Source organism: Streptomyces sp. NPDC008313 (assembly GCF_042956125.1).
Classification (GTDB): Bacteria; Actinomycetota; Actinomycetes; order Streptomycetales; family Streptomycetaceae; genus Streptomyces.
The window spans coordinates 1-56504 of sequence record NZ_JBIBFR010000007.1 but is presented as its reverse complement, the minus strand read 5'-3'; the positions used below and the strand labels follow the sequence as shown (position 1 = coordinate 56504).

The window sequence follows — 56504 nt, the reverse complement described above, 5'->3', positions numbered from 1 at the left end:
TCTCGACGACAGCCTCCGTACGGAGATCGAGGCGCAGAAGCTGGCCGCCTCGCTCGGCGCCGACATGAACACCACCGAGGGCAAGACCGTCTTCTGGAAGGCCATGTCGGACGCCTCCAAGGACCTCGACATCGACCTGAACCCGCGCTACGGCTCCTGGGACGTCGAGAAGAGCAGCCGCGTCGACGTGAAGACGCCGTGGGTGCGCGAGGTCAGCGCCGAGGCGGCGGCCCCGCGGACCGCGTAGTCCGGCAGGCACGGCCGCGGTCCGGGGCGCTCAGCCGGTCCGGGGCGCGGACCGGCCTCCGCTCGTAGGAGAGCAGGCGGGACCCGGACAGCGCGGGGAGCTGTCGGTGGCGTGGGTTACGTTCGAGGGGTGAACGCAATCCGCCTCGACGGCGACCCGAACGGGACCGGTCCCGACGCCCCCGCACCCGGCCGCGTCGTCCTGCTCACCACCAGCCACCGCGTCGCGCCCGGACTGCTCTCCTGGCCCGCCTGGCAGGCCCTGCACGGCGCCGACCGCGTCCTGTGCGCGGACGGCGCGCACCCCCAGCTGCCGTATCTGCGCGAGGCGGGCGTCGAGGTCGACGAGGCCTCGCCGACCGCCGAGGAGCTGGTCGACGCCTGCGCCGGAGGCCGCAGCGTGGTCGTCGTCGCCACCGGCGAGGGCGAACCCCGGCTCACCGACGGCCTGGCGCGGCTCGCCGGCGGCGGCCGGGTCCGGATGCCGGACCTGGAGCTGCTTCCCGCCTCGTACGACCTGCCGGGCGCCCGCCTCCTCGACCTCGTCCAGGTCATGGACCGCATCCGCGCCGAGTGCCCGTGGTCGTCCCGGCAGACCCACCGGGGCCTCGCCAAGTACGGCATCGAGGAGGCGTACGAGCTGGTCGAGGCGATCGAGGAGGGCGACCGCGACGAGCTGCGCGAGGAGCTGGGGGACGTCCTGCTCCAGGTCGTCTTCCACGCCCGGATCGCCGAGGAGGACGAGGACGAGCCGTTCTCCGTGGACGACGTCGCGGGCGGCATCGTCGCCAAGCTCATCCACCGCCACCCGCACGTCTTCGGCGACGAGACCGCCTCCACGCCCGAGGAGGTCAAGGAGCACTGGCTGCGCACCAAGGCCGAGGAGAAGCGCCGGACGTCGGTGACGGAGGGCGTGCCCCTGGGCCAGCCGGGTCTCGCGCTCGCGGCGAAGCTCTCCTCCCGCGCCCGCACCGCCGGACTCGACGTCCCGCTGCCGCGCGGCGAGGGCATCGGGTACGAGCTGCTCGCGATAGCCGCGCGGGCCGAGGCGGACGGTGTGGACGCGGAGGCGTCGCTGCGGGCGGCGGCCCGTGTCTACCGCGACGCGATCCGCGCGGCGGAGAAGGACTGACGGCCACCCGGCCGGCACCTGAGACCGCCCGCTGCTCCAGTCCGTCCGTTCAGGCGTCCGGGGTGCGGGCCGCCGGATCGTGCCAGTACGGCCGGGGGCGGTGCAGCAGCCGGCTCGCCGCGTCCGGCCCGTGCGACGCCGGCGGGGCGGTGGGCGCCAGGGTGTCGTGGAAGATCCGGCCGGCCGGGGTGCCGATGACGGGCAGCACCTCCAGGACCTCGTCGACGAGCCGCGGCGGACCGGCCAGGTAGACGTCGTGCCGGGACCAGCCGGCCCGGCTGCCCAGCGCGGTCAGCAGCCGTTCGGTGGCCTGGGCCATGGGCCGCCCGGGCGCGGGCGTGATGAAGGTGACCGCCAGGCGGCGCAGCCGCGCCCGGAGCTCCTCGACGGCGGGGCGGTCGTAGAGGCGCGTCAGGTCCCGGGCGACGACGAACAGCCGCGCCTCGTGCTCCGGGTCGAGCTGTTGCAGCAGTGCCTTCACGGGCGCCCAGCCGGTGCCGGCCGCGATGAACGTGGCGGAGCGCTCGACGGGTGTGCGCAGGACCATCCCTCCGCCGGGCGCGCCGAGCCGCAGGACGTCCCCCTCCCGCGTGTCGCGGACGAGGGCTCCGGAGAGGGCCCCGCCCTCGACGCGGCTGACGTGCAGATCCACCGTGTGGTCGGGGCGGGGCGCGTTGCCCAGCGAGTACGGGCGCCAGATGCCGGGACGACGGGGGCTGCTGACGGTGACGTACTGGCCGGGGGAGTAGGCCAGCGGCCGGCCGGGGCGCAGGGTCAGCACGGCGAGGTCGTCCCCGTACCGCTGCCGGGCCACCACCTCGGCGTCCCACCATGGGGGTTCGCCGCCGGCCTCGGCCTCGCGGGCCCCTCGGAGCATGAGGTCGCTGATCGCGGCGTACGCCTCGGTCCAGGCCTTCTCCGTCTCCGTGGTCCACGCCGCCCCGGCGACGGCGGCGAACGCGGCCAGCAGGCTCGTCCCCATGGCCGCGTAATCCTCCGGACCGACCAGGTACTTGCGGTGGTCGCGGCCGAGGTGCCGTAAGTACTCGGGAAGCGCCGGATCGTCCAGCCGCCGCACCACATGGGTCAGCGCCGCGAACAGCCGCTCGCGCTGACGCGCCATGTCCTCGGGGAATTCCAGCGGGAAGAGGGCGCGGACGCCCGGATGATGGCGGAACAGATGCGAGTAGAAGTACTTGGCCGCGAATTCGGCCCGTCGCTCGACGACCGCGAAGCTGGATCTGAGTATGTCCGGGTCCACCGCGCGAATGTAGGAACTTCTCGCGTCGCGGAGTCAAGCAGGAGGCGATTCCGGGACAGTCGGGATGTTCGGTACGGCCCGCCGGTCCGCTCCGTGAGCCGTCGGCCGGCCCCGCTCCGCCGGCTGCCGGCGGCCCCGCTCCCTGAGCCGCCGCCGCAGGACGAGCGGATACCGTCGAGCCGTGACCGACCAGCCCACCGACGCCCCCGAGCCCGGCACCTCCACGCCCGGCGCCGCCCCGCCCGGGGACCCCTCGTCCGAGGCCTCCGCCTCCGGCGACCCCACGCCCGGCGCCACCGCCTCCGGTGCCCCCGCGCCCCGCGACCCCGCGTCCGGCGGCGGCACCCCGGACAGCGCCGCCCCCGAGCTGTTCACCTGGGAGTTCGCCACCGACCCCTACCCGGCGTACGCCTGGCTGCGGGAGCACGCCCCCGTGCACCGGACGCGGCTGCCCAGCGGGGTGGAGGCCTGGCTGGTCACCCGGTACGCGGACGCCAAGCAGGCCCTCGCCGACCAGCGGCTCAGCAAGAACCCCGCGCACCACGACGAGCCCGCCCACGCGAAGGGCAGGACGGGCATCCCCGGCGAGCGCAAGGCCGAGCTGATGACGCATCTGCTCAACATCGACCCGCCGGACCACACCCGGCTGCGGCGGCTGGTGAGCAAGGCGTTCACGCCCCGCCGGATCGCCGAGTTCGCCCCGCGCGTCCAGGAACTCGCCGACGCGCTGATCGACCGGTTCGAGGAGGAGGGGAGCGCCGACCTCATCCACGAGTTCGCGTTCCCGCTGCCCATCTACGCGATCTGCGACCTGCTCGGCGTCCCCCGGGAGGACCAGGACGACTTCCGGGACTGGGCGGGCATGATGATCCGGCACGGCGGCGGCCCCCGGGGCGGGGTGGCCCGGTCCGTGAAGAAGATGCGCGGCTACCTCGCCGAGCTCATCCACCGCAAGCGGCAGGCGCTCCCGGACGAACCCGCGCCCGGCGAGGACCTGATCTCCGGCCTCATCCGCGCCTCGGACCACGGCGAGCACCTCACCGAGAACGAGGCGGCCGCCATGGCGTTCATCCTGCTGTTCGCCGGGTTCGAGACCACCGTCAACCTCATCGGGAACGGCGTGTACGCCCTGCTGACCCACCCCGAGCAGCGCGGGCGCCTCCAGCGCTCCCTCGCGGCCGGGCAGGAGTCGCTGCTGGCGACCGGGGTCGAGGAACTGCTGCGGTACGACGGCCCCGTGGAACTGGCCACCTGGCGGTTCGCGACCGAGCCCGTCCGGATCGGCGGTCAGGAGATCGGCGCGGGGGACCCGGTGCTCGTCGTTCTCGCGGCCGCCGACCGCGACCCGGAGCGGTTCACGGACCCCGACACGCTCGACCTCTCCCGACGTGACAATCAGCACCTCGGCTACGGGCACGGCATTCACTACTGCCTCGGCGCGCCCCTCGCCCGGCTGGAGGGACAGACGGCTCTCGCGACCCTGCTCGGCCGTCTCCCCGATCTCCGACTCGCGGGGGATCCGGCCGATTTGAGGTGGCGCGGAGGGCTCATCATGCGTGGACTGCGCACACTTCCGGTGGAATTCACGCCATTCGGGAAAATGGATGGCCTGAACTGACGGCATGTCGCAACGGAGCACGTCAGGTACCCAGAATGCTGACGCTTTATCAGCTCTGTGATCTTCACGTGATCTCTGCTGCATCGACTTGTAACAAGCGTTCGAGTCCGGCTACGTTCACCCATCAACGCGGCAGGCTCCGCCGCGGCGGGAACAGCCGTCGCAGCGGCGGCAATTGTCGTGGATTTCCTCTGTTGTCACGCGAAAGGCAACCGCATGCTCTCCGGGAACGGCCGTCACCGTCGCCCCCGCCAGGCTCCGGCGCTCATCGTCGCCGCAGGAGTGACCGGATCGGCCATCGCCATCCCGTTGCTCGGTGCCACCAGCGCCAGCGCGGCCGGCGGCCCCACCTGGGACCAGGTCGCGGAGTGCGAGAGCGGCGGCACCTGGAGCGCGGACAACGGCAACGGATACTACGGCGGGCTGCAGATCACCCAGGCGAACTGGGAGAAGTACGGCGGCCTCGCGTACGCCCAGCGGGCCGACCAGGCGAGCCGCTCCCAGCAGATAGCCGTCGCCGAGGCCATCCTCGACGACCAGGGCGTCGCCGCCTGGCCCACCTGCGGACTGATCGCCGGCCTCGGCAAGGACTCGTCCTCCGCCGGCGTCGACACGGGCGTGGCCGGCGACTCGTCGTCCGGTACGGGCGACTCCTCCGGTTCCTCCGGTTCATCGGACTCGTCCGACTCGTCCGAGCCCTCCGACTCCGGGCTGGCGACCTCGCCCGACTCGACCCTGTCCGACCCCTCCTCCGGGGCGGACGGCGACTCGGAGAAGTCCGACGGCTCGTCGGACGCGGACGGCGACGCGAAGACGTCCGGTGACGCGAAGACGGACGGGTCGAAGGGTGACGACTCGGACAAGTCCGGCGAAAATGACGAGTCTTCGGACGCGAGCGGGAGCGACGGAACCAGCTCGGGACGCCACCGGGGCGGCAGCGCCGACGAGGGCACGTCCGCCGGTCCGGACAGCGCGACCGAGGACCGCACCGGGGAGCCCTCCGGGCGGCACGCCTCGCGGGACGCCGGCGCCTCGCGGGAGGCCGCCGACGGTTCGTACGTCGTCCGCTCCGGGGACAGTCTCTCGGGCATCGCCGACTCCTTCGGGGTGGAGGGCGGTTGGTCCGAGCTGTACGCCGCCAACAAGCAGACGGTCGGCACCGACCCCGACCTCATCCTTCCCGGTCAGAGCCTTGCAGTTGGTGCCGAATCGGACGAAAAGTAGCGGGAGTTCAGGTCCTGGTTCGCCTGGGAATGCCCGTTTTGGCGCAAGTGAGAGATGGATCTCAGAGACCCTGATCGTCTTTGAAATTCGGCGGATCGCATGTCTACGGTCGTGATCGCTCGCCACTGCGGGCACCGACGGTCGCAACGCCGAATCCTGCCAACGGCCGTACGGGAACAGTCGTCGCGTAACGCGCCGTGGGCAGGAGCGGGGGACCCAAGGTAAGTGCCGGGACCGGAGACGGGACCGGCTTGGGGTGAAGCCGCGCGAGAGATCGCGCGGCCGGGCAAACTCACCACGCCCGAACCCGACAGCTCACCTCGCAGGCGTCGGTGAGGGGATCACTTCATGCTGCTTTCCAGCAAGGGCAAGCACCGTCGCCCGTCCAAGGCCACGCGTATCGCCGCACTCGCCGGTGTCACCGGCGCCGCCATCGCCGCCCCGCTGATGGCCGCGGGCAGCGCCTCCGCCGCCACCACCTCCGAGTGGGACACCGTCGCCCAGTGCGAGTCCGGCGGCAACTGGTCCATCAACACCGGCAACGGCTACTACGGCGGCCTGCAGTTCTCGGCCTCCACCTGGGCCGCGTACGGCGGCACCGCCTACGCCTCCACCGCCGACAAGGCCTCCAAGGCGCAGCAGATCTCCGTCGCCGAGAAGGTCCTGGCCGCTCAGGGCAAGGGCGCCTGGCCGACCTGTGGTGTCGGCCTGTCGGGCGCCTCGAACAGCTCGTCGGACGCCGGTACCCCGGCGCCGTCGCAGCCGAAGCAGAGCACGCAGCCCCAGGAGCAGCACGCCTCCCGCTCCCAGGAGCGTCCGGCCGCGAAGAAGACCGTCGAGACCCCGACCGGCAAGAAGGTCAAGAAGGGTGACGGCGAGTACAAGGTCGTCAAGGGCGACACCCTCAGCTCGATCGCCGAGAAGAAGCACGTCGAGGGCGGCTGGCAGAAGCTGTTCAAGCTGAACAAGGACATCGTCGACGACGCCGACTTCATCTACCCGGGCCAGCAGCTGCACCTCAGCTGACCCCCCTCGGGCCGGCGGCCGCCCCAACGGCCAAGGCCCGGCGACTCCCCGCCCCGGTGCGTCTTCCCCCGTACGCACCGGGGCGGGGCTTTTTTCTGCCCGGTAGAGGGGTCCGTGGACCGTACCCGCGAGTAGGCTTCCGGTTTTTGTTCCGTTCGGAAACAATTTACTCTCGGTTCTGCCCAAGGGGTGGTCGACCGGCTGGCCGATCGCCCCGGGCCGGTTAGGCTCATGTCGCGGAGCCGACCGCGGCTCCGTGCCCCGCGGGCCCCAGCGGCACCGCGTACCCGCGTCACATCCCAGAAGGAGATGCTCGTGCCGTCCATCGACGTCGTCGTAGCCCGGGAAATCCTGGACTCCCGAGGCAACCCCACGGTCGAGGTCGAGGTCGGCCTCGACGACGGCAGCACGGGTCGTGCCGCCGTTCCGTCCGGTGCGTCCACCGGTGCCTTCGAGGCCATCGAGCTCCGCGACGGCGACCCCAACCGCTACCTCGGCAAGGGTGTCGAGAAGGCGGTCCTCGCCGTCATCGAGCAGATCGGCCCGGAGCTCGTCGGCTACGACGCCACCGAGCAGCGCCTGATCGACCAGGCCATGTTCGACCTGGACGCGACCGACAACAAGGGCTCGCTCGGCGCCAACGCCATCCTCGGCGTCTCGCTCGCCGTCGCGCACGCCGCCTCCGAGGCCAGCGACCTCCCGCTCTTCCGTTACCTGGGCGGTCCGAACGCGCACCTGCTGCCCGTCCCGATGATGAACATCCTGAACGGCGGCTCGCACGCCGACTCGAACGTGGACATCCAGGAGTTCATGATCGCCCCGATCGGCGCGGAGACCTTCTCCGAGGCCCTGCGCTGGGGCGCCGAGGTCTACCACACCCTCAAGAAGGTGCTGAAGACCAAGGGCCTGTCCACCGGCCTGGGCGACGAGGGCGGCTTCGCCCCGAACCTGGAGTCCAACCGCGCCGCGCTCGACCTCATCGTCGAGGCCATCAAGCAGGCCGGTTACGTGCCCGGCGAGCAGATCGCGCTCGCGCTCGACGTCGCCGCGTCCGAGTTCTACAAGGACGGCAAGTACGAGTTCGAGGGCAAGTCCCGCTCGGCCGCCGAGATGACGGAGTACTACGAGGAGCTCGTGGCGGCGTACCCGCTCGTCTCCATCGAGGACCCGCTGTTCGAGGACGACTGGGCCGGCTGGAAGACCATCACCGACAGGCTGGGCGACAAGGTCCAGATCGTCGGCGACGACCTCTTCGTCACCAACCCCGAGCGCCTCGCCCGCGGCATCGAGGAGGGCTCCGCCAACGCCCTGCTCGTGAAGGTGAACCAGATCGGCTCGCTGACCGAGACCCTGGACGCCGTCGAGCTGGCCCAGCGCAACGGCTTCAAGTGCATGATGTCCCACCGCTCCGGCGAGACCGAGGACGTCACCATCGCCGACCTCGCGGTCGCCGTGAACTGCGGCCAGATCAAGACCGGCGCCCCGGCCCGCTCGGACCGCGTCGCCAAGTACAACCAGCTGCTGCGCATCGAGGAGATCCTCGACGACGCCGCGGTGTACGCCGGCCGCAGCGCGTTCCCCCGGTTTCGCTCCGCGAACCAGTAGGCACAGCCGCTCCGCGAACCAGTAGGCACGGCCGCTCCGCGAACCAGTAGGCACGGCCGCTCCGCGAACCAGTAGGCACAGCCGCTCCGCGAAGCAGTGAGCGGGTGAGGGCTGACCCGCCTCCTGGGCAGCGTCGTCCGTACGTCCCCGTACTCGGTCCCGTACCGTGTGCGGGGACGTACGTACGTGACGGGACAGAGCTAGTGCCGGGGAGGCGGGACTCATGGCCGTGAAGGACCGCGACCGGTTCTCCACCACGACCAGGCTGCGGCTGCTCGGAGAGCAGACCGCGGCCCGCGTCTACCGCTCGCAGACCAAGCGTCAGGCCCGCCGCTCGCGCCTGACCGGCCGGGCCGCGCTCCTCGCGATGGTCCTGTGCACGCTCGTCGTGGCCCTCGCCTACCCGATGCGGCAGTACGTGTCCCAGCGCGCGGACATCGCGAAACTGCAGCGCGAGCGGGAGCAGGCGCGCGAGCGGGTCGAGCAGCTGCGCGACCTCAAGGCGCGCTGGAAGGACGACGCGTACGCGGAGCAGCGCATCCGGGAGCGGCTGCACTACGTGATGCCGGGCGAGACCGGCTTCATCGTCATCGACCCCGACGCGGCGAAGCCGGCCCACGCGGACCTGAGGGCGGCCGACCGCCCCTGGTACGCGAACCTCTGGGACGGCGTCGACAAGTCCGACCACCCGGACCGCGCCGCCCGCGCCGCCGGCCCCGGCCGGGCCGTCCCCTCCGACCGCTCCCCTTCAGCGAACTGACCAGAGAGAACAAGAACAAGGCATGCAGACCCCTCCGCCGCCCACCCCGAGCACCGAGCCGACCGACGCGGACGTCGAGGCCTTCCGGCAGCAGCTCGGCCGCCCGCCGCGCGGACTGCGCGCCATCGCGCACCGCTGCCCCTGCGGTCAGCCCGACGTCGTGGAGACGGCGCCCCGGCTGCCCGACGGCACGCCCTTCCCGACGACGTACTACCTGACGTGTCCGCGGGCCGCCTCGGCGATCGGCACGCTGGAGGCGAACGGCGTCATGAAGGAGATGACGGAGCGTCTGGCGACGGACCCCGAGCTGGCCGCGGCCTACCGCGCCGCCCACGAGGACTACATCGCCCGCCGCGACTCCATCGAGGTGCTGGAGGGCTTCCCGAGCGCCGGCGGCATGCCGGACCGGGTGAAGTGCCTGCACGTCCTGGTCGCGCACTCGCTGGCCGCGGGCCCGGGGGTGAACCCGCTCGGCGACGAGGCGATCGCGATGCTGCCGGAGTGGTGGAGCAAGGGCCCCTGCGTGGTCACGGACCCCCAGGACTGACGCCCCGTATCCCGAGGCGCACCGCGCCACACGCGCCCCGCCACACCCACCCCGCCACACCCACCCCGTCACGCGCATCCCGCCACGCGTATCCCGCGCCCCGGACCGCGCACGCCCGCGGGGCCTGCCCGGGGGCGCGGTCCCGGCACACGACAGGAGGCCACAGGCCATGACCAGGGTCGCCGCCATCGACTGCGGTACCAACTCCATCCGTCTGCTCGTCGCGGACGCGGACCCGGCGACGGGTGAACTCGTCGACCTCGACCGCCGGATGACGATCGTCCGGCTCGGCCAGGGAGTGGACCGCACCGGACGCCTCGCCCCCGAGGCCCTGGAGCGGACCTTCGCCGCCTGCCGCGAGTACGCGGCGGTCATCAAGGAGCACGGCGCCGAGCACCTCCGGTTCGTGGCCACCTCCGCCTCCCGCGACGCCGAGAACCGTGACGACTTCGTCCGCGGGGTCCTCGACATCCTCGGCGTCGAACCGGAGGTCATCACCGGGGACCAGGAGGCCGAGTTCTCCTTCACCGGGGCGACCAAGGAGCTGACGGGCCGCCAGGACCTCCAGCGGCCCTACCTGGTCGTGGACATCGGCGGCGGCTCCACGGAGTTCGTGGTGGGCGACGACCACGTGCGGGCATCCCGGTCCGTGGACGTCGGCTGCGTGCGGATGACCGAGCGCCACCTCGTGCACGACGGTCAGGTCACCGACCCGCCGGCGCCCCGTCAGATCGAGGCGGTCCGGGCGGACGTCGAGGCCGCCCTCGACCTCGCCGAGCGGACGGTCCCGCTGCGCGAGGCGCGCACGCTGGTGGGCCTCGCCGGGTCCGTCACCACGGTGGCCGCCATCGCCCTCGGGCTGCCCGCGTACGACTCGGCCGCCATCCACCACTCGCGCGTCCCCCTCGCGCGCGTCCGCGAGATCACCGAGCACCTGCTGGCCTCCACGCACGCCGAGCGCGCCGCGATCCCGGTGATGCACCCGGGCCGTGTGGACGTCATCGCCGCGGGCGCCCTCGTCCTGCTGGCGGTCATGGAGCGGACCGGCGCCGAGGAGGTCGTGGTGAGCGAGCACGACATCCTCGACGGGATCGCGTGGTCGGTGGCGTAGGGCGGCGGAGCGGGCCCGGGCGGGGCCGGTCCCGGTGACCTGTGCCTCCTTTCCTACTCTCCAGTAGCCTCTACTGAGCAGGTCAGGTAACGTATGAGCGCGGTCCGAGGGCCTTGTGGACCCCCTGAATCAGGGGTCGCCGGGAAAGTTCGTGAAGTTCTTCACAAGGAAATCGGGCCGGTTGCCCGAGGATTTGCCCGCACGGACCCTTGCCGGGGCCGCGAAAGGGTGCGGAGAGGGTTCGCCGGAGCGCTTCGAAGGTGGCTCACGGGTGCTCGTCCGAGGACTGGTCCACCCGGTCCGGACGACCGGATCGGCAGCTCACGACGGGTGGACAACGGTCCGTGAGGCGCGGTGGTTCCCCCGCGCCGGCATGACCTGGATCACGTGGGCGGCGGAGTGTAGCAGAGTCCCTGCCCATGCTTGTGAAGGGGCGCACGAGCGACCCCCTCCATCCGGGTGGATACTCGATGGCATGAGCACCACGGAGCGTCCCAGGATCCTCGTAGTAGGCGGTGGGTACGTAGGCCTGTACGCAGCTCGGCGCATTCTCAAGAAGATGCGCTACGGCGAGGCGACCGTCACGGTCGTCGACCCCCGGTCGTACATGACCTACCAGCCCTTCCTCCCCGAAGCCGCCGCCGGCAGCATTTCGCCTCGGCACGTCGTCGTCCCGCTGCGACGCGTGCTGCCCAAGGCGGAAGTCCTCACCGGCCGGGTCACCACCATCGACCAGGACCGAAAGGTCGCCACGATCGCCCCCCTCGTGGGCGAGGCGTACGAGCTGCCTTTCGACTACCTCGTCATCGCGATGGGCGCGGTCTCCCGCACCTTCCCGATCCCCGGCCTCGCCGAGCAGGGCATCGGCATGAAGGGCATCGAGGAGTCCATCGGCCTGCGCAACCACGTCCTCGAGCAGCTCGACAAGGCCGACTCCACGACCGACGAGGACGTCCGCCGCAAGGCGTTGACCTTCGTCTTCGTGGGCGGTGGCTTCGCGGGTGCGGAGACCGTCGGCGAGGTCGAGGACATGGCCCGCGACGCGGCCAAGTACTACAGCAGCGTGTCCCGTGAGGACATGCGCTTCATCCTCGTCGACGCCGCGGACAAGATCCTCCCCGAGGTCGGCCCCAAGCTCGGCGCGTACGGCAAGGAGCACCTGGAGGGCCGTGGGGTCGAGGTCTACCTCTCCACGTCCATGGACTCCTGCGTCGACGGCCACGTCGTGCTGAAGAACGGCCTCGAGGTCGACTCCAACACGATCGTCTGGACGGCCGGCGTCAAGCCGAACCCCGTTCTCTCCCGCTTCGGTCTGCCGCTCGGCCCGCGCGGTCACGTGGACACCCGGACCACCCTCCAGGTGCAGGGCACGGACTACATCTGGGCCGCGGGCGACAACGCCCAGGTGCCGGACGTCGCCGCCCGCAAGGCCGGCAACGAGAACGCCTGGTGCCCGCCGAACGCCCAGCACGCGCTGCGCCAGGCCAAGGTCCTCGGCGACAACGTGGTCTCCGGTATGCGGGGCTTCCCGCAGAAGGAGTACGCGCACTCCAACAAGGGCGCGGTGGCCGGTCTCGGCCTCCACAAGGGTGTCGCGATGATCGTCGTGGGCAAGGTGAAGATCAAGCTCAAGGGCCGGCTCGCCTGGTACATGCACCGCGGCTACCACGGCATGGCCATGCCGACCTGGAACCGCAAGATCCGGGTCTTCGCGGACTGGACGCTCGGCATGTTCCTCAAGCGCGAGGTCGTCTCGCTCGGCGCGATCCAGTCGCCGCGCGAGGAGTTCTACGAGGCGGCCAAGCCCGCGCCGGCTCCGGCCGCCGCGAAGGCCGAGCCGGTGAAGACCGAGGAGAAGGCCAGGGCCTCCTGACGATCCGTCAGGCCCCTGCCCGGCGGCTGCCCGCCAGGCCGTCGCCGTCCCCCGCGACCGGGGCTCCTCCCGGTCACTGAACGCCCCGAAGGGGCCGCCCGCCATCCGTGGTGCGGGCGGCCCCTTCGGCGTTCCCCGCCCCGGCGCGGGCGCCGTCTCCCGGCCGCCGCCCGGCGGCTCCCGACGCCGGCGGGCCCGGTGCCCGCACGGCGGCCCGGCCGCCGCACGCCCTTTCTTCCGGTCATATGCATGCCCTGTGCAGCTATTTTGCCCAGTCATGACGACGCGGCGGGACTGCGCCGGGCCCCTGAGGTGTTTTCGTGGTGTCGAGCGTTCCGGGAGTTCTCATCACGGAGGTGTCGCCATGCCCGGTGCCGCGTCGCGGCTCGTGAGCCTGTTGGGACAGTTGCTGGGGGCCCCGCTCCCGGTCCGCATCCGCGCGTGGGACGGCTCCGAAGCCGGACCGCCCGGCGCTCCCACCCTCGTCGTCCGCAACCGCAGGGCCCTGCGCCGGCTCCTGTGGAAACCGGGCGAGCTGGGGTTCGCCCGCGCCTGGGTCGCCGGAGACCTCGGCGTGGACGGCGACCTCTACACCGCCCTCGACCTCATGTCCGGCCTCGTCTGGGAACGCGGCGAGGACACCCGGAGCACCGCCGAGGCGCTGCGCGACCCCGAGGTGCGCGCCGCCGTCCGCGGGCTCGTACGGATGGGCGGCTCCCCGCTGCCGCCCGCCCCGCCCCGCGAGGAGGTGCGCCGCCCGGGCCACCTCCACACCAGGCGCAGCGACCGGCGCGCCGTCAGCCACCACTACGACGTCGGCAACGACTTCTACGAGCTCGTCCTCGGCCCGTCCATGGTCTACTCGTGCGCCTACTGGGAGGACGGCGGCACCCTGGAGAGCGCCCAGCGCGACAAGCTCGAACTCGTCTCGCGCAAGCTCGGCCTGACGCCCGGACAGCGGCTCCTGGACGTCGGCTGCGGCTGGGGCTCGATGGCCGTCCACGCGGCCCGCGAGCACGGCGTGAGCGTCGTCGGCATCACGCTCTCGCAGGAGCAGGCCGCGTACGCCCGCAAGCGCGTGGCCGACGCGGGGCTGACCGACCGGGTCGAGATCCGCGTGCAGGACTACCGGGACGTCGACGACGGACCGTACGACGCCATCTCCTCCATCGGCATGGCCGAGCACGTCGGCGCGGCCCGGTACCTGGAGTACGCCGACGTGCTGTACCGGCTGCTCAGGCCCGGCGGCCGGCTGCTCAACCACCAGATCGGGCGCAGACCGCGGCGGGACGAGTCGTCGTACCACGTCGACGCGTTCATCGACGCGTACGTCTTCCCGGACGGTGAGCTGGCCCCCGTCGGCAGCACGGTGACACAGCTGGAGCCGGCCGGGTTCGAGGTCCGCGACGTCGAGTCCCTGCGCGAGCACTACGCGCTCACCCTGCGCCGCTGGGTCTCCAACCTGGAGGCGCGGTGGGCGCGTGCCGTCCGGCTCACCAGCCCCGGCCGTGCCCGCGTCTGGCGCCTCTACATGGCCGCCTCCGTCCTCGCCTTCGAACGCAACCGGATCGGCGTCAACCAGGTGGTGGCCGTCAGGCCGCCCGACTCCGGCGCCTCCGGGATGCCGCTGCGCGCCCGCACCTGGAACTGACCCGCGCCCCGGCCCGTGCACGCGCCGGGGCCCCGCTCCTCCACGAGAACGGGGCCCCGGCGCGCGTACCGCCGCCGTTACGCGGACTTGATCGCCGTCAGCATGTCCAGACGGGCCGCGCGGCGGGCCGGCCACAGGGCCGCCAGGACACCGACCGTCGCCGCGAGGAGCAGGAAGACGCCCATCCGCGCCCAGGGCAGGATCAGCTCGTACGTCGGCATCCTGGAGGCGAGCAGCTCACCGGCCGCCCAGCCGAAGAACACGCCGAGACCGATGCCGAGCACACCGCCGAACAGCGAGATGACCAGGGACTCCATGCGGACCATCCGCTTGACGCCCTTGCGGTCGAGGCCGATCGCGCGCAGCATCCCGATCTCCTGGGAGCGCTCGAAGACCGACATGGCCAGGGTGTTGATGACGCCGAGGACCGCCACGATCACCGCCATCGCCAGCAGGCCGTAGAGCATGTTCAGCATCAGCGTGAACATCTTCGCGTTGGCCTCGGAGATGTCCTTCTTGTCCTGGACCTGTACGGCGGGATTGTCGCCCAGCGCCTTCTCCAGCCGGTCCTTGGCCGCGGCGGACGCGCCGTGTTCCGTCTTCAGCATGACCTGCGTGTCGGCCGGATCGCTCTGGTGCGGGGCGAGCGCCGCGTTGTCCAGGATGATGCCCTGGATCATGTCGTTGCCCTCGTAGGTGCCGGCCACGGTCAGCCGTTGCTTCGCGCCGTCCTCGTAGGCGACGGTGAAGCCCGAACCGGCCTTCCAGCCGTGGTCCTTCGCGGTGGTGTCGTCGACCACGACCCGGGTGCCGCCGACGTCGAAGGCGCCGCCGGTGACGGTGAGGTCGGTGAGCTGCTCGATGGTGTCGCCGTCGACGCCCGTCAGGTACTCGGTGCCGCGGTCGATGCGCGCGGGCGCGTCGCGCAGCGGGCTGGTGGCGGTGACGCCCTCGGTGGCGGCGAGCTTCTTCTCGACGTCCGGGGCGAGTGAGTTGCCGTTCGCCATGGCGACGACGTAGTCCGCCCTGATCGCGTCGCTCGCCATCCGGTCGATCGACTTCTGCAGACTGCCCGCCATCACCGTCATGCCGGTGATCAGGGTCAGACCGATCATCAGCGCCGAGGCGGTCGCCGCGGTGCGCCGCGGATTGCGTACGGAGTTCTGCCGGGCGAGCTTTCCGGCGACCCCGAAGGCGCGCAGCAGCGGGGCGGCGGCCGCGATCAGCGGGCGGGACAGCAGCGGCGTCAGCACGAAGACACCGGTGATCAGCAGGGCCGCTCCGAACCCCATCGGGGCCTGCCCGTCCGAGCCGTCCATGGTCGTGGCGTACAGGACCACGGCGACACCGGCCCCGGCGAGGAGCGCGCCGAGGGCGTTGCGTACGACCAGGGACTTGGTGGTGGCCTTGGCGTGCACGCTGCTCATCGCGGCGACCGGCGGGATCTTCGCGGCGCGGCGGCCGGGCAGCCAGGCGGCGAGCATCGTGATCAGCACGCCGACCAGCAGCGCCGTGGCGACGGTGCCGGAGGAGACGACCAGCGGACCGTCGGGGACGGTGGCCCCCAGCGTGCCCATCAGCGAGCGCATCCCGGCGCCGATGCCGATGCCCGCGGCGAGCCCGGTGACGGCCGCGACGAGGCCGACGACCAGGGCTTCGAGGAGCACCGAGCGGGTCACCTGCCGACGCGAGGCGCCGACGGCCCGCAGCAGCGCGAGCTCCCGGGTGCGCTGGGCGACCAGCATGGTGAACGTGTTGGCGATGATGAACGTGCCGACGAAGAGCGCGATGCCGGCGAACACCAGCAGGCCCGTCTTCATGCCGCTCATCTGCCTGTCGATCATCTCGGCCTGGTCGTCGGCGAGCTGCCGGCCGGTCGTCGTGTAGACCTTGTCCCTCGGCAGCGTCTTGTCGAGCGAGGCGCGCAGCGCGGTCTGGCTGGTGCCCGCGGCGGCCCGTACGTCGATCTCGTCGTACTCGCCGACCCGGTCGAAGAGCTTCTGGGCGGTCTTCGTGTCGAAGAGGGCGAGGCTGCCGCCCGCGGCGACGTTGCCGTCGTCGGTGGTGAACACGCCGCTGACCGTGGGGGTGAGCACCGGGCCGTCGATGGAGAGCCGTACGGTGTCGCCGACCTCGTACCCGGCGCGCCGCGCGGTTCCGGAGTCGATCGCGACCTGGCCGGCGCCGTGCGGGGCGTGCCCCTCGGTGAGCGGGTAACGGGGGTCGTCGGTGCCCCAGTAGTTGCCGCCCTGCGACTCGAAGCCGCCGCCGATGAGTTTGCCGTCCTTGCCGGCGATCGCGGTGAAGCCGTTCACGACGCCGACCGCGGAGTCGGCGCCGGGCGCCTCGGAGGCCATGGCCAGCAGCCCGGGGGTGAGCTCGGCCGTCTTGCCGATGCGGTCGCCGCTGTCCTCCTGGCTCTCGGCCCGTACGGCGACGTCGACCTGGTCGAAGCCCTTGGCGGAGCTCTTCTGGAAGGCGTCCGAGATGGTGTTGGTGAAGACCAGGGTGCCGGACACGAACGCCACGCCGAGCATCACGGCGAGCACGGTCATCAGGAGCCTGGCCTTGTGCGCGAAGACATTGCGCAAGGCGGTACGGAACATGGGGTTATCAGTCCAGGGGGAGTACGTCGGCGGGGTGTGCGCGGGCGCGGGGCGCCCTGCGGGGGCGCGGCTCGTCAGCTGGTGCGGCCCTTGGCGTCGAACCGCTTCATGCGGTCCAGCACGGCGTCGGCGGTGGGCCCCTCCACCTCGTCGACGATGCGGCCGTCGGCGAGGAAGACCACCCGGTCCGCGTACGAGGCGGCCACCGGGTCGTGGGTGACCATGACGACGGTCTGGCCCAGTTCGCGTACGGAGTTGCGCAGGAAGCCCAGCACCTCGGCGCCGGCGCGGGAGTCGAGGTTTCCGGTCGGTTCGTCGCCGAAGACGATGTCGGGCCGGGAGGCGAGGGCGCGGGCCACGGCGACGCGCTGCTGCTGGCCGCCGGAGAGCTGTGAGGGCCGGTGCCGGAGCCGGTCGGCGAGCCCCACCATCCGGATGACCGTGTCCAGCCACTCCTGGTCGGGCTTGCGGCCGGCGATGTCCATGGGCAGCGTGATGTTCTCCAGGGCGTTCAGGGTGGGCAGCAGGTTGAACGCCTGGAAGATGAAGCCGATCTTGTCCCGGCGCAGCCGGGTGAGCTGCTTGTCCTTCAGCGAGCCGAGCTCGGTGTCGCCGATGCGCACGGACCCGGAGGAGAAGGTGTCCAGGCCGGCCACGCAGTGCATCAGCGTGGACTTGCCGGACCCGGAGGGCCCCATGATCGCGGTGAACTCGGCCCGCCGGAAGTCGACGCTGACCCGGTCGAGAGCGACCACCTGGGTCTCGCCCTGCCCGTAGACCTTCGACAGTTCCGTGGCACGGGCGGCCACGGCGGTGGCCCGGTCGGCGGTGGGGGTGGTGGTCACGGGAGGGTGCTCCTGACGGGACGACGGCGTTTCGGGGGACGTCTCCCATCGTCGCGTCCGCCCGCCGCCGTGGAGTCAGCCGCTGCTCCGGTTCCGGGGGCAGCCTCGAGTCGCACCGGCGGCCCCGGTGTCATACCCCGGTATGACGGCCGCCCCTGAGCCGGGAAGCCCCACCCGCCCGGGCGGGGTCCGGGCGGGCCCCGACGACGGATTCCGTCGCGGACCCACGTGAGGATGCTGCGAAGACCACCCGATCGGACGGTGAAATCCCGTCATTCCGCATCCATCGTCGAAGGGTGCCGAAAGGGCCACAGGCAAGTGCGGACTGCCCGTACCCTGGTCTGATGGCCCATCAGACGCCAATAAAATAAGACAACCTCGGCCCGACGGGCCTCAGTTGGAGGGGGTCACCCCGATAGGCTCGGCAGCTGATGCGGAGCCCATGGCCTGCCCGGATGGTGGAAAGCAGACACGGCGAGCTTAAACCTCGCTGCCCCTCGCGGGCGTACCGGTTCAAGTCCGGTTCCGGGCACTACCGCAGGCATGGTGCGTGACCTGGCGTAACAGCCCGAAGCCGAAGGGTGAGTGGCCCGGCTGAGGGCTCGGCGTCCGCACCATGGGCGGCTCGGCCGGCTACTCCTCGGGCTCCCAGGCGATCAGCCGCTCGAACACCCGCTGGTCGCCCTCGATCTTCAGGTCGCTCAGCGTGAGGCGGCCCCAGACGAAGAGGAGCAGCTGCTCGGCCGTGCCCGTGGCTGAGGCGGAGGCCGGCGCGGCGTCGTCCGCGAGGGGTGCGGGCCAGGCGCCGGTGCCGTCCAACGTGAGGAGCCAGGAGCGGCCCTCGGTGGCGTGGTAGTGGACGGTGGCGGCCTCGTGCGGCCAGGCCGCCGGGGTGGAGTTGCAGGTGTCGAGGAACTCGGCCACGCCGTCGATCGCGACGTCCGCCGGCATCGGCTGCACGGCGCCCGCGGCGAGCTGGGCGTCGTAGGTGTGCACCAGCACCTCGTGCACCCGGCGCCGGGCAACGCCCCAGGCATTCGCCGGGGACACGCCGGCGCTCCACCACGCCCAGCACTCGCGCTCGGGGCCGGCCTCGCGCAGCGTACTCAGCAGCAGCTCGTTCGACTCGGCGTACCAGTCCAGCAGCGCCTCGAGCTCGCGGGGCACCTCCGCGGCGTCCTTGGCCGGCGGAGCCCCGGCCGGCCCCGCGGTGACGATCGCGGCCCACCAGCGCTGGCCCGTACCCAGGTGCTTCACCAGATCGAACACCGTCCACTCGGGGCAGGACGGCACCGGCGCATCGAGGCCGGGCGCGGCGGCAACCGCACTCCGGAACGCGGCCGACCGCTCGTCGATCAATTGCAGCAGGGTGGAAAACCCAAGGCTCTCTGTCACATCGCTTACCTATCACCCCAGCTCAGCCGACCGCCAGGTGGATGAACGGCGAGCCCTTCATCCACCTCGGCAGGTCAGCCCGTCGCGCGGTGGGACTCGATGACGCCGAGTGAGCCGGCGAACAGGCCGGCGTAGCCGTTCACCTCGATCGGCGCGTCGCCGGTGCCCGAGGCCTTGTCCTTGCCCGTGCGCGCGTCCAGGATCACGGAACCGTTGTCGGTCGTGCCGTACACGGCCCCGTGGTACATCGTGGAGATCCTGGGCATGAGCCGGGTCTTGTCGTCGCCGGCGACGGACCACAGCTCCGTCCAGTTCCCCGGGTCGAGGGCGACCACCCGCTCGTCGACGCCCTTCGCGGCCTTGCAGACGACGGCGGAGTCCTCGTCGGACCAGCAGGACAGATCGGTGGGGCGCCCGAGCGCCTTGCTCGCGACGAGTCCGGCCGGCGGCTTCCCGGTGGACGTGGTGAGCAGCGCACCGGAGTTGTTCGGATCTTCGAAGGGGGCGTCGACGACGGCCGTGAACAGGCCGTCGCCGACCCGGGTCAGCTCGGTCCGGTTGAGACGGTCCTTGTACGTCCACGCCTTGGTTCCGTCGGTGACCTCGCGGCCCTCGACGGTGGCGCCGGCGCCGAGGATGCTGTCGGCACCGCCGCGCCCGACGGCGATCCCGCCGTCGACGAAGGAGGCGCGGAAGCCCTTCTCGGTCCAGGCGGTCTCGCGGGTGGTGAGGGAGACGCCGATGGTCACGGCGTCGGTGTCGTCGCCGAAGGTGAGGACCGCGGTGCCGGAGCCGGCCCCGGCCACATAGGGCTCGCTCTCCTCCTTGCCCTCGGGACGCTCGACCGTCGAGGTCCACAGCCGCTTGCCGGAGTCGGCGGCGACGGCGGTGAGTTCGACCAGGGGCCGGTCGGGGGTCGTGCCGGAGCCGGGCTCGGTGACGGAGAACGCGGCGAGCACCGCGGTGTGCCCGCCGACCTCGACCAGGTGCGGCCCGCCGATGCCGTCGGTGCCGTAGTCGGTGTCCTCGGCGGGCTGCCCCTGCGCCTTCACGCTCCACAGCTTCCTGCCGTCGAGCACGCTCACCGCGCGGACCTCCTCGTCGGAGACGGCGTACGCCGTGGTGTCCTCGAGCTCGACGGACCAGTTCCCCTCGTTGATGCCGCCGGCGATGTCCTGCGCGGGTTCGTCCCGGAACCTCAGCGGCGGATCGTAGGACTTGGCGGCCGCCGGAGTGCTCCTGCCACCGCCCTCGGGGTGGGGCGCGCCCCCGTGGGCCCCGTCGTCGCCGTCTCCGCCGCCGCATGCCGTCAGCATGGCCAGCGCGAGCCCGACGGGCACGACGAGACGACCGCTCCGCTTCACCTGACGCATGGGAACTCCCCCGAGGACGTGCTCAGTTGCCGGTACTCGTCGAGCGCGGTCCGAGACCGGCCGGACGTGCCCCGATCATGCCACTGCCTACGTCCGACGGTGCGTCAGGCACCGCCCCGGCACGTCCCGTGGCGCGGACCGGCAATCACGCCGCCGCGGGCGTGATGTTCTGGTTGGCGTGGAAGAAGTTGTCCGGGTCGTAGGTGTGCTTGACCGCGGCCAGCCGGTCGTAGTGGCCGCGGTAGGTGGTCCGGACGCGTTCCGGGCTCTCCTGGGAGCCGAGGAAGTTGACGTAGGAGCCGCCCATCGAGTGCGGGTGCAGGTCGGTCCAGCAGTCGACGCACCACTGGCGGACCACGTCGGCGTTGGCGGGGTCCGGATCGATCCCCGCGAAGACGCCCGACCACACGGCGTCCCGGTAGGCCCAGGCCGTGTCGTCGGCGCCGAGCCGGTGGGCCGCGCCGTCCACGGGATACAGGTGCAGCGTCGACAGGTCGGTGGGGATGCTCTGCCCGTACCGCTCGATCACGTCGACCGCCGTGTCGGAGAAGGCGTCGAAGAAGTCGCCGCGCCAGTACCACTGCAGGCCCTCGGGGATCAGCCCGTCGAACATGGTCTGCAGGGCGGGGTACGGCATCGGCGAGGTGAAGTGGAAGGCGGGCGGCGCCGGCTCGTTCACCGCGGACAGCACGTCCTCCAGTCGGTCGGCCTCCAGGTCGCCGGTGTAGCACCACACCACGCCGCACATCTTCCGCCCGTGGATCGGTTCCGGGAACGGCGGGCCCGGCGGTACGACCAGAGCGGCGAAGAACCCGTACAGGTCCACGGGCGCGGCGGGCAGGAACTCGCGGTACCACCGCAGCACGTCCCGCGTGCGGTCGACCGGCCACACGGTGACCGCGACCCCGACCGTGTCCACCGGGTGCAGCCGGAAGGTGAAGGAGGTGACCACGCCGAAGTTCCCGCCGCCGCCGCGCAGCGCCCAGAAGAGGTCGGGGTGGTCCTTCTCGGAGGCGGTGACGAAGGAGCCGTCCGCGAGGACGACGTCGGCGGAGAGCAGGCTGTCGACGGTGAGGCCGTACTTGCGGGTCAGATACCCGTGCCCGCCGCCGAGGGTCAGCCCGCCGACGCCGGTGGTCGACATGATCCCGGCGGGCACGGCGAGCCCGAAGGTGTGGGCCGCGTGGTCCAGGTCGCCCAGCAGGCTGCCGCCGCCCACCTGGGCGGTCCGCGCCTCCGGGTCGACGCGCACCCAGCGCATCTCGGACAGGTCGAGGACGAGACCGTCGTCGACCAGGCACAGCCCCGGTCCGCTGTGACCGCCGCCGCGCACCGCGAGTTCGGTTCCGGTGTCCTGGGCGAAGGAGATCGCCGTCCGTACGTCCGCCACGTCGGCGCACCGCGCGAACGCGGCCGGACGCCGGTCGATCATGGCGTTGTAGATGTTCCGGGCCTCGTCGTAGCCCGGGTCGGCCGGAGCGAGGACGGGTCCCCGCAGTGCCTCGCGCAGAGTTTCGAGAGTGGTGCTGTCGATGCCGCCCATGGCCGGACACCCCTGAGGAAGAGTCGGAGACAGGGCCGCGTACGGATGGACGCGCGTCGTCCGGCGGGGCCGCGGGGCAGGGCGCGGAGATCCGCTCGCGCCTCGAATCGGTTACGGGGGAACCGGGCCGGGCGGGCCCGGCCCGCCTGCCTCCAGTCTGCGTCCCTCGCTCCCTGCCCGCACATCGGCCGCCCGCGGTGGCGCCGGCGGGGTCCGGAAGCGTCCGGCGGAGGTCACGGCGACGACCGGCAGGTATCGGCCAGGTCCCATGTTGGTCATGGATTGGGTCGGCCGTCCCGGGGAATCAGGGAGCCACGTAGCGTGTTCGACGTCATGGCAGGGAAAGATCCTTCTTAAGCGGTAGGGTCATTCCTTTGCCTACCTATTACTCTTGAGCCAAGGCCACGCAGGGTGGCCATGGAGGAGTGAAATGAGGAGCAGCAACCCGGTCTTCTCGCGACGGGGATTCAGCCGCGACAACGGCTACGCGGGATTCAACGCGACGCCGCAGGCCGGGGGACCCGCTGTCGGCACGCAGGGCAACCCGTACGCTCCGCAGGGCGCTCCGTACGCCCCGCAGGGCGGCAACCCCTACGCGCAGAACCCTTACGCCCAGCAGGCCCCGCAGTACGGCGTCCCGCCGCAGGCGCCGGCCACCACCGGCCGGATGACGATGGACGACGTCGTCATGCGCTCGGCGATGACGCTGGGCACGGTCGCCGTCGGCGCCGTCCTGGCGTGGGCGCTGCTGCCGGTGTCCAGTACCAGCTACGGCCTCGCCATCGGCTCCGCGCTCGTCGCCTTCGTCCTGGCGATGGTGCAGAGCTTCAAGCGGACCCCGTCGCCCGCCCTGATCCTCGGTTACGCCGCCTTCGAGGGCGTCTTCCTCGGGGTCCTCAGCGAGATGTACAACAGCCGGTGGGACGGTGCGCCGTTCCAGGCCGTGCTCGGCACCATGGCGGTATCCGGTGCGACCCTCCTCGTCTACAAGGCGGGCTGGATCCGGGTCACCGCGCGGTACGCGCGCATCGGCATGACCATCGCCATCGCGTTCATCGTCGTCATGGCGGTCAACCTGCTGCTGGTCGTCTTCGGCGTCGCCGAGGACGGCGGACTGCGCAGCATGGGCCCGCTCGGCGCGATCGTCGGCATCCTGGCCATCCTGATCGGCGCGTTCTTCCTGACCCTCGACTTCAAGCAGATCGAGGACGGCATCGCGTACGGCGCCCCGCGCGAGGAGGCCTGGCTGGCGGCGTTCGCCCTGACCATGACCCTCGTGTGGATCTACGTCGAGATGCTGCGCCTGGTCGCCATCTTCAGCGGCGACGACTAGAGGAGCCGCCCGGGCGTCCGCCCGGTCCCGTAGCGCGGGAAGGGCCCGCGAACCTCTCGGTTCGCGGGCCCTTCCGTCGTCGGCCGACGGGTTGCGTGGTGCGCGCTCAGAGCAGTTTGCGCGCGGCCCTCCTCAGGTCGTACTCGTGGATGATCGCCTTGGCGTGGCCGTACGCGATGTTGTGCTCGGCGCGCAGCCAGCTGACCTTCTCCTCGAAATTGAAGAGCGCGGGACCCTCGTCGACGGCACGCAGCCAGTCGGAGATCTCACGACCGGTGCAGTGCGGGATCCGGGCGAGCATGTTGCGGTGGGTCTCATCGGAGAAGACTTGGGACATCGGCGCCTCCGGACGCAAAGGGGATGTAAGCCGGTCCTTCAGGCCACGGTGCCTGAGCGTCCGTGTGTTGGCAACAGTCCGGGTACGGCGCGTAGTCTCGCGGCGTGCTTGATACGACGCCGCTGACCCGAGCCGTGGACCATTTCGCCGACCGGTTGAGGGCCGCTCCGCAGAGCCGGCTCCAGCGCGGGGCGGCGGCCGAGGCACTGGCCCTGGCCAGGGACATGGCCGTGAGGACCCAGCGTGTGGAGGACCCGGCCGGCGCGGTGCGGGAGATGCCCGACGCGGGGATGTTCGCGGCCGCCGACCAGATCACCGTCGCCGGACACGACCTGGCGCTCGTACTGACGAGCGAGGACGAGGTCGAGGAGGCCGTACGCCTCGTCGAGGAGGCGCAGAAACGCGCCGGGGTGTGAACCGGCACCGCGGTGTCGGCTCCCCGGCGCGCGAAAGGGCGTACCGCGGGTGTACGTGAAGGCGCGGGTGACGGGTACGTGAAGGCGCGGGTGACGGGCGTCCGCGAGGGGCGTACGGCGGTGCCCGGGTCTACAGCGAGGCTATGACGCGGTCGGCCAGGATGTAGACGCTCTCCTCGCCGCACTCGAAGGTCAGCGCGTACGCGCCCGAGACGCCCGAGCCGCCGAGGAGGACCGGGGTCCGGCCGGCGCGCAGGGCCGCCGCCAGCCGCTCCGCGGTCTCGCGGTGGCCCGGCGTCATGCACAGCGTCGTACCGTCGGCGAAGACGTAGACGTCGAGGGTTCCGAGCGGGCCCGGGCGGACGTCGGCCAGCTCCGTACGCGACTCGGCCAGCTCCTCCAGACAGGCGACCGTGCGCTCGTGGTCGTTCACGACCGGTGACTGCACCGGTACGAAGTCCGGGTGGGAGGGGTGCCGGCGGCGGGCCGCGGCCAGTTCGGGGGAGTCGCCGGAGAACTCGTCGGCGTCGACGCCGAGCTCCGTGACCGGCTCCAGGGGCTCCATGCCCGCGAAGTCGGACTGGCGCGGCAGGAACATCTCGTTCTCCGGCAGGCCGAGCAGCGTGGGGGCGTCCGAGCCGTCGCGGGCTTCCTGGGCGGCCCAGAAGGCCCGCGCCTCGGCGAGCTCCCGCTCCCGCTCCTCGGCGAGTGCCTCGGCCACGGCCGCGCGTATCTCCTCCGCGTCGGCCTGGGTGCGGGCGGCCGGTACCCGGCCGCGTGCGGTGGCCGCGCGGTCGGCGGCGAGCTCCGCGTGCAGGGCCGCGACCTGACGGCGCAGCCCGAGCAGGGTGCGCAGGACGGCGACGCCCACGACCGCCGTGACGGCTGTGGTGACCAGCAGAGCAAGAGGCATGGCGCTCACTGACGTACTCCCGGTTCAAAGTCGACCCCCGACTTCCTACATCAGCTTGAAGGGGGGACTATCCAGCTGTCAGTGCGTAACGTCACGAAAGGGACGGGACTTTGTACCCGGGGTGCCCTCTTGCAAGGGCTCTGACCTGCGTGGATGAGGTCCCAGGGGGAGATAGGTCACATCCTGGGGGAGATTGGATCACAAAACGGCCCGGAGTCCCGGTGATTCCGGGGGCTCCGGGCCGAAGGGTCACACAGGGTTCAACACCGGTGACGGTGAAGGGAGTCGGTGCGCGCGGTCCGGGGGCCGCGCACGCGGGTCAGCTGAGGCGCTCGATGACCATGGCCATGCCCTGGCCGCCGCCGACGCACATCGTCTCCAGGCCGAACTGCTTGTCGTGGAACTGGAGGCCGTTGATGAGCGTGCCGGTGATGCGGGCGCCCGTCATGCCGAAGGGGTGGCCGACGGCGATCGCGCCACCGTTCACGTTCAGCTTCTCCAGCGGGATGCCCAGGTCGCGGGCGGAGGGGATCACCTGGGCGGCGAACGCCTCGTTGATCTCGAAGAGGTCGATGTCGTCCACGGTCAGGCCGGCGCGCCGCAGGGCCTGCTTCGACGCCTCCACCGGGCCGAGGCCCATGATCTCCGGGGACAGGCCGGTGACGCCGGTCGAGACGATCCGGGCGAGCGGGGTCAGGCCGAGCTCCCGCGCCTTCGTGTCCGACATGATCACGAGCGCGGCGGCGCCGTCGTTGAGTGGGCAGCAGTTGCCCGCCGTGACCAGGCCGTCGGGGCGGAAGACGGGCTTGAGGCCCTGCACGCCCTCCAGGGTGACGCCGGCGCGGGGGCCGTCGTCCTTGGCGACGACCGTGCCGTCGGGGGTGGTGACCGGGGTGATCTCGCGCTCCCAGAAGCCGTTCTTGATGGCTTCCTCGGCGAGGTTCTGCGAGCGGACGCCGAACTCGTCCATGTCCTGGCGGGTGACGCCCTTCAGCCGGGCCAGGTTCTCGGCGGTCTGGCCCATCGCGATGTACGCGTCCGGGATCAGGCCGTCCTCGCGCGGGTCGTGCCAGCTCGCGCCCTCGCTGGCGGCGACGGCGGCCGTGCGGGCCTCGGCGTCGGCGAAGAGGGGGTTGTGGGTGTCGGGCAGGGTGTCGGAGTTGCCCTTGACGCTGCGGGACACCATCTCGACGCCGGCCGAGATGAAGACGTCGCCCTCACCGGCCTTGATGGCGTGCAGGGCCATCCGGGACGTCTGCAGGGAGGAGGAGCAGTACCGGGTGATGGTGCAGCCCGGGAGGTGGTCCATCCCCATCTGCACGGCGACGATCCGGCCCAGGTTGTGGCCCTGCTCGCCGCCCGGGAGACCGCAGCCGAGCATCAGGTCGTCGATGTCCTTCGGGTCAAGCCCGGGGACCTTGGCCAGCGCGGCCTGGATGATCGTGGCGGTCAGGTCGTCGGGGCGTACGTCCTTCAGGGAGCCCTTGAAGGCGCGGCCGATCGGGGAGCGGGCGGCTGAGACGATCACGGCTTCGGGCATCACGGCTCCAGGGGGTGCGCGGGAGGACGGCGGCTGGCTCACTGACTCACTGGTTCACGGGGGAAGTTACCCGTACGTACCGCCGGGGTCACGGGGATGAGGGTGTGATCCGGGCCGCAATTTACTAAGCGCTTGCTTTCTTCGGGCGGGGGCGCCTTGGGGGTGCCTCCGGGGGCGGGCTCGTCGGGGGGCCTTGAGGGTAGGTGGGCGCTGTGGATTTCGCCCCCTCCGCCCCTTTCCGTCCCGATACGGGGCTCTGCCCCGGGCCCCGCTCCTCAAACGCCGGAGGGGCTGAAACCTCGGGGCGCCGGCGGGGCTGGGAGCGGGACGGTGCGGCGGGGTCAGGCCGAGCGGGGGTCCGGGGGCGGGGCTTCGACGGGGGCGGCGGAGCGGGGGGCCGGGTCCGTGGCGGGGACCCGGTGACGGCGGCGCCGCTTGAGCAGGGCCCAGGGGCCGCGCGGGCCCGTCGGCATCGCCGGCGTGACCTCCGTACCGGCCTCCTCCGCCGCCTCGACCGCGGCCCGGGCGACCGGCAGGAAGCCCTCGCGGCGGGACACGTCGGGCCGCTCCTCCTCCGCGGGCCACAGCTCCAGCGCCGCGCACACCGTCGGCAGCACCGCCATCGCCGCCGTGGCGTACCCCTCCACCGAGGGGTGGTAGTTGTCGGGGCCGAACAGCTCCCGCGGATTCGCCGCGAACTCCGGACCGAGCAGGTCGCCCAGCGACACGGTCCGCCCGCCCTGCTCGACCGCCCCGATCGTCTGCGCCGCCGCCAGCTGGCGGGAGGCCCGCCGGGCCAGCCAGCGCAGCGGCTGCTGGACCGGCTCGATCGTCCCCAGGTCGGGACACGTGCCCACGACCACCTCCGCGCCCGCGGTACGCAGCCGCCGTACCGCCGCTGAGAGGTGCCGTACCGAACGGGTCGGCGGCATCCGGTGGGTCACGTCGTTCGCCCCGACCATGATCACGCAGATGTCGGGTACCCGGTCGGTGTCCGCGAGGGCGAGCGCTACCTGGCGGTCCAGGTCGTCCGACTGGGCCCCGGGCAGCGCCACGTTCCGCAGCTCCACCGGACGCTCCGCCACCGCGGCGAGCCCCGAGGCGAGCAGCGCGCCCGGCGTCTGGCGGGCCCGGTGCACGCCCTGGCCCGCGGCCGTGGAGTCACCGAGCATCATCAGCCGCAGCGGCGGCCCCTCCGGCCCCGTGTACGCGTACCCGTACAGACCCTCGGCGCGCGGCACCGAGCTGTGCCCGTTGCCCACATGCCGCTTCGCCAGGCGCAGCTCCGCCAGTACGACGCCGGCCGCCGCCGCGCCCATGAGACCGATCCCGCCACCGCCGTACGCGGCGCCCGCCGCGATGCGCCGCGCCACCCTCGCCCTCGACATACGTCGCCGCCACCTCCTCGAAGCCGTACAACCACTGCTTGCCCCGTAGAGGCGGTCGGTCAATCTTCGCCGGGCGCCCGGGCTCCCCGGGGTGATCGTCGTACCCCGTCCCACGTGGGGCCTTAGGCTGGCTGAACCATCCCTCAGACAGACAGCCCCGGAGACAACGGTGCAATTCCACGACTCGATGATCAGCCTCGTCGGCAACACCCCGCTGGTGAGGCTCAACAACGTGACCGCGGGCCTCCAGGCGACCGTCCTGGCCAAGGTGGAGTACTTCAACCCGGGCGGCTCCGTGAAGGACCGCATCGCCCTGCGCATGATCGAGGCCGCGGAGGAGAGCGGCGCCCTGAAGCCCGGGGGCACCATCGTGGAGCCGACCAGCGGGAACACGGGCGTCGGCCTTGCCATCGTGGCCCAGCAGAAGGGCTACAAGTGCATCTTCGTCTGCCCGGACAAGGTCAGCACCGACAAGATCAACGTCCTGCGCGCGTACGGCGCCGAGGTCGTCGTCTGCCCCACGGCCGTCGATCCGGAGCACCCCGACTCGTACTACAACGTGTCGGACCGGCTCGTCCGGGAGACCCCCGGCGCGTGGAAGCCCGACCAGTACTCCAACCCGCACAACCCGCTCTCGCACTATCACTCCACCGGACCCGAGCTGTGGGACCAGACGGAGGGGCGGATCACCCACTTCGTGGCGGGCGTGGGCACCGGCGGGACGATCTCGGGCACCGGCCGGTACCTGAAGGAGGCCAGTGACGGACGCGTCCAGGTCGTCGGCGCCGACCCCGAGGGCTCCGTCTACTCCGGCGGTTCCGGACGGCCGTACCTCGTCGAGGGCGTCGGTGAGGACTTCTGGCCGACGGCGTACGACCGGACCGTCGCCGACGAGATCGTCGCGGTGTCCGACAAGGACTCCTTCCAGATGACCCGCAGGCTCGCCAAGGAGGAGGGGCTGCTCGTCGGCGGCTCCTGCGGCATGGCCGTCGTCGCCGCCCTGCGCGTCGCCGAGCGGCTCGGCCCCGACGACGTCGTGGTGGTCCTGCTCCCCGACAGCGGCCGCGGCTACCTCAGCAAGATCTTCAACGACGAGTGGATGGCGGACTACGGGTTCCTGGACGACTCCGGGCCCAGCGCGCGCGTCGGCGACGTGCTGAGCGACAAGGAGGGCGGTTCCATCCCCTCCCTCGTCCACATGCACCCGGACGAGACCGTCGGGGAGGCGATCGAGGTCCTGCGCGAGTACGGCGTCTCGCAGATGCCCATCGTCAAGCCGGGCGCCGGTCACCCGGACGTGATGGCCGCCGAGGTCATCGGCTCCGTCGTCGAGCGCGAACTGCTCGACGCGCTGTTCACCAAGCGGGCCTCCCTCGAGGACCCGCTGGAGAAGCACATGTCGGCGCCGCTGCCGCAGGTCGGCTCGGGCGAGCCGGTCGAGGACCTGATGTCCGTGCTGGGCGGGGCCGACGCGGCGATCGTGCTGGTGGAGGGCAAGCCGACCGGCGTCGTCAGCCGTCAGGACCTGCTCGCCTTCCTCGCCAAGGGCGGCACCAGGCAGTAGCGGGACGCGCGCCCGGAGAGGGCGCGTTCCGGGCTCCCGGCGCCCAACGGGGCGGGCGCGTGCGGAACTTCGCGGAAGTGGTACACGCGTGTCACGTTCACGCGGCACCCGCTTAACACGGGTCCGGCAGATTGGTGGGTGCCGGCGGGGCGGAGGGCTCACCGCCCCGGACGGCGCGAGTACGGCGCCCAGGAGACCCGGAGCGGCTCCCGGACCTCTGGACGCCACGGACGCGGCAGCCGGGCCCGCCCCGCGCCGCGTCCCCCGCGGGGACCGCCGTCGTCCCGCCCCCCGGCCACGGGGGTGCGGCGGCCCCGCGAAAGCCGGGACGGGGCCCGGGATCCGATGGCAGTCGGACCCCGGGCCCCGTCACGACACCCGCGCCCGGGAGCGCCGGCCCTTCCGGGCCCCGATGCTCGCGCCCGTGGCCCCTCAGTCCTCCCAGTCCGGCTTCGTACCGTCCGTGCGCCGGCCGAACCCGGGGTGCTGCCGCAGCGCCTGGACCGCGTTGATCCCCACGATGCCCGTCCAGGCGACGAGGAGACCGGGGAGGTGCGCCACACCGCCGCCGATGGCGGACAGCGGGACGGCGAGGACCAGGGACACGATGCCGAAGCCGAACCGCTCCCCCCAGGAGTCCGTCGCCCGCGGCGAGCGCGCGTCGCGCGCCACGGTCATCTGCTGCTCGGCGAGCTGCCGCCGCACCCGCCGGTCGACCGCGCCGTCCAGCCGCTGCTCGACCTTCTCCAGGAACGAGTCGACCAGCGCGGAGTCGTACTCGTCGCCGAGGTCCCTGCGCGCCTGCAGGGTGGCGTTCAGATCCTTCTTGAGGTCGGCGTCGCCCGCCTCCATACCCGTCATGCCTCGACGGTAGGTGCCGGGTGGCCGGCGTCGCACTGGGGACAGCCCCCGTCTTGGGAGTGGGACCCGCCCCCGTACGGAATCCGCCCTCGTAGGGAATCCGACCCGTACGGAATCCGCCCGGTCCCGGTCCCGTCCGGTGGGGCGTACCCGGCGTCTCCCTTGCCCGGTCTGTATATCGTCATGCAGAGTTCTCGGTGCCTGAATGGAGACCATGAGCGTGAACGACAGTCCTGCCGCGCGTCTGCAGGCCCTCTTCGAGGGGCACCGGCTCACGCCGACCCAGCGGCGCATCGCGCACAGCATGGTGCGGCGTGCCGAGGACGCGCCGTTCCTGTCGAGCGTCGAACTCGCCGAACTCGCCGGGGTCAGCCAGCCGTCCGTCACCCGCTTCGCGGTCGCGCTCGGCTTCGACGGCTACCCTGCCCTGCGGCGGCACCTGCGCGAGGTGGCGCCCGCCGAACCGGCCCCGGACACCAGCACGTACAACGAGTACCAGCAGGCCGTCGAGGCCGAGATCGAGAACCTCAGGCATCTGGCCCAGGTCCTCGCCGACCCGCGCCCGGTGGCCCGCGCCGGCCGGCTGCTCGCCGCCTCCCGGCCCCTCCCCGTCCTCGGACTGCGGGCCGCGGCGGCCCAGGCGTACGGCTTCGCGTACTTCGCGGCCAAGGTGCACCCGGACGTACGGCTGCTGCACGAGGGCGGCACCATGATCCACGACCGGGTCGACGCGGCCGTGCGCGCCGGGGCCACCGCGCTCCTGTGCTTCGCGCTGCCCCGCCATCCCAGGGAGGTCGTGGACACCCTCGGGTACGCGAAGGAGGCCGGGCTGACCGTCGTCACCGTCGCCGACTCGGTGTTCGCACCCGTCGCCAAGGTCTCCGACCTGCTGCTGCCCGCCGCCGTCGGCACGGGCCTCGCCTTCGACACCGCCTGCGCGCCCATGCTGCTCGGCCGCGTCCTGCTGGAGGCGATGTGCGACGACCTCCCGGACGCGCAGGCCCGGCTGGAGGAGTTCGATGCGAGGGCGGCGGCCCGGGGGCTGTTCGTCGAGTAGTCCCGGCTTCTCAGACTCGTCTCACCTTCGCTCGCTAACCTGCGCGCCCGGCAGGGCCGAGGGCCGAGGACGAACCGAGGAGGCGGAACGTGGGGCGCGGAGGACAGGGGCTGGCCCGGGTGGCGGTCGTCGTGCGGGCCGGAGCCGCACCGCTGTGGTGGGGCGGGGTGTGCGCGGCCGGGATCGGGGTGCTCGTACCCGGGCTGACCGGACGCCGGATCGGCGTGCTCGCCGGGGCCGCGCTCTTCCTCGTCACGGCCGCCGCCGTCGCCCTGGCCCGCCGGAAGCGGTACGCCGCCCTGGCCGGGTCGGCCGCCCGGGCCGGCAAGCACGACGTGCTCCAGGACCGCGCCGCGACCGTGCGCACCTGGCGGCACGGGCACCGCTGGTGGCTGCTCGCCGGCTTCGCCGCGGCCCTCGCCTGCTCGCTCGCGGTGCCCGCAGCGGGCGGGATGGCGCTCGCCGGGGCGGGCGCCGGCCTGTGGCTGAAGGCGGGGCGGATAGGCCGCCGCGAGCGGGACGGCCAGGCCCTGCTGTGGGTCCGCGTCGACTGGCTGGGCAGGGGCGGTGCCCCCGCGGGCCGGCCGGTCAGGGGCTACCGGAGCACCGGCGTCGCGGCGGGCGACGCCGCGCCCGGAGGGGCGCGGCGTCACTGACGGGCCGTCGTCCTACACCTCCAGTTCCGCCTCGATCTTCTTCAGCTGGTGCCGGGCCATCGCCAGGTTGGACCGCTTGGCGTCCAGCACCAGGTAGAGGAAGAGGCCGTTGCCGCCGCGCCCCTGGAGCAGCCGGATCAGGTGGTACTGGTCCGACAGCGTGATCAGGATGTCCTCGATCTCGCCCTTGAGGCCCAGGTGTTCCATCGTGCGCAGTTTGGCGCGGACGACGTCGGTGTTGCCGGCGGCGGCGACGTTGAGGTCGAAGCCCTTGCTGCCGCCGATCGTGCCGAGCGCCATACCGCTCGTGTAGTCGACGAGAGCCGCTCCGGTCGCGCCCTCGATGGCGGCCAGTGCCTCTTTCAACGCCGTTTCGGTGTTCGCCATGGTGCGGTGTGTCCTTTCCTCAGCATTCGGTGGTGGGACGGGTGCGGGCGGTGGTGTGCGCGTGCGTGGAAGCGCGCGCCGCCCGTGCCCGCGGGGTCGTGGATCGGGCCGCGGCCTTCACCGGGGTTCTGGCGGCGGGTGGTCCGGAGGGCGCGTCGTCGGACGCCCCGGGCGGGTCCGCGGCCGGCGGGGCCGCCGGTGTCCCCTCCGGTGGTCGTGCCGAGCCGTCCTCCGGGTCCGCCCGGACCGTCTCGGCGCTGTCGGCACCGTCGGTACCGGTCGGGGTGCGGGCCCGTGGGGAGGCGGGACCGGCCGGGGTGCGGGTCGGAAGGGCGCCGGTTCCGGAACCGGTCCCGGAACCGGCCCGGGCGCGGGTCCGGGCGGGTTCGGTGCGTGCCGGGGTGCGGGGCCGGGCGGCCTGCGGGCGGGTCGTCGCCGCGTCCACCAGCTCACCGATCCGGGTGCCCGCGCGGCGTCCCTCCAGGTGCAGCCGGCCGACGTTGACCCGGTCCTCGGCCAGCAGCGTCAGAACGGCCGAGCCGCCCGCCGCGTACGTGGCCACATAGCCGTCGACGCCGCGCACGAGCAGTTCGCGGAAGTCGCCCCGGCCGGTGGCGTCCGCCATCCGCATCGCGACGCCGAGCGCGGCGGCGGTGAGCGCGGCCACGCCCTCCGGTTCGACGCCGGGGGTGTCGTGGGCGAGGACGAGGCCGTCGACGCTGGCCGCGAGGGCGCCGGTCAGCTGGGGCACGCGGGCCCTCAACCGGTGCAGTTCGTCGAGGACTTCGGGTTCCGCCGCCATCAGCAGTCTCCTCTCGGCACGCTGTCGGAGCGCGCGGATCACAGGGCCTCCAGTGCGTCTCTGAGGCGGCGCAGCAGGGCCACGTCCGGGTCGGCCGACGGCTGGGAGAGCACGGTGGGCAGGGGGGCGGGCGCCGGTGGGGGCGCCGCCGTGACGATCCCCGCGGCGGCCAGCCGGCGGAGGTCGACGAGGGTGTGGAAGGCGGGCCGCCCCAGCGCGAGCGAGATGTCCGCCGCCGTGCTGACGCCGTCCATCCGGCCGAGCAGGGCCGCCTGGCGCGGGGTCACCGGCGGCTCGGCGCCGCGGTGGGACCGTACGAGCGGGGCGGTGTCCGTCGCGGGGTCGGACCAGATGCGGTGCAGCAGCGCGCGGCGGCGCAGCGTCTCCCGCTCCAGCGCGGCCACCGGGACGGGGCGGACCGGGCCGAGCCAGTGCGCGGCCCCGTACCGGAAGCGGGCGGGGGTGCCGCTCGGGCCGAGCACGAAGTACGCCGCGTCGTACAGCGCGCCGAGGTGGCACAGTTCGAGCGCGCCCTGGGCGATGCGGCCGCTGTCGACCAGGAAGCGCCCGACGCGGTTGCGGGCCCCGGCCGCCGAGACGGCCTCCCGCCAGCCGTCGGCGGGCAGCGCGCCGCGGGCGGTGAGCAGGACGTCGAGCGAGGGGGCCACCGGGCTCTCGGCGTGCACCACCTCGCCGTCGCAGAGGTAGATCGTGCCGCGTTCGCGCATCAGGACGCCGGTGGCCCGCTCGGCGGCGAGCCGGCTGAGCATCGGCGACAGGCCACCTCCGGCGGTCGCGCCCGCCTCCCGGCCCCGCACGGGCAGCCGGGGCGGCGGCGTTCTGACGGCGGTCATCCCAGCACCAGCCGTCCCGCCATCTCGCCGAGCCGGATGCGGGCCAGTGCGAGGTTGCCGTCGGAACGGGCCAGCCACAGATGCAGGAACACGCTGCTGTCGAACGTCGTCCGCACGAAGCGCAGGACGTGGTAGCTGTCGCGGTTGCTGATGATCAGGTCCTCGACGGGCGGCTCCCCGCCGGACCAGTCGGCGCCGTCGGCCGGGGCGAAGGCGGTGTGCTCGGCGGCGATCCGCGCCAGCTCCGCGGACTCCGCCGCGGTGGTCTCGTGGTCCCCGCCGGGGGCGTCCCCGACCGTGCCCAGGGCCAGTCCGCTGGTCCAGTCGACCACGGCGGCGCCCCGGGCACCGGGCAGTCTCATGGCTTCCAGCAGGCACTCGTCGATTCCGGGCACCGTGGCTCCCCTCCCGCCTCGGGTGTTCGGCTGAGTGACGGAGACGCTACGCAACGTGTGGTCGAAGAGTGAGTGTTCGGGCATTTTCCGGTGGAACATGCCCCGGCTGGCTAAGGTGGGTCGGCTCGGCACCCGGGAGTCGCGGTGGCGTATTGACTAGCTCTATTCAGGAGGCGACGATATGAATAATCACTGCAACAGTCCGCCAGAGAGTCAGAAGAGTCAGCTGGGAGGCAGACCATGTCAGGACCCCGCCCCGTACAGGCGCCGCGCGGTACGGAACTGAGCGCCCTGGGATGGCAGCAGGAGGCCGCCCTGCGGATGCTGCAGAACAACCTGGACCCCGAGGTCGCCGAGCACCCCGACAAGCTCGTCGTCTACGGCGGCACCGGCAAGGCCGCCCGCGACTGGCGCTCCTTCGACGCCATGGTCCGCACGCTGCGCACCCTCAAGCAGGACGAGACGATGCTCGTCCAGTCCGGCCGCCCCGTCGGCGTCATGCAGACCCACGAGTGGGCGCCGCGCGTCCTGCTCGCCAACTCCAACCTGGTGGGCGACTGGGCCAACTGGGAGGAGTTCCGGCGCCTGGAGGCCCTCGGCCTCACCATGTACGGCCAGATGACGGCCGGTTCCTGGATCTACATCGGCACCCAGGGCATCCTCCAGGGGACCTACGAGACGTTCGCCGCCGTCGCCGCGAAGCGGTTCGACGGCACCCTCGCCGGCACGATCACGCTCACCGCCGGTCTCGGCGGGATGGGCGGCGCCCAGCCGCTCGCCGTCACGATGAACGAGGGCGTCGTCATCTGCGTCGACTGCGACCCGCGCGCCATCGAACGCCGCATCGAGCACCGGTACCTGGACGTGCGGGCCGACAGCCTGGAGCACGCGCTCCAGCTCGCCGTCGAGGCCCGCGACCAGCGCAAGCCGCTCTCCATCGGCCTCCTCGGCAACGCGGCGGAGCTGCTGCCGCGGATGCTCGCCGAGGGCGCGCCCATCGACATCGTCACCGACCAGACGTCGGCGCACGACCCGCTGTCCTACCTCCCCGTCGGCGTCGACTTCGACGACATGGCGTCGTACGCGGCCAAGGACCCGGCCGGGTTCACCACCCGCGCACGCGAGTCGATGGCCCGCCACGTCGAGGCCATGGTCGGCTTCATGGACGCCGGAGCCGAGGTCTTCGACTACGGCAACTCCATCCGCGGCGAGGCACAGCTCGCCGGGTACGAGCGGGCGTTCGCCTTCCCCGGCTTCGTCCCCGCCTACATCCGGCCGCTGTTCTGCGAGGGCCGCGGCCCCTTCCGCTGGGCCGCCCTGTCCGGCGAGGCCTCCGACATCGCCAAGACCGACAAGGCGATCCTGGAGCTCTTCCCCGCGTCCGAGTCCGCGCAGAACGAGTCGCTGCACCGCTGGATCAGGATGGCCGGCGAGCGCGTCCACTTCCAGGGCCTCCCGGCCCGCATCTGCTGGCTCGGCTACGGCGAGCGCGACCGGGCGGGCGAGCGCTTCAACGACATGGTGGCGAGCGGCGAGCTGGCCGCCCCCCTGGCCATCGGCCGCGACCACCTCGACTGCGGCTCCGTCGCCTCCCCGTACCGCGAGACCGAGGCCATGCTCGACGGCTCCGACGCCATCGCCGACTGGCCCCTGCTGAACGCCATGGTGAACGTCGCCTCCGGAGCGTCCTGGGTCTCGATCCACCACGGCGGCGGCGTCGGCATGGGCCGCTCCATCCACGCCGGCCAGGTCTGCGTGGCCGACGGCACCCCGCTCGCCGGCGAGAAGATCCGCCGCGTCCTGACCAACGACCCCGGCATGGGCGTCGTCCGGCACGTCGACGCCGGATACGACATCGCCGAGTCGGTGGCGGACGAGCGCGGCGTGCGCGTGCCGATGCGCGAGGGCGGCGAGGCGTGACCTTCCACAGCATGTGGGCGGAGCTGCTGCCGATCGGCCGCGGCTCCGCCTCCGGCGGATACCGCAGGTACGCGTGGACGGCCGCCGACACCGACTGCCGTGCCTGGTTCCGCGCGCAGGCCGAGTCCCGCGGGCTCACGTACGAGGTCGACCGCAACGGCAACCAGTGGGCCTGGCTCGGCGACCCCGAGGCCGGGGACGCCGTGGTCACCGGGTCCCATCTGGACTCCGTCCCCGACGGCGGCGCCTTCGACGGCCCCCTCGGCGTCGTCTCCTCCTTCGCCGCCCTCGACGAGCTGCGGGCCCGCGACGCCCGGCTGGACAAGCCCCTCGCCGTCGTCAACTTCGGCGACGAGGAGGGCGCCCGCTTCGGGCTCGCCTGCGTCGGCTCCCGGCTCACCGCGGGCCGGCTGACCACCGAACAGGCCCACCGGCTCACCGACGCCGACGGGATCACCCTCCCGCGGGCCATGGAGGCCGCCGGGTACGACCCCGACGCCATCGGACCCGACCCGGAGCGGCTCGCCCGCATCGGTGCCTTCGTCGAACTGCACGTGGAACAGGGCCGCGCCCTCGACCTCAGCGGCGACCCGGTCGGCGTCGCCAGCGCCATCTGGCCGCACGGCCGCTGGCGGTTCGACTTCCGCGGCGAGGCCAACCACGCCGGCACCACCCGGCTGGTGGACCGCCGGGACCCGATGCTCCCGTACGCCGAGACCGTGCTGGCCGCCCGCCGCGAGGCCCGGCTGGCCGGCGCCGTCGCCACGTTCGGCAAGATCGCGGTCGAGCCGAACGGCGTCAACGCGATCCCCTCCCTGGTCCGCGGCTGGCTCGACTCCCGCGCCGCCGACCAGACGACCCTCGACACGGTCGTGGGCGGCGTCGAGAAGGCGGCCCGCGAGTACGCGGAGGCCCACGGCGTCGACCTGGACGTCGTCCGCGAGTCCTTCACCCCCGTCGTCGAGTTCGACCACGCCCTGCGGGACGAACTCGCCCGCGTCCTGGGCACGGACACGGGCCTGACCGTCCCCGTGCTGGGTACGGGCGCGGGACACGACGCCGGAATACTCTCCGGCACGATCCCGACCGCCATGCTGTTCGTACGCAACCCCACCGGCGTCTCGCACTCACCGGCCGAGTACGCCGCCGAGGACGACTGCGCTGCCGGAGTGACCGCGCTCGCCGACGTACTGGAAGGGCTGATCAGCAGGTGACGCAGACGTACTGGCTGGAGCACGCCTGGCTCGGCACCCTCCCCCGAGCTCTCGGCTCCGCTCGAGCAGGGGGGACCCCCATCGAGCCGGGCGTGGCCCTCGACGTCGCGGACGGCCGGATCGCCGCCGTCCGCACCGGCACCGCCACCCCGCCCCCCGGCGCCGAGATCCTGCGCGGCCTCACCCTTCCCGGACTCGCCAACGCCCACTCGCACGCCTTCCACCGCGCGCTGCGCTCGACCGTCCAGGTCGGCTCCGGCACCTTCTGGACGTGGCGCGAGGTCATGTACTCCGTCGCGGACCGGCTGACCCCGGACACCTACCACGCCCTCGCGCGCGCCGTGTACGCCGAGATGGCGCTCGCCGGCGTCACCGCCGTCGGCGAGTTCCACTACGTGCACCACGCCCCCGGCGGCACCCGCTACGCCGACCCCAACGCCATGGGCGAGGCCCTGATCGAGGCCGCCCGCGAGGCCGGCGTCAGGATCACCCTGCTCGACACCGCCTACTTCGCCGCCGGCATCCTCGACAAGCACACCGGCCACCCCCCGAACCGGCACCAGCTGCGCTTCTCCGACGGATCCGCCGACGCCTGGGCCGAACGCGCGGGGCAGCTCAAGGAACGCGACCACGCCCGCATCGGCGCCGCGATCCACTCCGTGCGCGCCGTCCCGGCCGCCCAGCTCCCCGCCGTCGCCGAGTGGGCGCGCACCCGCCACGCGCCCCTGCACGTCCACCTCTCCGAGCAGACCGCCGAGAACGACGCCTGCCTCCAGGCGCACGGCTGCACACCGACCCGGCTCCTCGCCGACCACGGAGTCCTGGGCGCCCGCACGACCGGCGTCCACAACACCCACCTCACCGACGAGGACATCGCGCTGCTCGGCGCCTCCGCCACCGGCACCTGCATGTGCCCGACGACGGAACGGGACCTGGCCGACGGCATAGGCCCGGCGACCGCGCTCCAGCGCGCCGGATCGCCGCTGTCCCTCGGCTCGGACAGCCACGCCGTCATCGACCTCCTCGAAGAGGCCCGCGCGATGGAGCTGAACGAACGCCTGCGCACCCGCAGCCGCGGCCACTGGACGGCGGCCGCCCTGCTGCGCGCCGCCTCCGCCGACGGCCACGCGGCCCTCGGCTGGGACGAGGCGGGCCGCCTGGAGGCCGGGGCGCTCGCCGACTTCACGACGATCGCCCTCGACTCGGTCAGAACAGCGGGACCGGTGCCGCGCCTCGGCGCCGAGACAGCCGTATTCGCCGCCTCCGCGGCGGATGTGCGCCACACGGTCGTGGCAGGCCGCCACGTCGTACGCGACGGGGCGCACACCCTGGTCCCCGACGTGCCGTCGGCCCTGGCGGACGCCGTGGCGGCCGTGCGCGCCTGACGCCCTCCCCGATCTTCGCCACCCACGAGGACACCATGAGCAGCACCACCGTCATTACCAACATCGCCTGCCTGGTCACCAACGACCCCTCCCTCGGCGACTCGTCCCCGCTCGGTCTGATCCGGGACGCGGCCGTCGTCGTCGAGGGCGAGCGCGTCGTGTGGACCGGTGAGTCAAGAAAAGCACCCGCCACCGACAACCGGGTCGACGCGGGCAGCCGGGCGGTGATCCCCGGCTTCGTGGACTCGCACTCCCACCTGGTCTTCGCGGGCGACCGCACCGAGGAGTTCAACGCCCGCATGTCGGGCCGCGGCTACACGGCGGGCGGCATCCGCACCACCGTCGCCGCGACCCGCGCCGCGAGCGACGCCGACCTCGAACGCAACGTCACCCGCTACCTCCGCGAGGCGCTGAGGCAGGGCACGACCACCTTCGAGACCAAGTCGGGGTACGGACTCACCGTCGAGGACGAGGCCCGCGCCCTGCGCATCGCCTCCCGGCACACCGACGAGGTCACCTACCTCGGCGCCCACATCGTGGCCCCGGAGCACGCCGACGACCCCGCCGCCTACGTCGGCCTCGTCACCGGCCCGATGCTCGACGCCTGCGCCCCGCACGCCCGCTGGATCGACGTCTTCTGCGAGAAGGGCGCCTTCGACGGCGACCAGGCCCGCGCGATCCTCACCGCGGGCCGTGCCAAGGGCCTCGTCCCGCGCATCCACGCCAACCAGCTCTCCTACGGCCCCGGCGTGCAGCTCGCCGTGGAACTGGACGCGGCCAGCGCCGACCACTGCACGCACCTCACCGACGCCGACGTGGACGCCCTGGCGAACGGCCGTACCGTCGCGACGCTGCTGCCCGGCGCCGAGTTCTCCACCCGCGCGCGGTGGCCCGACGCCCGGCGGCTCCTGGACGCGGGCGTCACCGTCGCCCTGTCGACCGACTGCAACCCGGGCTCCTCGTTCACGTCGTCCGTGCCGTTCTGCGTCGCGCTCGCGGTACGGGACATGGAGATGACGCCGGACGAGGCCCTCTGGTCGGCCACGGCGGGCGGTGCGGCGGCGCTGCGCCGGGAGGACGTCGGCCGTCTCTCCCCGGGAGCCCGCGCCGACCTGGTGTTCCTGGACGCGCCGAGCCACGTCCACCTCGCCTACCGCCCCGGCGTCCCTCTGGTGTCGCAGGTGTGGCGACGCGGGACGCCGGTCGCGTAGAGACGGCGGCGGCGGTGGTCGTACGGGCCGGTCAGTCCTCGGTCGTCAGGCCCTTGCGCAGCCGCACCAGCGTGCGGGAGAGCAGACGGGAGACGTGCATCTGGGAGATGCCCAGCTCCTCGCCGATCTCCGACTGCGTCATGTTGGCGACGAAGCGCAACGAGAGGATCTTGCGGTCGCGCGGCGGGAGGTCCGCGATCAGCGGCTTGAGGGACTCCACGTACTCGATGCCCTCGATGCCGTGGTCCTCGTAGCCGATGCGGTCCGCGAGGGCGCCCTCGGAGTCGTCCTCCTCCGGCTGCGCGTCGAGCGAGCTCGCCGTGTACGCGTTCGAGGCGGCCATGCCCTCGACGACCTCGTCGTCGGTGATGCCCAGGCGCGCCGCCAGCTCGCTCACCGTGGGGGAGCGGTCGAGCTGCTGGGCGAGTTCGTCACCCGCCTTGGCCAGGTCGAGGCGGAGCTCCTGGAGCCTGCGCGGCACGCGGACGGACCACGACGTGTCACGGAAGAAGCGCTTGATCTCGCCGATGATGGTCGGCATCGCGAAGGTGGGGAACTCGACCCCGCGGCTCAGCTCGAAACGGTCGATCGCCTTGATCAGGCCGATCGTGCCCACCTGGATGATGTCCTCCATCGGTTCGCTGCGGGAGCGGAAGCGGGAGGCGGCGAACTTCACCAGAGCGAGGTTGAGCTCGACCAGCGTGTTGCGCACGTACGCGTGCGCGTGCGTGCCCTCCTCGAGGGACTCCAGCCGCTCGAAGAGTGTCCTGGACAGGGCCCGTGCGTCCACCGGCCCCACCTCGTCGTAAGGGGGGATCTCCGGGAGCCCGACGAGCCCGTGGACGAGACCGGCGTCGGAGCCGGGGTCGAATCGTCCGTCGTCGAAACCAGGTGTGGTCCCGGGCTGGGTGGGAACCAGGGGGAGTGTCGACGTCGCCTGATGGATATGCGATGCGTCGAGCCGGGGTGACATGGTGTCCTCCATCGTTCTCGGCATATGGCTGCCGATGCCAATACGTGCACTGCGGTGTGCGGCGCCTCCGAAGCCGGCCGTGTCGATTAGCTGTCCGTACTAGCCCTACCCGCTTTCGCAAGCCCGCCGCAAGTGCGCTACCTGCGGAAATGTCCATTTTCGGGTACTTGTTCGGGTGTCGGAACCCGTGGTGAGGGCGTAGTGTTCGAGGGCATCAATCAGCAGTCACGACGGTCGGGAGAGAGACGGCATGGACCGCGGGACGGTCGGCAGCGCACAGTCGGGCCGACTTCTTGTCGAGGTGCGCGAAGAGGGTTCGAGCGCGGTGGTCACTCCGGCGGGTGAGCTGGATCACCACACCGCCGATCTGTTGCGTGAACCACTCGAGGAAGTTCTCGAGAAGGGATGTACGCGCCTTGTCGTGGACTGCTCGCGCCTGGAGTTCTGTGACTCCACGGGGCTGAACGTACTGCTCGGCGCCCGGCTGAAGGCCGAGGCGGCCGGTGGTGGGGTGCATCTGGCGGGGATGCTGCCGGTCGTGGCCCGGGTCTTCGAGATCACCGGCGCCGACGCGGTCTTCACCGTGCACGAAACGCTCGACGCGGCCCTCGCCGACTAGGCGGCCGGGGTGAGTGACATCGACCTCGTTCCCGAGCCGCTTCCGTGCGGCGGGGCCATTTCCGGCATCACAGTCTCGTTGCCGGGTACAGGGGTGTCCGGGCTGCGGCGCCGGGCAGGAGACATCAAGGACCGAGTCTCGACTCATGAACCGGTGAATCGGTGAGGTGAAGCGCTGATGAGCACCACCCGGCCTTACTCGCCGGGCGACCGCGGCCCGGACCCGGGTGCCGGCGGCGCTTCCGGGGCGCCCGGAGAGAGCGCCACCGCGCCTCCGGCGGGCGGCCAGGTCCGCAGACTGAGCTTCGACGGCGAGAGCGGCGTCGTGCCGCTCGCCCGCGACTTCACCCGCCAGGCGCTGTACGCGTGGGGCTGGCTGCCCGCGGCCACCGCCGACCGGCGGGCGGCCGCCGAGGACGTGCTGCTGGTCGTCTCGGAGCTGGTCACCAACGCCTGTCTGCACGCCGAGGGCCCCGACGAGCTCCAGATCGCCTGCGACAACAAGGTGCTGCGGATCGAGGTCTCCGACGGCGGTACGGGCCAGCCCGCGCCCCGCACCCCGCACCGCGCGGGCCGTCCCGGCGGCCACGGCATGTTCATCGTGCAGCGGCTCTGCCTGGACTGGGGCGTCCTCCGCACGTCCGGAGTCGCCGGCAAGCGGGTCTGGGCGGAGCTCGGAGCGCCCGAGTAGGAGCACGCGACGGCCCGCGACCGCCGGCGACAGCCGCCGGTCCGCCCGCCGTCCCGCGGCCACGCCGTCGCCCATCACGCCACGCCGCGCGAGGGGGCGTCGGCACCACCGACGCCGAAGGGCCGCCGCACCGGATCCGGTGCGGCGGCCCTTCGCGTGTGTCACGCCGGCCGTGGGGTCAGCGGACGGAGCCCATCAGCTCCTTGACCTTGCTGCGGTACATGAAGACCGCGACACCGGCGACCGCGGCGAGGCCGGCCTCCAGGGCCACGATGCCCATCTTGTTCAGGTCGACGCCCGCGATCGAGAGCAGACCGGTCGTGGCGTCGCCCGCGGTGACGGCCAGGAACCAGACACCCATCATCTGCGAGGCGTACTTCGCCGGGGCCATCTTCGTGGTCACGGAGAGGCCGACCGGGGAGAGCAGGAGCTCGCCGACGGTCTGCAGGAAGTAGATCGCCACCAGCCACATCGCGGCCGCCTTGTGACCGCCGTCGGCGATCGAGAGCGGGGCGAGGAACAGGAAGAAGGACGCGCCGACCAGCATCAGACCGGAGGCGAACTTGACGATCGTGCTCGGCTCCTTGCCCCGGCGGTTGAGCGCCAGCCACACCCAGGCGAAGACCGGCGCCAGTGCCATGATCATGACCGGGTTGACCGACTGGTACCAGGAGACCGGGAACTCCCAGCCGAAGACGGTGTTCTCGGCCGAGCCGTCCGCGAAGATCGACAGGGTCGAACCGCCCTGGTCGTAGATCATCCAGAACACGGCCGCGGCGACGAAGAACCAGATGTACGCGGTCATCTTCGACTGCTCGACGCCGTCGAGGTCCTTGTCACGCTTGATGCGGGCGATGACCCAGACGGGGATGAGCAGACCGGCGACGGTGATCGGGACCAGCAGCCAGTTCAGCGTGTAGACGCCGGAGAAGCCGACGATGCCGTAGAAGACGACGGCGACGGCCAGCCACAGCAGGCCCTTGCGCAGCGTCGAGGACTTCTCCGCGTCGGACAGCGGCGTCGGGACGACGCTGGAGCGGCCGCTCAGGTGGCGGCTGCCGAGGAGGAACTGGGCGAGACCCAGACCCATGCCGAGCGCGGCCAGCGCGAAGCCGAGGTGCCAGTTGACGTTCTCACCGATGGTGCCGATGATCAGCGGCGCCGCGAAGGCACCGACGTTGATGCCCACGTAGAAGAGCGTGAAGCCGCCGTCGCGGCGCGGGTCGTCCGGGCCGTCGTAGAGGTGGCCGACCATCGTCGAGATGTTGGCCTTGAGCAGGCCGGAACCGATCGCGACGAGGCCGAGGCCCGCGTAGAAGGTGCCGGCCGACGGCAGGGCCAGCGTCAGGTGGCCCAGCATGATGACGCCGCCGGCGACGGCGACGGTCTTGCGGGGGCCGAGGACGCGGTCCGCGAACCAGCCGCCGGGCAGGGCGAGCAGGTACACGAGCGACAGGTACACCGAGTAGATCGCGGTCGCGGTGGTCGCGCTCAGGTGGAGGCCGCCCGGAGCGACCAGGTACAGCGGCAGAAGTGCCCTCATGCCGTAGTAGGAGAAACGCTCCCACATCTCGGTCATGAAGAGAGTGGCCAGTCCGCGGGGGTGGCCGAAGAAGGTCTTCTCGGAACCGGGGGTACCCGGGCGGGCCGAGTCCTTCGTCAGGCTGGACGCCATGGTCGTTCCTTGCTGCTCGGGACGCGCGTCCCGATGTGGGGGGCGCGCCCGGTGGGGGGCGGCCGGCACCGGCGGTTCTCCGCCCACCCCGCACGCCCACGGGGATTCCGCTCCGGATCACGAAGCGGTGGACGACGACCACCGGGATCCACGCCCGCCGCGTACGACGCGGTCGGGCCCGGCCACAGGTCATTCCTTTCGAGGCCGGCGAATACCGGCCCGCACACAAAAGAGACCCTCGGCGTCAAATCCGCCGAAGGTCCCTGTGTGGTGCTACAGGCGTGTATTCACCATACGACATGCCGATGCGGCATATGGAAGGACTTGAGAGATGGATCACAGGTGACGACGGAACCACAAGGAGTATTCGAAGGTCCGTACAACGATCTCATCCCACAGCCGCAGGAGCGAACCGGCCGGTCGCGGAGAGCGAAACCCGGAGCGGACTCGGAGCGGGCGGAGGCCGGAAGTGTGAACCGAGGGGTCCGCGGACCCGCGCCCGGCCGCGACCCGCCCCGGCGGGCCCCGCGGCCGGAGCGGGAAGCGCGGCCCGCCGTCGGGCACGGGCCGCCGGCCGCCCACCGGATGTCCGGCGGCGGCCGGCGGACCGCTCAGCGCGCTTCCGCACCGAACGGTCGCAGCCACGGGTAAGAACCCCCGCACGCCAAGGTAAGAAGCCCGCGCCCGTGCGCCGGGAGCCCGCTTCGCGATCACCTGACGGCCGCCGTGCGCGGCGGTCTACCATCACCCCATGACCCGTGTACTGCTCGCCGAGGACGACGCGTCCATCTCGGAGCCGCTGGCCCGTGCCCTGCGCAGGGAGGGTTACGAGGTCGAAGTACGCGAGGACGGACCCACCGCGCTCGACGCCGGGATGCAGGGCGGCGTCGATCTGGTCGTCCTGGACCTCGGACTGCCCGGCATGGACGGTCTGGAGGTCGCCCGCCGGCTGCGCGCCGAGGGGCACGCGGTGCCGATCCTGATCCTCACCGCGCGCGCCGACGAGGTGGACACCGTCGTCGGCCTCGACGCGGGCGCCGACGACTACGTCACCAAGCCCTTCCGCCTCGCCGAACTCCTCGCCCGGGTCCGCGCGCTGCTGCGGCGCGGCGCCGCCGAGCCCCAGCAGCCGCCCGCCACCCACGGCGTGCGCATCGACGTCGAGTCGCACCGCGCCTGGATGGGCGACGAGGAACTCCAGCTCACCGCCAAGGAGTTCGACCTGCTCCGGGTCCTCGTCCGGGACGCGGGCCGGGTCGTCACCCGCGACCAGCTGATGCGCGAGGTGTGGGACACCACCTGGTGGTCGTCGACGAAGACCCTCGACATGCACATCTCCTGGCTGCGCAAGAAGCTCGGCGACGACGCGGCCAACCCCCGCTACATCGCGACGGTCCGAGGGGTCGGCTTCCGCTTCGAGAAGAGCTGAGTCCGGAGCGGACCCGGGGCCTTTCGTCCGGGTCGTGCCGGGCTCGCGGCCCCTGATCCGAACGGAAGACCCCAGCCCGCCGGGGGCCCCGAGTTCACGTACGCCACCTGTCCGGAGGCCCTGTGCGTCGCCGTCTCATCAACTCCACGCTCGCCGTGGTGCTCGTCGTGATCGCCGTCTTCGGGCTCTCCCTGGTGATCGTCGAGACCCGCACGATCAGCAACAGCGCGCAGGAGCGGGTGGACTCCGAGGCGCTGCGCCTCGCGAGCATCGTGGACAGCAGGATCCTCGGCGACGAGCAGATCACCGCGGAGATCCTCCAGGACCAGGTCGCCGACGCCCGGTACGCCATGATCCGGCTCCCCGGCCGGGCGCCCATCGAGATCGGCACCGAGCCGGCCGGGGACGTCATCCACGCCAGGGCCACCGGTGAGCAGGGCGAGACGGTCACCGTCGAGGAGTCTCGCTCGTCCGTGACCCGGGAGGTCGGCCGGACCCTGCTGATCATCGGCGCCGTGGCCCTGCTCGCCGTGATCGCCGCCGTCCTGCTGGCCGTGCGCCAGGCCAACCGCCTCACCTCCCCGCTCACCGACCTCGCCGAGACGGCGGAACGGCTGGGCTCCGGCGACCCGCGACCGCGCCACAAGCGGTACGGGGTCGCGGAGCTGGACCGCGTCGCCGACGTCCTGGACGGCAGCGCGGAGCGGATCGCCCGGATGCTCACCGCCGAGCGCCGGCTGGCCGCCGATGCCTCCCACCAGCTGCGTACACCGCTGACCGCGCTGTCCATGCGGCTGGAGGAGATCACCCTCACCGACGATCCGGACACGGTGAAGGAGGAGGCGACGATCGCGCTGGCCCAGGTCGAGCGGCTCACGGACGTCGTGGAGCGGCTGCTGACCAACGCGCGCGACCCGCGGACGGGCTCCGCCGTCTCCTTCGACCTGGACGAGGTCATCAAGCAGCAGCTGGAGGAGTGGCGCCCGGCCTACCGCAGCGCGGGCCGTGCCATCGTCACCTCGGGCAAGCGGCATCTGCGGGCGGTCGGCACCCCGGGCGCCGTCGCCCAGGTCCTCGCGGCACTGATCGAGAACTCACTGATGCACGGTGGCGGCACCGTCGCCCTGCGCACCCGTGTCACCGGCAACCAGGCCGTCGTGGAGGTCACCGACGAGGGCAGCGGCGTACCCGGTGACCTGGGCGCCCGTATCTTCGAGCGGGCGATCAGCGGCCGCAACTCCACGGGGATCGGGCTGGCCGTCGCCCGCGACCTCGCCGAGGCCGACGGCGGCCGTCTGGAGATGCTCCAGGCCCAGCCCCCGGTCTTCGGCCTCTTCCTGTCCCGCACCCCGCTGAAGCGGCCCGCGGAGGGCGACGCGGAGCCGACGGTCAGATAGCGGGTCGCCGACGGGTGGCGCGCCGGGTCAGCCGACCCGCTGCGTGGAGCGTTCCGCGCGGCCCGGGTCCGGCCGGTCGAGGACCGCCTCCGTGCGCGGCCCGGCATCGACCGCTCCGGCCGCCGCGGCGCTCTCGTGGGCCGGAAGCGTGCGGAAGACCCAGGTCCGGTAGGACCAGAAGCGGAAGAGGGTCGCCACACCGATGCCGACGAACTTGAAGATGTTGCTCTGCAGCCGGCTGTCCCAGCCGAACCCGTACGTCGCCGCGTACAGCACGCCGTTCTCGATCACCAGGCCGACCGCGCTGAACAGCAGGAACAGGGTAAGTTCCTTGGTGCGGCCGCCCTTGTCGCGGTCCCGGTAGGTGAAATAGCGGAAGCCCACGTAGTTGAAGGCGATGGCGACGACGGTGGCGATGACGCTCGCCCGCACGACCTGCAGGCCGGTGGTGTTGCGCACCAGGTTGAACACGAGCAGGTTGACCAGCAGCCCCGCCCCGCCGACCGCGCCGAACTTCACCAGTTCCGCCGCGAACCGGTCGATCTGGCGGCGTACCGCGCTCCGGGGCGCCGGACGACGCCCCGACGAAGCACTGTCCATGGTGTCGCCAGCCCCCATCGGTCCGGTGTCGGCGCCGTATGTGACGCCCTCGTGGTGTTCCTGGTCGGATTTCGTCGACCAAGCCACTCTAACCAGGTGCCCCCCGCGCCGCCCGCGTACCTGTGTCCCGCCCCGCGCCCACCGGGCCCGGTGGCCGGAACCCAGTGGCCGGAACGGGCCGCCCCGGCCGCCCGATACCCTGGGGGCGTGACGTTTCCGGTAGTCGGCATGGTCGGCGGTGGCCAGCTCGCTCGTATGACACACGAGGCAGGCATCCCGCTCGGCATCAAGTTCAAGCTCCTCAGTGACACGCCCCAGGATTCCGCGGCGCAGGTGGTCGGCGAGGTCGTCGTCGGCGACTACCGCGACCTGGAGACGCTGCGCGACTTCGCGCGGGGCTGTGACGTGATCACCTTCGATCACGAGCACGTCCCCACCGAGCACCTGCGGGCCCTGGAGGCGGACGGCATCCCCGTGCGCCCCGGCCCCGACGCGCTCGTGCACGCCCAGGACAAGGGCGTGATGCGGGCGAGGCTCGACGCGATCGGTGTGCCCTGTCCGCGGCACCGGATCGTCGCCGGTCCCGAGGACGTGGCGGCGTTCGCGGCGGAGGGCGAAGGCTTCCCCGTCGTCCTCAAGACGGTCCGCGGCGGGTACGACGGCAAGGGCGTGTGGGTCGTCGACTCCGCCGAGGAGGCCGCCGAGCCGTTCCGCGCCGGCGTTCCCGTGCTCGCCGAGGAGAAGGTCGACTTCGTCCGTGAGCTCGCGGCGAACGTCGTCCGCTCCCCGCACGGCCAGGCCGTCGCCTACCCCGTCGTCGAGTCCCGGCAGGTGAACGGCGTCTGCGACACGGTCATCGCGCCCGCGCCCGGTCTCGACGAGGACCTCGCGCTGCGGGCCGAGGAGATGGCGCTGAACATCGCCAAGGAACTCGGTGTCGTCGGCCACCTCGCGGTCGAGCTGTTCCAGACCCGCGACGGCCGCATCCTCGTCAACGAGCTCGCGATGCGCCCGCACAACTCAGGCCACTGGTCGATGGACGGCGCGATCACCTCCCAGTTCGCCAACCACGTACGCGCCGTCCTGGACCTGCCCCTCGGCGACCCGCGCCCGCGCGCCCCGTGGACGGTCATGGTCAACGTCCTCGGCGGTGACTACCCGGACATGTACTCCGCGTATCTGCACTGCATGGCCCGCGATCCCCAGCTCAAGATCCACATGTACGGCAAGGACGTGAAGCCCGGCCGCAAGGTCGGCCACGTCAACACCTACGGCGACGACCTGGACGACGTCCTGGAGCGCGCGCGGCACGCAGCCGGATACCTGAGAGGCACGATCACCGAATGAGCACGTCCCCGCAGTCGCCCGTCGTCGGCATCGTCATGGGCTCCGACAGTGACTGGCCCGTCATGGAGGCCGCCGCCAAGGCCCTCGACGAGTTCGAGATCCCCTACGAGGTCGACGTCGTCTCCGCGCACCGCATGGCGCGCGAGATGATCACGTACGGCGAGCAGGCGGCCGACCGCGGCCTCAGGACGATCATCGCGGGCGCGGGCGGCGCCGCCCATCTGCCCGGAATGCTGGCCTCGGTCACCCCGCTGCCCGTCATCGGCGTGCCGGTCCCGCTGAAGTACCTGGACGGCATGGACTCGCTGCTGTCGATCGTCCAGATGCCGGCCGGCGTCCCCGTCGCCACGGTCTCCGTCGGCGGCGCGCGCAACGCCGGACTGCTGGCCGCCCGGATCCTCGCCGCGCACGACGAGGAACTCCTCGGCCGTATGCGCGAGTTCCAGCAGGAGCTCAACGACCAGGCCACCGAGAAGGGCAAGCGGCTGCGCTCCAAGGTCGAGAACGCGGCGGGCAGCGGCTTCGGATTCGGGAAGTGACGCCCGTGCCCTCCCCGGACGAGACCCGCGGCACCTCCCTCGACCGGGCGCGCGCCCTCCTCGCCGACTTCCCCGTCGTCGACGGGCACAACGACCTGCCGTGGGCCCTGCGCGAGCAGGTCCGCTACGACATCGGCGCCCGCGACATCGCCACCGACCAGAGCGCCCACCTCCACACCGACCTGGCGCGGCTGCGCGCGGGCGGCGTCGGCGCGCAGTTCTGGTCGGTGTACGTGCGCTCCGACCTGCCGGGCGCCGTCACCGCGACGCTGGAGCAGGTCGACTGCGTACGGCAGCTGATCGAGCGCTACCCCGCCGACCTGCGGGCCGCGCTGACCGCCGCCGACATGGAGGCGGCGCGCGCCGAGGGCCGCATCGCCTCCCTGATGGGGGCGGAGGGCGGCCACTCCATCGACAACTCCCTCGGCACCCTGCGGCAGCTGTACGCGCTCGGCGTGCGCTACATGACGCTCACCCACAACGACAACAACGACTGGGCGGACTCGGCGACGGACACCCCGCGCACCGGCGGCCTGTCGGCCTTCGGCCGCGAGGTCGTACGGGAGATGAACCGCGAGGGGATGCTCGTCGACCTCTCGCACGTCGCCGCGACGACCATGCGGGACGCCCTCGACACCTCGGCGGCGCCGGTCATCTTCTCCCACTCCTCGGCCCGCGCCGTCTGCGACCACCCGCGCAACATCCCGGACGACGTCCTGGAGCGGCTGCCCGCCAACGGGGGAGTGGCGATGGCCACGTTCGTCCCCAAGTTCGTGCTCCAGGCGGCCGTCGACTGGACCGCGGCGGCCGACGACAACATGCGCCGGCACGGCTTCCACCACCTCGCCACGACCGCCGAGGCGATGAAGGTCCACCGCGCCTTCGAGGAGACCCACCCGCGCCCCGTCGCCACGGTGGCCACGGTCGCCGACCACCTCGACCACATGCGCGAGGCGGCCGGAGTCGATCACATCGGCATCGGCGGCGACTACGACGGCACCGCGTTCACCCCGGACGGCCTCGACGACGTCGCCGGGTACCCGAACCTGGTCGCCGAGCTCCTGGACCGCGGCTGGTCCCGCTCCGACCTCGCCAAGCTGACCTGGCAGAACGCGGTACGGGTGCTGGGCGCGGCGGAGGACGTCTCCCGCGAGCTGCGGGCGAGCCGGGCCCCGTCGAACGCGACCCTGCGGCAGCTGGACGACGCGAGCCGGTAACCGCCGGCTCCTGGCGCGGTCCGGGGGTACGCGCCCGTGCGCGCGTACCCCCGTGACGCCGGTTCCTCGGGGCTCGCCGGGCTGCCGTTCGCGCCCGTGCGTGCGTAGCCCGGCGTCCGGGCGGGCGCCGGGCGGGTCCGCGGTACGCGCCCGTGCGCGCGTACCCCCGAACGCCCCGCCCATCAGGAAGCCCCCGGACCCGCGTGCGACGGTGTGAGAGCCGCTGCGACCACGCTCACTCACCGGAGTCCCGCCATGGCCGACCTGCAGGACGAACTGCGCACCACCGCCGAGGTGGGCGACCTCGACCCCTCACCGTCCGCACCGGCGACCGGCCCACTGCCCCTGGACCGGCGGGAGGCCCCGCCCGGCGTGCCGGCGACCGCCGGGGCCGGGCTCCAGGACGAAGCCGGCCTCGCGGACGAGGCGCCTTCGCTCCCGCCGGAGGGCGACCCCCTGTCCGGTGCTCTCGCCGACTCCCTCCAGCGGGCGCGCGCCCTGCTCGACGCCCACCCCGTCGCCGACGGCTGCAACGGCCTGGCGACGGCGCTGCGCCGCCTCCACTTCTACGACCTGGAGCTGGGCGAGAGCGCCGTCGACACCGACCTGCCCCGGCTGCGCGACGGACGGGTCGGCGCCCTCTTCTGCTCGCTGCACCTGCCCGAGGGCGTCACCGGGGACCAGGCGGTCGGCGCGACCCTGGAACTGCTGGACGTGGTGAGGCGGGTGATCGGGGAGCACCCCGAGGGACTGCGGGCGGCCCGCGACGCGAGCGAGGCCGCCGACGCCCGCCACTGCGGACGGGTGGCCGTGCTGCTCGGTCCCGCCGGAGCCGCCGCGATCGGCGACTCACTGGGCGTCCTGCGCTCCCTGCACGCGCTCGGGCTGCGCGTCCTCACCCTCACCGGCACGTCCTGGGCGGGCGACGCGGGCCTGACCAGGTTCGGCGAGGAGGTGGTCCGGGAGATGAACCGGCTCGGTGTCCTCGCCGACCTCTCCGGGGCCTCGGACGCCACCGCCCGCCGTGCCCTCGCGGTCTCCAGGGCGCCGGTCCTGTGCACCCGCTCGGCCGCCCGCGCCCTGCGCCCCCATCCGGCCAACCTCCCCGACGACGTCCTCGCCGCGCTGGGCGCCGCCGGGGGACTGTGCATGGTGCCACTCACGGCCGAGCAGACGGGCCCGGCGGTACGGGACGTGGCCGACCACCTCGACCACGTCCGGCGGCTCGCGGGCCCCGAGTGCGTCGGCCTCTCGGGCACCTACGACACGGGGGCCGCCCACCCGCGTGGACTGGCCGACTGCTCCCGCTACCCCCGTCTGGTCGCCGAGCTGCTCGACCGTGGCTGGTCCCCGGCCGACCTCGCCCTGCTCACCTGGGGCAACGTCCAGCGGGTGCTGCGCGGCGCGGACTTCGCGGGCCGCGCCGCCCGCACCCGCCGGGGCCCGTCCACCCTGCGGCCGGCGGACCTGGACGGAGCGCGCCCGGGCGGCGGCTGACCCTCAGGTCCCGCCCCGCCGACCGGTGCGCGCCACCGCTTGCCGCCGGGCCGCCGCTCAGCAGGCGCAGAGGCAGAACGGATGCCCCGCCGGATCGGCGTAGACGCGCCAGTTGCGCGACCGGTCGGCGGCGTCCAGCACCGTCGCGCCGAGCGCGAGGACACCCTTCTCCGCCGTGTCCAGGTCGTTCACGGTCAGGTCCAGATGGAACTGCTGCGAGGCGTCGGCCGCGGGCCACTTCGGCGGTACGTGGCCGGGCGCGGCCTGGAACGCCAGCGTCCGCCCGCCGGGCAGCCGCAGGTCGATCCAGTCGCCCTCTCCCTCGGCCGTGCCGCCGAGCACCTCGGCGTAGAACGCGGCGAGCGCGCCCGGGTCGGGACAGTCCAGGACGACGGCTCCCAGTTCGGCGATTGCCATGGGTTTCTCCTCGATCGGTGACCACTGACCGGTGACCATGCGGACATGGCGCTGTTACCGGTAAGCGGCCTCTACCGGTAACGGTTACTGCATGCTGCCCCATTGGAGGTAACGTCGCAACCATGAATGACCGCGCCCCCGCACCGGACGGCCTCGCGCTCGTGGAGGCCCTGGTCAACACGGTGGATCTGGCGACGGGCGCCGACACCCTGGACACGGCCGAGGGCCGCGCGGCGTTCGGCCTGCGCGAGGAGGAGGTACCGGAGGCACGGGAGCTGCGGGAGTCGCTGCGCGCCGTCTGCCTGGCGCACGCGGGGCACCCGCCGCACCGGGCGGTGACACCCCTGGGCGCCCTGCTGGCGCGGGCGCCGCTGCTGGTCGCCGTCGACGAGAGCGACGGCTCGGCGGCCCTCGCCCCCGTGGACGCGGCGCCGCTGCCCTCCCGCGTGGCGGCAGCCGTCGCGGAGGCCCTCACCGCCGGGACCTGGCTCCGCCTCAAGGCCTGCGAACTGCCCACCTGCCACTGGGCGTACTACGACCGCAGCCCGGCCGGCCGCGGCCGCTGGTGCTCCATGGCGGTGTGCGGGGCCCGCGCGAAGATGCGCCGCTACCGCGCGAAGTAGCGATCAACGGACAGCGAAGCCGCCGGTTGTGCCGCGCGGGCGGGGACGACGGTGGACAATACGAACGGACGCCGGTCCGGCCGACTGAGCCTCGGCCGGACCGGCGTCACCCGTCCGTGGTGCGCGGCGCCGCGCTGTGACGCGCCGCGCTGCGCCGTGTTCTAGGCGGTCGGCCGCCCCATCGCCCGGTAGGTCCAGCCCGCCCGGCGCCACAGCTCCGGGTCGAGGGCGTTGCGTCCGTCGAGGAGCACGCGGGCGGCGGTCACCTCGCCCAGCGCCTCCGGGTCCAGCTCCCGGAACTCGCGCCACTCCGTGAGGTGCAGGACGACGTCGGCGCCCCGTATGGCCGAGGCGGCCGAGTCGGCGTAGCCGAGCGTCGGGAAGAGCCGGCGCGCGTTCTCCATGCCCTTCGGGTCATAGACGGTGACCTGGCCGCCCTGGAGGTGGATCTGCCCCGCGACGTTCAGCGCGGGCGAGTCCCGCACGTCGTCCGAGTCGGGCTTGAACGTCGCGCCGAGCACGGCCACGCGCTTGCCCAGGAAGGAACCGCCGCCCAGCGCCTCGCGCGCCATCTCGACCATCTGGCCGCGCCGTCGCATGTTGATGGAGTCGATCTCCCGCAGGAAGGTGAGCGCCTGGTCGGCGCCCAGCTCACCGGCGCGCGCCATGAACGCCCGGATGTCCTTCGGCAGACAGCCGCCGCCGAAGCCGATCCCGGCCCGCAGGAACTTCCGCCCGATCCGGTCGTCGTGCCCGATCGCCTCGGCCAGCTTGGCGACGTCGCCGCCGGCGGCCTCGCAGACCTCCGCCATCGCGTTGATGAAGGAGATCTTGGTGGCGAGGAACGAGTTCGCGGAGGTCTTCACCAGCTCGGCGGTCGGGAAGTCGGTCACCACGAACGGCGAACCCTCGCTCACCGGCGTCGTGTACACCTCGCGCAGCAGCTTCTCGGCCCGCTCGCCGCGGACACCGACGACGATCCGGTCGGGGTGCAGCGTGTCCTGCACGGCGAAGCCCTCGCGCAGGAACTCCGGGTTCCAGGCCAGCTCGGCGTCCTCGCCCGCGGGGGCGCGCTCGGCGAGGACGCGGGCCAGCCGGTCCGCGGAGCCGACGGGGACGGTGGACTTGCCGACGACCAGGGCGGGCCCCTTGAGGTGCGGGGCGAGCAGCTCGAAGGCGGAGTCGACGTAGCTCATGTCGCAGGCGTACTCGCCGTGCTTCTGGGGCGTGTTCACGCAGACGAAGTGGACGTCGCCGAAGTCGCCGACCTCGGCCCAGTCCATGGTGAACCGCAGCCGCCCGGTGGACCCCTCGATACCGGCGACGTGCTTGCGCAGCAGTTCCTCGAGACCGGGCTCGTACATCGGGACCTCGCCCCGCTGCAGCATCTCGATCTTCTCGGGCACCACGTCGAGCCCTAGGACCTCGAAGCCGAGCTCGGCCATGGCCGCGGCGTGCGTGGCGCCGAGATAGCCGGTGCCGATCACGGTGATCTTGAGGGCCATGGATGCTCCAGAGGTCTGCGGCCGCGGGTGCGCTCGTGGGTGCGTTCGACTAGGTGTCCAGCAAGGTGCGCTCATAAGTGCGCGGACCGAGCATAGTCCGGGCATGACAGGGCTTCTCACGGGGCAACTTCCCCTTGCCGGCGTACACGTCCGCGCCCGTGCCCCCGGCTCGTTCCGCGCCCGGGTCCGCGCCCTGTCGCCAAGCTCACGTGTCCAGCCCGTGGGCGGCTGTGCGGGCGGAGCCGTAAAATTTGAGTTACTTAACGGTAGTTAGCGTCCTTGGAGCGTGAGAGACCTTGGCCGGATCGGCTGATTTCGACCTGTACCGCCCGTCCGAGGAGCACGACATGCTCCGCGACGCGATCCGTTCGCTGGCCGAGGCGAAGATCGCCCCGTTCGCCGCCGCGGTGGACGAGGAGGCCCGCTTCCCCCGCGAGGCCCACGACGCCCTGGTCGCGAACGACCTGCACGCCGTGCACGTGCCGGAGAGCTACGGCGGCGCGGGCGCGGACGCGCTCGCGACGGTCATCGTGATCGAGGAGGTGGCCCGCGTCTGCGCGTCGTCCTCCCTGATCCCCGCCGTGAACAAGCTCGGTTCGCTCCCGGTGATCCTCTCCGGCTCCGAGGACCTGAAGAAGAAGTACATGACGCCGCTCGCCAAGGGCGACGGCATGTTCTCCTACTGCCTCTCCGAGCCCGACGCCGGCTCCGACGCGGCCGGCATGAAGACGAAGGCCGTCCGCGACGGCGACTTCTGGGTGCTGAACGGGGTCAAGCGCTGGATCACCAACGCCGGTGAGTCCGAGTACTACACGGTGATGGCCGTCACCGACCCGACGAAGCGCTCGAAGGGCATCTCCGCCTTCGTCGTCGAGAAGTCCGACGAGGGCGTCTCCTTCGGCGCCCCGGAGAAGAAGCTCGGCATCAAGGGCTCCCCGACCCGCGAGGTCTACCTCGACAACGTCCGCATCCCCGCCGACCGCATGATCGGCGAGGAGGGCACCGGCTTCGCCACCGCGATGAAGACGCTGGACCACACCCGCATCACCATCGCCGCCCAGGCCCTCGGCATCGCCCAGGGCGCCCTCGACTACGCCAAGGGCTACGTCAAGGAGCGCAAGCAGTTCGGCAAGCCGATCGCCGACTTCCAGGGCATCCAGTTCATGCTCGCCGACATGGCCATGAAGATCGAGGCCGCCCGCCAGCTCACCTACGCGGCCGCCGCCAAGTCCGAGCGCGGCGACAGCGACCTCACCTTCCAGGGCGCCGCTGCCAAGTGCTTCGCCTCCGACGTCGCCATGGAGGTCACCACGGACGCCGTCCAGCTCCTCGGCGGCTACGGCTACACCCGCGACTACCCGGTCGAACGCATGATGCGCGACGCCAAGATCACCCAGATATACGAGGGCACGAACCAGGTCCAGCGCATCGTGATGGCGCGGAACCTTCCCTAGCAGGGTTTTCCAGCAACAACACAGCCCCCGGCATGACGCCGGGGGCTGTTGTCGTACGCGGACCAGACGGCCCACCGCTTCGCGAAGTCGTCGGCCCTGGCGACCATTCGACATCTCCTCGGATGGCGGCCGATATCCGCCGCCACATTCGTTGATCACTGCACATTCAACAAGCCAGAAGCTCCCGCCGACCTGGCTGAAACAGGTAGTTCGCTGTGTGCTGGACGGACGATTTTCACTCCGTGGCCATAAAGCGACTGTCGCTATTTCACGTTTGCGGGAAGTGTGAGGCGGAAGTGTGGCTTCCGTCATAACTGGGTGGTGTTGATCGACGATCAAATGAGTGGGCAGTCAGCAACTACCCATCGGCGGATTCGTGTTACTGAGGTTGAACTCGTGGTGTCGCAGGGGCTGACGGCTCGTCGCTCGTGCGGTATCACCGGGGCATGCGGTATCCACAAGGGGGCGGGCTG

50 protein-coding genes, 1 tRNA gene and 1 riboswitch (1 of these 52 running past the window's edge) are annotated in these 56504 nt (G+C 72.2%); of the genes, 31 read left to right on the top strand and 20 right to left on the bottom strand.

What is annotated here, in order from left to right:
- Both ACFY93_RS11510 and ACFY93_RS11505 read left to right on the top strand, forming a co-directional pair.
- Positions 1-247 carry the 3' portion of a SurA N-terminal domain-containing protein gene (locus ACFY93_RS11510; RefSeq protein WP_391356369.1) on the top strand. The gene continues 416 nt to the left of window position 1, outside the view, so only the last 247 of its 663 coding nucleotides appear in the window; its start codon lies beyond the left edge, outside the window; the stop codon is at positions 245-247.
- A 129-nt stretch (positions 248-376) separates the two neighbouring features.
- Positions 377-1378, top strand: coding sequence for a nucleoside triphosphate pyrophosphohydrolase (locus tag ACFY93_RS11505; RefSeq protein ID WP_391356366.1), 1002 nt, complete (start codon positions 377-379; stop codon positions 1376-1378).
- 49 nt (positions 1379-1427) lie between these two features.
- Here ACFY93_RS11505 and ACFY93_RS11500 read toward each other — a convergent pair whose 3' ends face one another.
- On the bottom strand, positions 1428-2639 hold the full coding sequence (locus tag ACFY93_RS11500) for a globin domain-containing protein (protein ID WP_391356364.1): 1212 nt from the start codon (positions 2637-2639) through the stop codon (positions 1428-1430).
- Between the two features lie 367 nt (positions 2640-3006).
- Here ACFY93_RS11500 and ACFY93_RS11495 point away from each other — a divergent pair, with 367 nt between their 5' ends.
- From ACFY93_RS11495 to ACFY93_RS11455, 9 genes are all read left to right on the top strand, one after another.
- Positions 3007-4257, top strand: coding sequence for a cytochrome P450 (locus ACFY93_RS11495; RefSeq protein WP_391356810.1), 1251 nt, complete (start codon positions 3007-3009; stop codon positions 4255-4257).
- A 216-nt stretch (positions 4258-4473) separates the two neighbouring features.
- Positions 4474-5481 (top strand): transglycosylase family protein, encoded by a 1008-nt coding sequence (locus ACFY93_RS11490; protein ID WP_391356362.1) that lies wholly within the window; start codon positions 4474-4476, stop codon positions 5479-5481.
- Between the two features lie 183 nt (positions 5482-5664).
- Positions 5665-5825, top strand: a riboswitch (cyclic di-AMP (ydaO/yuaA leader).
- A 4-nt stretch (positions 5826-5829) separates the two neighbouring features.
- Positions 5830-6507, top strand: a complete 678-nt coding sequence (locus ACFY93_RS11485; protein WP_391356360.1) for a transglycosylase family protein — start codon at positions 5830-5832, stop codon at positions 6505-6507.
- A 309-nt stretch (positions 6508-6816) separates the two neighbouring features.
- Positions 6817-8112, top strand: a complete 1296-nt coding sequence (gene eno / locus ACFY93_RS11480; protein WP_391356358.1) for a phosphopyruvate hydratase — start codon at positions 6817-6819, stop codon at positions 8110-8112.
- Positions 8113-8335: 223 nt separating this feature from the next.
- Entirely contained in the window at positions 8336-8872 is a 537-nt protein-coding gene (locus ACFY93_RS11475) for a septum formation initiator family protein (RefSeq protein WP_391356356.1), read from the top strand.
- Positions 8873-8894: 22 nt separating this feature from the next.
- A complete protein-coding gene (locus ACFY93_RS11470) occupies positions 8895-9419 on the top strand; it encodes a DUF501 domain-containing protein (RefSeq protein ID WP_391356355.1) in 525 nt (174 codons plus the stop codon).
- A gap of 169 nt (positions 9420-9588) precedes the next feature.
- Positions 9589-10530: an exopolyphosphatase gene (locus ACFY93_RS11465; RefSeq protein ID WP_391356353.1), complete on the top strand. Its 942-nt coding sequence runs from the start codon at positions 9589-9591 to the stop codon at positions 10528-10530.
- A gap of 475 nt (positions 10531-11005) precedes the next feature.
- Positions 11006-12403, top strand: a complete 1398-nt coding sequence (locus tag ACFY93_RS11460) for an FAD-dependent oxidoreductase (protein ID WP_391356351.1) — start codon at positions 11006-11008, stop codon at positions 12401-12403.
- 364 nt (positions 12404-12767) lie between these two features.
- A complete protein-coding gene (locus ACFY93_RS11455; RefSeq protein ID WP_391356349.1) occupies positions 12768-14054 on the top strand; it encodes a class I SAM-dependent methyltransferase in 1287 nt (428 codons plus the stop codon).
- A gap of 77 nt (positions 14055-14131) precedes the next feature.
- On the opposite strand, the gene ACFY93_RS11450 is transcribed toward ACFY93_RS11455, so the two are convergent.
- Positions 14132-16660, bottom strand: coding sequence for an FtsX-like permease family protein (locus ACFY93_RS11450; RefSeq protein WP_391356346.1), 2529 nt, complete (start codon positions 16658-16660; stop codon positions 14132-14134).
- Positions 16661-16734: 74 nt separating this feature from the next.
- Positions 16735-17505: an ATP-binding cassette domain-containing protein gene (locus ACFY93_RS11445; RefSeq protein WP_391356344.1), complete on the bottom strand. Its 771-nt coding sequence runs from the start codon at positions 17503-17505 to the stop codon at positions 16735-16737.
- Between the two features lie 449 nt (positions 17506-17954).
- Here ACFY93_RS11445 and ACFY93_RS11440 point away from each other — a divergent pair.
- Positions 17955-18037 (top strand) — tRNA-Leu (locus ACFY93_RS11440).
- Positions 18038-18138: 101 nt separating this feature from the next.
- On the opposite strand, the gene ACFY93_RS11435 is transcribed toward ACFY93_RS11440, so the two are convergent.
- From ACFY93_RS11435 to ACFY93_RS11425, 3 genes are all read right to left on the bottom strand, one after another.
- The gene (locus ACFY93_RS11435; protein ID WP_391356342.1) at positions 18139-18900 is read right to left on the bottom strand and encodes a maleylpyruvate isomerase family mycothiol-dependent enzyme; all 762 of its coding nucleotides are present in this window, start codon (positions 18898-18900) and stop codon (positions 18139-18141) included.
- A 74-nt stretch (positions 18901-18974) separates the two neighbouring features.
- Entirely contained in the window at positions 18975-20273 is a 1299-nt protein-coding gene (locus tag ACFY93_RS11430) for a PQQ-binding-like beta-propeller repeat protein (protein ID WP_391356340.1), read from the bottom strand.
- A gap of 145 nt (positions 20274-20418) precedes the next feature.
- Positions 20419-21816 (bottom strand): FAD-binding protein, encoded by a 1398-nt coding sequence (locus ACFY93_RS11425; RefSeq protein ID WP_391356337.1) that lies wholly within the window; start codon positions 21814-21816, stop codon positions 20419-20421.
- A 430-nt stretch (positions 21817-22246) separates the two neighbouring features.
- Between ACFY93_RS11425 and ACFY93_RS11420 the strand changes: the two genes are divergently transcribed.
- Positions 22247-23149, top strand: a complete 903-nt coding sequence (locus ACFY93_RS11420; RefSeq protein WP_391356334.1) for a Bax inhibitor-1/YccA family protein — start codon at positions 22247-22249, stop codon at positions 23147-23149.
- A 106-nt stretch (positions 23150-23255) separates the two neighbouring features.
- Here the strand turns inward: ACFY93_RS11420 and ACFY93_RS11415 are convergent, their stop codons facing one another.
- Positions 23256-23486 (bottom strand): DUF4287 domain-containing protein, encoded by a 231-nt coding sequence (locus tag ACFY93_RS11415; RefSeq protein WP_391356330.1) that lies wholly within the window; start codon positions 23484-23486, stop codon positions 23256-23258.
- Between the two features lie 104 nt (positions 23487-23590).
- Here ACFY93_RS11415 and ACFY93_RS11410 point away from each other — a divergent pair, with 104 nt between their 5' ends.
- Positions 23591-23902, top strand: coding sequence for a hypothetical protein (locus tag ACFY93_RS11410; RefSeq protein ID WP_391356327.1), 312 nt, complete (start codon positions 23591-23593; stop codon positions 23900-23902).
- Positions 23903-24032: 130 nt separating this feature from the next.
- Here ACFY93_RS11410 and ACFY93_RS11405 read toward each other — a convergent pair whose 3' ends face one another.
- The 3 genes from ACFY93_RS11405 to ACFY93_RS11395 all read right to left on the bottom strand — a co-directional run bounded on the left by ACFY93_RS11405 (position 24033) and on the right by ACFY93_RS11395 (position 27743).
- Positions 24033-24815, bottom strand: a complete 783-nt coding sequence (locus ACFY93_RS11405) for a hypothetical protein (protein WP_391356807.1) — start codon at positions 24813-24815, stop codon at positions 24033-24035.
- Between the two features lie 319 nt (positions 24816-25134).
- The gene (locus ACFY93_RS11400) at positions 25135-26355 is read right to left on the bottom strand and encodes an acetyl-CoA C-acetyltransferase (RefSeq protein WP_391356324.1); all 1221 of its coding nucleotides are present in this window, start codon (positions 26353-26355) and stop codon (positions 25135-25137) included.
- Between the two features lie 341 nt (positions 26356-26696).
- Positions 26697-27743, bottom strand: a complete 1047-nt coding sequence (locus ACFY93_RS11395) for a GDSL-type esterase/lipase family protein (protein ID WP_391356322.1) — start codon at positions 27741-27743, stop codon at positions 26697-26699.
- 169 nt (positions 27744-27912) lie between these two features.
- Between ACFY93_RS11395 and ACFY93_RS11390 the strand changes: the two genes are divergently transcribed.
- Positions 27913-29307, top strand: a complete 1395-nt coding sequence (locus ACFY93_RS11390; RefSeq protein WP_391356320.1) for a cystathionine beta-synthase — start codon at positions 27913-27915, stop codon at positions 29305-29307.
- Between the two features lie 432 nt (positions 29308-29739).
- On the opposite strand, the gene ACFY93_RS11385 is transcribed toward ACFY93_RS11390, so the two are convergent.
- The gene (locus ACFY93_RS11385) at positions 29740-30168 is read right to left on the bottom strand and encodes a hypothetical protein (RefSeq protein WP_391356317.1); all 429 of its coding nucleotides are present in this window, start codon (positions 30166-30168) and stop codon (positions 29740-29742) included.
- A gap of 214 nt (positions 30169-30382) precedes the next feature.
- Between ACFY93_RS11385 and ACFY93_RS11380 the strand changes: the two genes are divergently transcribed.
- Together ACFY93_RS11380 and ACFY93_RS11375 are read left to right on the top strand one after the other, a co-directional pair.
- Entirely contained in the window at positions 30383-31225 is an 843-nt protein-coding gene (locus ACFY93_RS11380) for a MurR/RpiR family transcriptional regulator (protein WP_391356315.1), read from the top strand.
- Positions 31226-31314: 89 nt separating this feature from the next.
- Positions 31315-31881 (top strand): hypothetical protein, encoded by a 567-nt coding sequence (locus ACFY93_RS11375; RefSeq protein WP_391356313.1) that lies wholly within the window; start codon positions 31315-31317, stop codon positions 31879-31881.
- A gap of 12 nt (positions 31882-31893) precedes the next feature.
- Here the strand turns inward: ACFY93_RS11375 and ACFY93_RS11370 are convergent, their stop codons facing one another.
- From ACFY93_RS11370 to ACFY93_RS11355, 4 genes are all read right to left on the bottom strand, one after another.
- Positions 31894-32268 carry a hypothetical protein gene (locus ACFY93_RS11370; RefSeq protein WP_391356310.1) on the bottom strand — a complete coding sequence of 125 codons (375 nt, stop codon included), beginning with the start codon at positions 32266-32268 and terminating at the stop codon, positions 31894-31896.
- Between the two features lie 19 nt (positions 32269-32287).
- Positions 32288-33070 (bottom strand): roadblock/LC7 domain-containing protein, encoded by a 783-nt coding sequence (locus tag ACFY93_RS11365; RefSeq protein WP_391356307.1) that lies wholly within the window; start codon positions 33068-33070, stop codon positions 32288-32290.
- 38 nt (positions 33071-33108) lie between these two features.
- Positions 33109-33840, bottom strand: a complete 732-nt coding sequence (locus tag ACFY93_RS11360) for a transcriptional regulator (protein WP_391356804.1) — start codon at positions 33838-33840, stop codon at positions 33109-33111.
- Between the two features lie 80 nt (positions 33841-33920).
- A complete protein-coding gene (locus ACFY93_RS11355; protein WP_391356304.1) occupies positions 33921-34319 on the bottom strand; it encodes a hypothetical protein in 399 nt (132 codons plus the stop codon).
- Between the two features lie 240 nt (positions 34320-34559).
- Between ACFY93_RS11355 and hutU the strand changes: the two genes are divergently transcribed.
- From hutU to hutI, 4 genes are read left to right on the top strand one after another with little or no spacing between them, the layout of a single operon-like run.
- Complete coding sequence (gene hutU / locus ACFY93_RS11350; protein ID WP_391356301.1) at positions 34560-36239, top strand: urocanate hydratase; 1680 nt, start codon at positions 34560-34562, stop codon at positions 36237-36239.
- Positions 36236-37453, top strand: coding sequence for an allantoate amidohydrolase (locus ACFY93_RS11345; RefSeq protein WP_391356298.1), 1218 nt, complete (start codon positions 36236-36238; stop codon positions 37451-37453). The genes hutU and ACFY93_RS11345 overlap by 4 nt, the downstream gene beginning before the upstream one ends.
- Positions 37450-38838, top strand: coding sequence for a formimidoylglutamate deiminase (locus ACFY93_RS11340; RefSeq protein WP_391356296.1), 1389 nt, complete (start codon positions 37450-37452; stop codon positions 38836-38838). The genes ACFY93_RS11345 and ACFY93_RS11340 overlap by 4 nt, the downstream gene beginning before the upstream one ends.
- A 35-nt stretch (positions 38839-38873) precedes the next feature.
- Complete coding sequence (hutI, locus tag ACFY93_RS11335; RefSeq protein ID WP_391356292.1) at positions 38874-40049, top strand: imidazolonepropionase; 1176 nt, start codon at positions 38874-38876, stop codon at positions 40047-40049.
- A gap of 31 nt (positions 40050-40080) precedes the next feature.
- Here the strand turns inward: hutI and ACFY93_RS11330 are convergent, their stop codons facing one another.
- Positions 40081-41034: a SigB/SigF/SigG family RNA polymerase sigma factor gene (locus ACFY93_RS11330; protein WP_391356289.1), complete on the bottom strand. Its 954-nt coding sequence runs from the start codon at positions 41032-41034 to the stop codon at positions 40081-40083.
- Between the two features lie 238 nt (positions 41035-41272).
- On the opposite strand from ACFY93_RS11330, the gene ACFY93_RS11325 reads away from it, so the two are divergent.
- Positions 41273-41641, top strand: coding sequence for an anti-sigma factor antagonist (locus tag ACFY93_RS11325; RefSeq protein ID WP_391356287.1), 369 nt, complete (start codon positions 41273-41275; stop codon positions 41639-41641).
- Positions 41642-41818: 177 nt separating this feature from the next.
- A complete protein-coding gene (locus ACFY93_RS11320; RefSeq protein ID WP_391356285.1) occupies positions 41819-42331 on the top strand; it encodes an ATP-binding protein in 513 nt (170 codons plus the stop codon).
- Between the two features lie 178 nt (positions 42332-42509).
- Here ACFY93_RS11320 and ACFY93_RS11315 read toward each other — a convergent pair whose 3' ends face one another.
- A complete protein-coding gene (locus ACFY93_RS11315) occupies positions 42510-44006 on the bottom strand; it encodes an oligopeptide:H+ symporter (RefSeq protein ID WP_391356282.1) in 1497 nt (498 codons plus the stop codon).
- A 751-nt stretch (positions 44007-44757) separates the two neighbouring features.
- On the opposite strand from ACFY93_RS11315, the gene ACFY93_RS11310 reads away from it, so the two are divergent.
- Together ACFY93_RS11310 and ACFY93_RS11305 are read left to right on the top strand one after the other, a co-directional pair.
- Positions 44758-45435 carry a response regulator transcription factor gene (locus ACFY93_RS11310; RefSeq protein WP_064533465.1) on the top strand — a complete coding sequence of 226 codons (678 nt, stop codon included), beginning with the start codon at positions 44758-44760 and terminating at the stop codon, positions 45433-45435.
- 122 nt (positions 45436-45557) lie between these two features.
- Positions 45558-46832, top strand: coding sequence for an ATP-binding protein (locus ACFY93_RS11305; RefSeq protein ID WP_391356278.1), 1275 nt, complete (start codon positions 45558-45560; stop codon positions 46830-46832).
- A 27-nt stretch (positions 46833-46859) separates the two neighbouring features.
- Here ACFY93_RS11305 and ACFY93_RS11300 read toward each other — a convergent pair whose 3' ends face one another.
- A complete protein-coding gene (locus ACFY93_RS11300) occupies positions 46860-47432 on the bottom strand; it encodes a GtrA family protein (RefSeq protein ID WP_391356802.1) in 573 nt (190 codons plus the stop codon).
- Between the two features lie 207 nt (positions 47433-47639).
- On the opposite strand from ACFY93_RS11300, the gene ACFY93_RS11295 reads away from it, so the two are divergent.
- The 4 genes from ACFY93_RS11295 to ACFY93_RS11280 all read left to right on the top strand — a co-directional run bounded on the left by ACFY93_RS11295 (position 47640) and on the right by ACFY93_RS11280 (position 52032).
- Positions 47640-48779: a 5-(carboxyamino)imidazole ribonucleotide synthase gene (locus tag ACFY93_RS11295; RefSeq protein ID WP_391356275.1), complete on the top strand. Its 1140-nt coding sequence runs from the start codon at positions 47640-47642 to the stop codon at positions 48777-48779.
- Entirely contained in the window at positions 48776-49318 is a 543-nt protein-coding gene (purE, locus tag ACFY93_RS11290) for a 5-(carboxyamino)imidazole ribonucleotide mutase (protein WP_391356272.1), read from the top strand. Before ACFY93_RS11295 ends, purE begins: the two co-directional genes overlap by 4 nt.
- Before the next feature lie 5 nt (positions 49319-49323).
- Entirely contained in the window at positions 49324-50535 is a 1212-nt protein-coding gene (locus tag ACFY93_RS11285) for a membrane dipeptidase (RefSeq protein WP_391356799.1), read from the top strand.
- A 255-nt stretch (positions 50536-50790) separates the two neighbouring features.
- On the top strand, positions 50791-52032 hold the full coding sequence (locus ACFY93_RS11280) for a membrane dipeptidase (protein ID WP_391356269.1): 1242 nt from the start codon (positions 50791-50793) through the stop codon (positions 52030-52032).
- Positions 52033-52089: 57 nt separating this feature from the next.
- On the opposite strand, the gene ACFY93_RS11275 is transcribed toward ACFY93_RS11280, so the two are convergent.
- Positions 52090-52449 (bottom strand): VOC family protein, encoded by a 360-nt coding sequence (locus ACFY93_RS11275; RefSeq protein WP_391356267.1) that lies wholly within the window; start codon positions 52447-52449, stop codon positions 52090-52092.
- 122 nt (positions 52450-52571) lie between these two features.
- Between ACFY93_RS11275 and ACFY93_RS11270 the strand changes: the two genes are divergently transcribed.
- Entirely contained in the window at positions 52572-53072 is a 501-nt protein-coding gene (locus tag ACFY93_RS11270; RefSeq protein WP_391356265.1) for a CGNR zinc finger domain-containing protein, read from the top strand.
- 161 nt (positions 53073-53233) lie between these two features.
- Here the strand turns inward: ACFY93_RS11270 and ACFY93_RS11265 are convergent, their stop codons facing one another.
- Positions 53234-54577, bottom strand: a complete 1344-nt coding sequence (locus tag ACFY93_RS11265) for a nucleotide sugar dehydrogenase (protein ID WP_391356262.1) — start codon at positions 54575-54577, stop codon at positions 53234-53236.
- Positions 54578-54873: 296 nt separating this feature from the next.
- Between ACFY93_RS11265 and ACFY93_RS11260 the strand changes: the two genes are divergently transcribed.
- Complete coding sequence (locus tag ACFY93_RS11260) at positions 54874-56031, top strand: acyl-CoA dehydrogenase family protein (RefSeq protein WP_391356260.1); 1158 nt, start codon at positions 54874-54876, stop codon at positions 56029-56031.
- The last annotated feature ends 473 nt before the right edge of the window (positions 56032-56504 follow it).

Excerpts from the sequence above, each read along its gene's own strand:
- ACFY93_RS11490 (WP_391356362.1), top strand. The coding sequence starts at position 4,474 with ATGCTCTCCGGGAACGGCCGTCACCGTCGCCCCCGCCAGGCTCCGGCG.
- ACFY93_RS11485 (WP_391356360.1), top strand. The coding sequence starts at position 5,830 with ATGCTGCTTTCCAGCAAGGGCAAGCACCGTCGCCCGTCCAAGGCCACG.
- eno (WP_391356358.1), top strand. The coding sequence starts at position 6,817 with ATGCTCGTGCCGTCCATCGACGTCGTCGTAGCCCGGGAAATCCTGGAC.
- ACFY93_RS11475 (WP_391356356.1), top strand. The coding sequence starts at position 8,336 with ATGGCCGTGAAGGACCGCGACCGGTTCTCCACCACGACCAGGCTGCGG.
- ACFY93_RS11470 (WP_391356355.1), top strand. The coding sequence starts at position 8,895 with ATGCAGACCCCTCCGCCGCCCACCCCGAGCACCGAGCCGACCGACGCG.
- ACFY93_RS11465 (WP_391356353.1), top strand. The coding sequence starts at position 9,589 with ATGACCAGGGTCGCCGCCATCGACTGCGGTACCAACTCCATCCGTCTG.
- ACFY93_RS11460 (WP_391356351.1), top strand. The coding sequence starts at position 11,006 with ATGAGCACCACGGAGCGTCCCAGGATCCTCGTAGTAGGCGGTGGGTAC.
- ACFY93_RS11455 (WP_391356349.1), top strand. The coding sequence starts at position 12,768 with ATGCCCGGTGCCGCGTCGCGGCTCGTGAGCCTGTTGGGACAGTTGCTG.
- ACFY93_RS11450 (WP_391356346.1), bottom strand. The coding sequence starts at position 16,660 with ATGTTCCGTACCGCCTTGCGCAATGTCTTCGCGCACAAGGCCAGGCTC.
- ACFY93_RS11430 (WP_391356340.1), bottom strand. The coding sequence starts at position 20,273 with ATGCGTCAGGTGAAGCGGAGCGGTCGTCTCGTCGTGCCCGTCGGGCTC.
- ACFY93_RS11425 (WP_391356337.1), bottom strand. The coding sequence starts at position 21,816 with ATGGGCGGCATCGACAGCACCACTCTCGAAACTCTGCGCGAGGCACTG.
- ACFY93_RS11420 (WP_391356334.1), top strand. The coding sequence starts at position 22,247 with ATGAGGAGCAGCAACCCGGTCTTCTCGCGACGGGGATTCAGCCGCGAC.
- ACFY93_RS11415 (WP_391356330.1), bottom strand. The coding sequence starts at position 23,486 with ATGTCCCAAGTCTTCTCCGATGAGACCCACCGCAACATGCTCGCCCGG.
- ACFY93_RS11405 (WP_391356807.1), bottom strand. The coding sequence starts at position 24,815 with ATGCCTCTTGCTCTGCTGGTCACCACAGCCGTCACGGCGGTCGTGGGC.
- ACFY93_RS11400 (WP_391356324.1), bottom strand. The coding sequence starts at position 26,355 with ATGCCCGAAGCCGTGATCGTCTCAGCCGCCCGCTCCCCGATCGGCCGC.
- ACFY93_RS11395 (WP_391356322.1), bottom strand. The coding sequence starts at position 27,743 with ATGTCGAGGGCGAGGGTGGCGCGGCGCATCGCGGCGGGCGCCGCGTAC.
- ACFY93_RS11385 (WP_391356317.1), bottom strand. The coding sequence starts at position 30,168 with ATGACGGGTATGGAGGCGGGCGACGCCGACCTCAAGAAGGATCTGAAC.
- ACFY93_RS11380 (WP_391356315.1), top strand. The coding sequence starts at position 30,383 with ATGAGCGTGAACGACAGTCCTGCCGCGCGTCTGCAGGCCCTCTTCGAG.
- ACFY93_RS11370 (WP_391356310.1), bottom strand. The coding sequence starts at position 32,268 with ATGGCGAACACCGAAACGGCGTTGAAAGAGGCACTGGCCGCCATCGAG.
- ACFY93_RS11365 (WP_391356307.1), bottom strand. The coding sequence starts at position 33,070 with ATGGCGGCGGAACCCGAAGTCCTCGACGAACTGCACCGGTTGAGGGCC.
- ACFY93_RS11360 (WP_391356804.1), bottom strand. The coding sequence starts at position 33,840 with ATGCTCAGCCGGCTCGCCGCCGAGCGGGCCACCGGCGTCCTGATGCGC.
- hutU (WP_391356301.1), top strand. The coding sequence starts at position 34,560 with ATGTCAGGACCCCGCCCCGTACAGGCGCCGCGCGGTACGGAACTGAGC.
- hutI (WP_391356292.1), top strand. The coding sequence starts at position 38,874 with ATGAGCAGCACCACCGTCATTACCAACATCGCCTGCCTGGTCACCAAC.
- ACFY93_RS11330 (WP_391356289.1), bottom strand. The coding sequence starts at position 41,034 with ATGGAGGACACCATGTCACCCCGGCTCGACGCATCGCATATCCATCAG.
- ACFY93_RS11325 (WP_391356287.1), top strand. The coding sequence starts at position 41,273 with ATGGACCGCGGGACGGTCGGCAGCGCACAGTCGGGCCGACTTCTTGTC.
- ACFY93_RS11320 (WP_391356285.1), top strand. The coding sequence starts at position 41,819 with ATGAGCACCACCCGGCCTTACTCGCCGGGCGACCGCGGCCCGGACCCG.
- ACFY93_RS11315 (WP_391356282.1), bottom strand. The coding sequence starts at position 44,006 with ATGGCGTCCAGCCTGACGAAGGACTCGGCCCGCCCGGGTACCCCCGGT.
- ACFY93_RS11310 (WP_064533465.1), top strand. The coding sequence starts at position 44,758 with ATGACCCGTGTACTGCTCGCCGAGGACGACGCGTCCATCTCGGAGCCG.
- ACFY93_RS11300 (WP_391356802.1), bottom strand. The coding sequence starts at position 47,432 with ATGGACAGTGCTTCGTCGGGGCGTCGTCCGGCGCCCCGGAGCGCGGTA.
- purE (WP_391356272.1), top strand. The coding sequence starts at position 48,776 with ATGAGCACGTCCCCGCAGTCGCCCGTCGTCGGCATCGTCATGGGCTCC.
- ACFY93_RS11280 (WP_391356269.1), top strand. The coding sequence starts at position 50,791 with ATGGCCGACCTGCAGGACGAACTGCGCACCACCGCCGAGGTGGGCGAC.
- ACFY93_RS11275 (WP_391356267.1), bottom strand. The coding sequence starts at position 52,449 with ATGGCAATCGCCGAACTGGGAGCCGTCGTCCTGGACTGTCCCGACCCG.
- ACFY93_RS11270 (WP_391356265.1), top strand. The coding sequence starts at position 52,572 with ATGAATGACCGCGCCCCCGCACCGGACGGCCTCGCGCTCGTGGAGGCC.
- ACFY93_RS11265 (WP_391356262.1), bottom strand. The coding sequence starts at position 54,577 with ATGGCCCTCAAGATCACCGTGATCGGCACCGGCTATCTCGGCGCCACG.